The sequence below is a fragment of the Levilactobacillus huananensis genome (assembly GCF_003946145.1).
Taxonomy (GTDB): Bacteria; Bacillota; Bacilli; order Lactobacillales; family Lactobacillaceae; genus Levilactobacillus; species Levilactobacillus huananensis.
In genome coordinates this window covers 1-56,758 of record NZ_RHOC01000011.1, presented here as the reverse complement: position 1 = coordinate 56,758, position 56,758 = coordinate 1, and the positions used below count along the sequence as shown (strand labels likewise).

The window sequence follows — 56,758 nt, the reverse complement described above, 5'->3', positions numbered from 1 at the left end:
TAAGTTTGTTCATAGAATGCTTCCTTTTCATATAGATTATGATTTTTTCTCTCAATTACACTATATCATACTGCCTTTGACGTAAAAAGCAACCAAATTGCTTGCGATCGACCGTGGTTAACCCTTTCTTAACCTTATTCAGCCAACCGAAACATGACGATCCCAGCGGCAATAGCGACGTTCAATGACTCCGCCTGTCCCTTAATCGGAATGTAAAGGTTCTGTGTGGTCATCCGCTGCAGATCAGGTGCCATCCCATTGCCTTCATTTCCCATGACAATGGCCCCCTGGCTCAGACCAGGCACATCACGATAGTCCTTAGCTTGTGGATCCAGATTGGTTCCATAGACGGGCAGGCCTCGGCCCGTAAAGGCTGTGATCCAATCGTGAAGATCACCTTCAACCAGCTGAATGTGAAATTGACTTCCCTGCATGGAACGCAGGACCTTGGGTAGAAAACGACTGACACTTCCACGCCCCAAGACAACGCCAGTCAGACCCGCTGCATCAGCAGTTCGCACCATAGTCCCAATGTTTCCGGGATCCTGAACCTGATCCAAAAATAACCAAATGCCACTCGCTTGCTTCGGATCAACGTGATCGTCGTTAGGCATGGACGCCGTCGCAAAGATTCCCTGAGGCGTACTGGTATCCCCAATTGTTTGGGCAATACTATCCGTCAGCTCATAAATTGGGACCGCTGGGAAAGCCCCCTCATGTGCCGTGAGCTGCTCTTCAGTTCCCATGATGGCTGTGAGCGGCAGACGTGCCTTGATGGCCTCCTGTACCAAATGCCAGCCCTCTAAGAGGTAGGTCTGTGTCACTTTACGTCCTTTTTTCGTGGTTAAAGCCCGCCATTGCTTGACTCTTTTATTTTGACTCGATGTAATCCGTTCTCTCACCGTTGTTTGCTCCCATCCGTTACTTTTCCTAATTTTACCACACCACTAGGCAGGCCTGAGTACTCGCGGTATGATTAACTTAAATCTTTTTTAATAGGAGGTTATGCACCTTGGAAACGCAAAAAATAATGGTTTCCGGCCAAGTTCAGGGGGTCGGCTTTCGCTGGTCTGCTAGCCAATTGGCCCAGCAGATTGGCCTGACCGGCACGGTCCGCAACTGTCGTGATGGTCAGGTAGAACTAATCGTCACCGGATCAGCAGACCAACTCGCCGAGCTCATCGTCCAACTAAAACGAGGGCTTACCCCCTGGATTGTCGTGGATCGACTCAGCGTGACCTTGCTCCCCTTACGTCAGTTTTCCGACTTCCAGATTATTATTTGAAAAACGGCGTCAGATCAAGTAATATGTTGACTGTTAATGACGATTTCGTCGTTTGGGGGCGTACGCGCTCTACATCGTTTACTAAAAGGGGTTCAAATTAAATATGAAGATTTCCAAAAAAGTCTCGGTAACCACCGCATTGGCGGGACTGGCCTTAGTCCTCAGTGGTTGTGTGCAGACTAAGAATGGTAAACCGTACGGCTTTGTCTACGATTACCTCGCCATTCCTGGACAGCACGTCATGGATTGGCTTGCCAACGCCTTTGGTGGTAGCTATGGCTGGGCCATCATCGTCCTGACCTTCCTCGTCCGAATGGTTCTGTTACCTGTCATGGTTCGCCAGATGCGTAGCGCTACCGTTCAACAAGAAAAAGTCTCTATGATTCGACCACAACTGGCCAAGTACCAAGAGATGCAAAAGAACGCCAAGACTCAAGAAGAGAAGGCTGCAGCTGGTCAAGCGATTATGGCCGTCTACAAGAACAATGGGATTAGTATGACCGGTGGTCTCGGTTGTCTGCCACTACTGATTCAAATGCCAATCTTCGCAGCCCTCTACGCAGCTATCCGGTACTCACCTGAACTTTCCAAGGCTGCCTTTTTCGGAATTCCCTTAGGAAAATCAAGTTGGATTCTCGCCATCTTGTCCTTTGCCGCCTACCTGTTGCAGGGTTATCTCTCTACATTGGGTGTGCCAGCTGAACAGAAGAAGCAAATGCAAACGGCTATGCTAATGTCACCCATCATGATCTTATTCTTCACGATGAGTTCACCTGCTGGTCTAGGTCTTTACTTTTTCGTCGGTGGATTATTTGCCTGTGTGCAAACCTTAATCATTAACTTCTACCGGCCTCGTATCCGACGTGAAATCAGCGACCAAATGGCTAAGAATCCGAAGCCAGTGGTTGAAGTTCCTATCGTTAAGCCAACCGAAATTAAAGCTGCTAAGAAGCAAGTTCAGCAGAAAAACCGCCAACGTAACGCTGGTAAGCAACAACATCACAAATAATAGTGTTCCAAAAGGGCCATTACTAGATTGCTAGTAATGGCCCTTTTTGTATCTAACAATATTGGACTTTTATTGGGCTTGACTTGTTACTATCACCCGATGAATTGTTCGCAAGAGCATCCATTCTCGGGGACGCGTTTTTCTGTGTCCATTGCATTTAGTTGCTTATAGCAAAATGCTTATTATCAGCATTTTAATCCAATGCATTCTAACTCATCATAAGATTCTGTTGGACACTGCTTGGCACCTTCTCCTGTTCTACAGCTTCCCATGTCTCTACATTTTGCCCCTTCGTTTCAATCTTCAAATATCGATGTGGTTTGAGTTTCCATTGGACATCAAACGTTAATTTTCGGGACTTCCCTTGTCTGTTATAAGTTTGCAGCACATAAGTGTATTCATCCTCACCACCACCTCCAATGAAGTGTTTGATGGGTTGCGCTGTTGTATTGGCATAAACCGTTTCGGTTTTCACCCATGGATTAACGTTATCAAGTGCCATAGCCATCTCACTCCCGCGATTACGTGTCATGGCTGGGGCAAAGATAGACCCGATTGCTAGCAGGATCAAGAGTGTCCCCGTAACGATTAGTAAAGTTTTTAAAAATTTCATGAATAGTCTCCTCCAAGTTGCTTAGTTACTAGACTAACTAACTAGCTATCTCAGAATACCCATTCTTTTCTAACCTGTCAACCCCATGATCGATTTTTGACGACAAAAAAGTCGCGAATAAAACATTCGCGACTCCTAGAACTGTATTTAACAACCTTTAAGACTTCGGTTCTTCCGAATGGTCTGTTTTGGTGTCATCTTCCAACAAAGCGGACTTAATGCCAGTTGGCATCCCACCATTAGCGATTGCCTGGGCCTGTTCCTTCTTGGCAGTCAAGACCTTGGCCTTAGCATCTGACAAGATAGGTAATGAAATCCGGAACACAGAACCATGACCAACTGCACTCTCGATAGTAATTCGACCATGATAGGCTTCGATCAGTCGCTTGGCAATTGCTAAGCCTAACCCATTGCCCCCTTTGGTTCGGGACCGTGCCTTGTCGACACGATAGAACCGATTGAAGACCCGATCCATGTTCTGTTGCGAAATCCCCTCACCGAAATCTTGAACAGCCACCTCGACATTTCGCATATCGCTCTCGAACGTCAGATGAATTTCCTTGCGTGCTTGGGTATACTTAACCGCATTATCCAGAAGAATAATGAGAATCTGCTCTAAATGATTTCGATAAATTTGCACCTGAACTGGACGATGAACATCATCATCCAGGATAAACGTAAAGTCTGGATGAATCATCTTGAAGTTATCGTAGACCTGCTGGACGACCTCACTAACATTGGTCACCTCATTGGTATAGTTCACTTCAATCTGTTCGGCCCGTTGAAGATCGAGCATCTCTTGAACCAAGCTCTTCATCCGCTTCGTTTCTTGTAAAGAAGCCTTAATTGACTCATCTAAAACCTCTGGGTCGTCTTTACCCCAACGATCCAACATTTCCATGTGGCCTTGAATGATGGCGACTGGCGTCCGTAACTCGTGAGAAACATCTTCAACGAACTGCTGTTGTTGATCCATATATCCCTGGGTCGTGTCTAACATGTCGTTAAACAGGGTTCCTAGGTCACTGAGCTCATCAGTATGCCGAATCTCGGGTACTCGTCGGTCAGTCTGCGGATCTTCTCTAACGGCATGAATGGTCTCTCTGATAGCTTCCACTGGCCGCAGTAGAAACGACGCCAAAATGTAACTCAAGATGGCTGCCGCTAGACCTGCGATAAGACCAAGTACCAAGGCTACCTGGTAGAGTTTCACCTGGGTTGCCCGGTAATCCTTTAGATTATCGGTTACCTGAACGTAACCTAACAAACGATTTCCTTGCTTACTGCGGATGGGCATACGACCAACAAGGTGCTTGACCTTGTTGATCGTCTTGACCCCAATGTGTTGGTGTGAAGAGGCCTTGAAAGGTGCCACCGTCTTGTCAGTGGCATAGAGGACTCGGCCTTGGGTGTCATACACCGTCACCGTCTGACTATCTCGTGACAACGTCGATAAAATGGCGTTGTTGTAGGGCATAGCCCCTTTTCCTTTGCCACTTGGTTCGTCAGCCAAAACCGTCCGTGGCCGTAACACTTCATCAACTTGGCCACTCGACAATGTCTTCTTCTGACTGCTCAAGCGTTCTACGACGACATTCAGTGAATCTGCCACATGGGCCCGTTCCTGCCGCATTAACACCGTCATAAAACTGTTAAAAATAAGAATGATGATAACCGCGAAGATGACGAGCACCCCGAGTGCAGTCGACAGTGTCCATTCCCATTTCAAAGAAAGACGGAAGCCCCGCTTTTTAGGCTGTTCTTCCGTTTCCTTTTCTAATTCAGTTGCTTTCACGACCGCATCACGTACCCTGTCCCACGGACCGTCTGGATATAACTCTTTTGGCCAGGAACATCAATTTTATTTCGTAGGTAACGTACGTAAACGTCGACCACGTTGGTTTCGACTTCGGATTCATAACCCCAAACCTTGGTTAAAAGCACGTCGCGTGCTAACACAACGTTGATGTTTTCCATTAAAGCCAGGAGTAATTCGTATTCTCGTTTCGTGAGGTTAATCACTTCATCACCACGTCGAACAATTCGGTTTTCTTTTTCGATCGTCAAGTCTTTGAACTTAACCGTGGTTTGCTTCGTATTCTTTTGTTCCCCCTCGAGGTGAATTCGCCGTAAGAGTGCCCGTACTCGAGCCAAGAGTTCTTCGATGGCAAAAGGCTTCACGATATAGTCATCAGCCCCATGGTCTAAACCAGAGACACGATCGATGACGGAATCTCTAGCAGTCATCATGATAATGGGCGTGCTCTTCACTTCACGAACTCGGCGAGCCACTTCAATCCCATTTAATTCGGGGAGCATCAGGTCGAGTAGAATCACATCAAAATCCTGTGACAAGGCCGCTTCCAACCCTGTCCGTCCGTTAAACTGCACGTTGGTTTCATAGCCTTCATGCTTTAGTTCTAGCTCAACAAAGCGAGCAAGATTTTTTTCATCTTCAATAATTAAAATTCGACTCATTGCACTTTAACTCCTCTGGTTAGTTAGCTGCGTTCGAGTCGCCGTAAAACCATCAGCGACAAGGACGTCCGATATTCATTTCAACATTTAATTTTATCATAGTTTCTCATAATTGTATGCGAAAACCACCATCCCTTTCATATTTATCTAATTATTAAGACTTCTCATCCTCGCTGAAAAAGTGATTAAGAAAATGCAACCGGTTGTACCCATTTGTTGATGTTGCTTTGGAAAATCCATCTAGCACGTTGCTTCACATTAGGTTATTCAGTGTATAATCTTGCTAATCCGATGACGGTGGGGACTGGTACAGCAGCATTTGAAAATTATTTATTTTTTGTTCATTTTTTCACTTGAAATTGAGAGCGAATTTAGTATACTAGCCTTGTAGACAAAATAAAAAGGAGTCTTAAATTATGAAAGCAGCAGTTATTCGCGATTCAGTTGACGGTTACGTTGATATTAAAGATGTTACCTTGCGTCCTATCACCCACGGTGAAGCCTTAGTTAAGATGGAATATTGTGGTCTTTGCCACACTGACTTACACGTTGCCGCTGGTGACTTCGGTAAGCAACCTGGCCGAATCATTGGTCATGAAGGTGTCGGTCGTGTTATTCAAGTTGCCGATGATGTTGATAACTTAAAGATCGGTGATCGTGTTTCCATCGCTTGGTTCTTTAAGGGCTGTGGTCACTGTGAATACTGCTTGACTGGCCGCGAAACACTTTGCCGTAACGTCAAAAACTCTGGTTTCACTGTTGACGGTGCCATGGCTGAAGAATGTATCGTTGATGCTAACTACGCCGTCAAAGTCCCAGAAGGCTTGGACCCAGTCGAAGCAACTTCCCTTACCTGTGCTGGTGTAACGATGTACAAAGCCCTTAAGGTCGGCGAAACAAAACCCGGTCAATGGGTCGAAGTTGTTGGTGCCGGTGGTTTAGGTAACTTGGCTATTCAATACGCCCACAACGTTTTCGGTGCCCATGTCGTTGCCGTGGACGGTAATCCTGACAAATTAGCTGCTGCTAAAGCCAATGGTGCTGAAGTTCTGATCAACCGTCATGATAACAATGTTGCTGAACAGATCCAAGAAAAGGTCGGTGGTGTGAACAACGCCCAAGTCACTGCTGTTAACAAGGATGCCTTCACGCAATCCGTTAATGCTTTGAAGCCAGATGGTAAGTTGGTTGCCGTTGCCTTGCCACAAGGTGATATGGAATTAAACATCGCCAAGACTGTTTTGGATGGCATCTCCGTACGTGGTTCCCTTGTTGGAACTCGTCAAGACTTAGCCGAAACTTTCCAATTTGGTGCTGAAGGTAAAGTTCACCCAATCGTTCAGACCCGTCGTTTGGATGAAGTTAATGACATCATTGACGAAATGAAAGCCAACAAGATCGTTGGCCGAATGGTCGTCGACTTCACTAAATAATTAAGAATTCAATACTTCCATGAAAAGCCCGCTCTCCGTGACAGAGCGGGCTTTTTGCTGTTCTTTTTAAATATATAACGCATGTAAGGTCTTGAGATCTGCAGCGGAAAGCTTTAAATGTCCCTGATCCATCGGATACATCACCGAACGGCGACTCTCACTGTGGTCGAGACCAATGGCATGCCCAACTTCATGAATAGCGACCGATGTCCGAATCCCCGTCTGGGGGTGGGCCAAGTTCATACCAGCATGGGCCCGATTGATCGTATAGGTTCCTAGGCCGACGTACCGCTCAATCTCAGGCCCCCCTTCACCTAATTCCAAATAATTCGGGCGTTGATCATCAGCTTCTCGATGGTAGGTAAAAAAGGTAATGCCATTCTGTCGTCCTCGTGGTGTCCCCGGAATTAGGTGAACGGCTCCGGTCTGATTGTAGACCATAACGGCCTTCTCAAATGCAGGTCGCACTTCACTAGGAACTTTGGCATCGAAATGATAGTAATAAGTTCGTCGCAGTGGATGTTCCCCCGCAATTTTTTCAATTGGCGTTGGCGCACCATCTTTAGGACGAGGTATTGCCGTCTCTAAGGTCTGAATGGCGTGTTCCGCCTGAATAAATTTTGACTGGAAATTACGTGGGAATTCCCAGATTAAAAAGATGAAGGACACAATAGCTATTATTAACAATCCACAGCGACGTTTAGTCATCAGTAATCTCCCTCACTCGTCCATTTGATTACCACTAGTTTAGCCGCTACGGATGCGCATCCATAGAGATATTCGTCCAATTGCCCAGATCCTATAAATCTAATTTTTATTTCTGGGCAGTAAATAATTAGTCTTATTATATTTTAACGTTTCTTCCGCACAGACAATACAATTGTGTGCAACCTTTCGATCATATGAGAATTTAATAAGAATTGTTAATTACTGGTCGCCTTTAGACCCTACTCGCTGAATTTTAGGTCGTAAAAAAGATCTTATCCCTAACTGGATAAGATCCTACAAGACATGCTTACGGCCTGATATCAACTATCATGCCGGTAGCCACCTAAGAGCAGATTCTAAAATAGTTCAGCACTTGAGGCGAAAGACTGTCTCACGCCACGTTAGCTGACTCTCCTAATATTGTCTCTAGATACTTAGGAGATCCGCTGGTGTTTTCAGTAAAAACGTCGGTTTTTCGTTTTTAACTGACTCGGGATCCGCCGCTCCCCACATAGCTGCCGCAGTGGCCACACCTGCATTGTGGCCCATCTGGATATCATACTTGGCATCACCAATCATGACACTCTCTGCCAAGTCCAGGTCAAAACGGGTCACCAGGTTCCAGATACCATCTGGAGCCGGTTTGTAATGGTCTACCATATCAGACCCACTCACCGCCGCAAACGTCGTGTTTAGACCTACTTGGTCTAGATTACGTTGAAGTGGGACTGAATGCTTGCTGGACACCACATAGAGATTGGCTCCTCGCTGTGCCAATTGCTTCAGGGCCGTGTCCATGCCATCGAACAATGTAATTCCTTCTTGCTCTGTAACATGATACTGCGAACGAAAGACCGTGTAGAGGTCTTCCAGATCTTGGTCACTCAAGTCTTCCTTCGCCATTTTAGCAAAGGAGACTTCAATAGGCACACCCATATAGCTCACAACTGCCTCGCGACTAGGAACGGCCAGGCCTTGGGCCTCATAAGCACGTTGCGTCGACAACACCGCAACATTACGGGTATCCGCCAAAGTACTGTCAAAATCGAAAAAGAAATTCTTCATGTCACTCACCTCGTCAAATCATCTGCTAGCAACACCGCTTGAATCGTTCGCAAGACACCATCATGCTCGTTATCAAGACTGGTGGTCTGAGTCGCTGCTTCCCGAATTCTCGCCGGTGCATTGGCCATAGCCCAGCCTTGACCGGCATAACTGATCAACGGAAGATCGTTATCCCCATCGCCAAAGGCCATGATGTCATCAGCAATCACGTTAAAATGCCGCGCTAACCACTGAACGGCAGGAAGTTTACCAACATTAGCCCCGACCACGTCAACCACGCCATAACCACTGTCATGGGCGCGTAATCGACTATTAAAATGGGTATTGAGGGCCGTCACCAATTCAGCTGCTTGACCCGGTGACGTCGAAACGCTGATCTTCTTGATCCGATCGGTCACGGTAGCGAGGTCATCGACCTGTTGGAGGTTGTCGTAGAACTTAGCCGCAGCATCGAGAAGAACCTGAGGCGCACCTGTTTCGGTATAAGATCCATTCTGCCCCACCAAGATGAGGTAGGCATTCGCCAAGGCGGCCTGCTGGCGGTCAACCGTCACAAACTGGTGAACCTGTTCAGCCGACAGACTGCCATCAAAGACCTGCTTACCCTTGAGATAGATAGACGCTCCGTTTTCCGCAACGATAGTCAGGTTGTCAGCCATAACGTCCTTAAAGAGTTGTTTCAGGTGAGCGAATTGATTGCCAGACGACAATACCAATTGAATTCCCCGTTGGTCAAGAGCCTGTAGTGTTTCTTTAAAAAGGTCCTGATTGAAGCTCTGGTCATTGTGTAGTAGCGTCCCATTTAAGTCGGTCGCGATTAATTTAGTTCCCAAAATTTCACTCCTCGGATAATAGTCAGTGACGTCATTATACCTGTTTTTTAAATGAAATGACAAAAAAACTCCCAGAAGCCGCGGACTTCATGGGAGTTTCCTATTACTAATTCGTTAAAAATTAGTTGTTTGCGTTCTTAACCGCAACGACCTGACGGCCATCGTAGAAACCGCAACTTGGGCAAACCATGTGTGACTTACGTAATTCACCACAGTTTGGGCAAGGAGTCAAACCTGGGGTAGCCAACTTAATGTGACCCCGACGCATACGCTTCTTCGTCTTAGACGTTTTCCGTGCTGGTACAGCCAAAGAAAACACCTCCTTTTAATAAAATTATATCCACTAGTGAAAAAATTTTTAAGGCTTACAAAGGCGATTATTGATCATCCTGATCAGGGAAGAAATCTTTTAACTTTGCAAGACGTGGATCAACAGATTGATTTTCCTTCTCGACCTTAGCAAGATCGGCTTCCGCAACCACTGCCCAATCATCACCGGTTGGCAGTGCGGCACCTTGCTTTTCAGCTTTTGAAAGAATGTGCATCGGAATTTCTAAAATAATGTTATCCCCAATGGCCTTGTCAAAATCGATCAGGTCATCCTTAACCACCATCACTACATCAGTCTTCTCAAACCGTTGCGTGGCTTCAGGGTCGGATACATAAAATTCCGTCATGTTAAAGGCTACTGGTAAGTCCACCGGTGTGAGTGACCGGCTGGATGGGACTGTTAAGTCCGCGGTAACCTGTGCGTCAACGACAACATCGCCACCCGTAATCACGGATACTTGACCCTTGACGTGAACGGGACCGAGGTCTAAGACCTCTTCGCCATATCGTTCCATCAAATCGGCGCGTAAATCTAAAGTCTCATCAAACACCAACGGGTCGTTACGGTGACTTCTTCGTAGCTCGGTCAATGACCATTTCATCGTAATTCCTCCAATGCAACGTGATAAATTATACCTGTCAAAAATAATGATGTCAAGGTAATTTCCTTGATAGTCGATCAGAATCCGCTACTTTTATGGGAATTCGACCATAATCCTGTGGGACATCGGTAATCAGTGTCCGAATCTCACCCATTCGATTATCCAAAGCACCCTTCCCATTTAACCACTCCCGATCAGCTCGGCTAATCAGCGGCAATGAGACTTGCTTCTTAATCTGATGAAGATACGTCTGCCCTCGACCCGAATATCCCAAAACACGTAGATATTGCGGCTTGGCAACCATCTCTGTTGACTTGATCTGACCTAACAGATAGGTTGCCTGACGTTGTAAACGCGTGTAGGTGTAGCGCTTCGTCTTCACAGCCTGCATAAATCCTGCAAAACTTGTACTCTCTAATGCTGCGCGCTGCATGCGATACTCGATACCTTCTGTGACCTGATAGTGTTGTCGTAAATCTGCGACATGACCGCTCACGAGTTGGTACTGTAACGCCGGCCAGAAGTCCTCCCAGTCGGTCAGTTGAACAGCCTGTAGCAACGTTAGCGTGTTTGCAGGAACAACTGGCGTAATGCTTCCCCAGTCGTGTTCAAGGGCCGCAGAACGAATAGCAGTCGCACTAGCAAACGTGCTCGCCGCTGGAATCGTCTTGTCGCCATGCTGACTCTCCTGACGAGATAACGGCACTAGCTGTAAGCGTCTCCCTTGTTGCCGATTGGCCACTGCATAGAAGAAACCCAAGATATCATTGGGATCCTCAAGCGTAATCCCTGTTTGGTCCCTGAGATAACCTTGAAATAATTGGGCATAGGTTTGATCGTAACGCTTAAAGGTTGCCGAATTCGTCGGCATATTTGCCATCAGACGATCGTAGTCCATGTCTGGGTGTTCGGTCCCAAAAGCCAACCAATCACACCCTAAGGCATTCAGAATGGTCACACCTCCGGCCGCAAAGAAATTCGCTGGTTGAATCGCCATCGCACTTGGCAGTTCAACCACCAGATCGACCCCACCAGCCAATGCGGCCTGAGTTCGCTGCCACTTGTCCATAAGTGCCGGCTCACCGCGTTGAACCCAGTTACCACTCATCGCAACCACCACCACATCGGCTCCTGTTGTGCGTTTTGCTCGGCGGATCTGGTCGGCATGACCATTATGAAACGGATTGTACTCTGCGACAATCCCCACTGCGTGTAACGTCATTTTACTATGCCTCCCGGGTAACCTCGAAGAACCAACGGGTCGTATCTGGTGCTACCTCGGCGTTGCCAAAGTTGGCACTCACCCGTTGTACCGTGAGACCGGCCCGAGTCAAGGCTTGGCGATAATCCACGAGATCATAGGTCCGTTCGTGGTGAAGTTCTGTCACTTTACGATAGTCACCAGTTTCTTCATTTTGCGTAAAGAAGGTCAAGTCATGTTCGGCAGCATGGGGTTCATCCTCAATGCCATAGCTGGTCCAAATGAAGGCCCGCTCATCATCCACGTAGTTGTACATGTACCCCGGATAAACGTCATCTGTTTGGTGCGGGGTAATGACGTCAAAGAGGAACTTCCCACCGACTGCAAGGTGTTGTTGCACTTGACGGAAGGCTTGTGTAACCGCATCTAGATCGGGCAAATAACAGAAGGAATCCGCGAAACACGTCACGGTCTGATAGGTGCCAATCATTGACAGATCCAGCATGTCCCCTGCCATCAAGGGCATCGTCACTTCGGCTTCGGCAGCGTGCTTCGCAGCCAATGTCAGCATCTCTTCGGAGAGATCCAACCCACTGACCTGATAGCCCCTTTGTGCTAATAACACACCCAAGCGGCCACTGCCACAGGCGAGATCTAACAGGTCTCCGTCCTTAGGATCGACACGTTGGGCGACAAAATCCAGCCATTGATCGTACATGGCTGGATCAAACAATTCGTCGTAAAGCTCGGCAAAGGTTTGGTAAATCATACCTCAGCCTCTACCCATTGGCTCAAGTCTACTTCAGGTGCATCGGACCAAAGCTTCTCTAGGTTATAATGACCACGTTGTTCCCGTTGGAAGACGTGCACGATAACATCACCCAAATCAATCAAGATCCAACTAGCCTCATTCTTCCCTTCAACGTCCTTAATTGGGACGTTGTTTTCATTCATATGATCCACAATCTCATCGGCAATCGCTTGGACTTGTCGACTTGAGGTTGCTTCCATAATTAAGAAGTAGTCAGCCATCAGGCTAACCTTAGTCATATCTAATGCGGTCATATCCTCCGCACGCTTATTATCCGCAGCCTTAACTGCAATTTTTAGTACTGACTTGCTATCCATGCAAGCACTCCTCTCATAACTTGTTTTCGTTTTGTTTTAATTCTTCTACATACCGGGGAACCCACGCATTATAGGTGTCCAGTGAAGCCGGGTAAACAGCCAAACCATGGGCAACCAAATATTGGAGGGTGTGTTGGGCCTGAAAGGCCACCCCGGCACCTAAATTTTCTGCGGTAATTCTCCGAGCCGCCTTAACGCCCGGAAAATCGCGAGCTGGCTCGATGTAATCAGCCATGTAGACGATCTGTTCCAGAGGGGTCATGTAGACAGCCCCCGTTGTATGGTGACGCACGGCATTCAAAACATCTTCATCATAGATGTGAAGTTCACGCTTGATGAGCTCCGCTCCCACGACACCATGCCAAATGGCATTGCCGTATTGCCGAAGTTCTTCTGGCAAATGATACGTCGTGATCGCCGCCAAAAAGTCCTCATCAGGTCGTTGCTTGGCGTAATCGTGAATCAACCCAGCAATGCTGGCCTTTTCCACATCAACACCGTTGGCTTGGGCCAACGAGATGGCTGTCTGTTCAACGCGCAGAACATGTTGGAAACGTTTAGGCCGCAACGCCTGCTTCAGCTCCGTGACCAGAGCCGTCCGAGTTCCGGGGAAAATATGCTGCTGATAATTTAACTCAGTCACGATATAACAGATGCTCCTTTATATAGAGGTCCACCATCGTTGGCACCAGGTAGCGCACGGATTGTCCCCGCCGAACCTGGTCCCGAACCATAGTCGAACTAATCCCAATCTGGGGCACATCCACCCAAAGCACCGGATACGGTGATTCATGGGTGAATCCTTGCCGACAGACGCCGACAAACTGAACTAACTTTAAAAGATCATCGATCCGATACCACTTTGGGAGGTAGGCAACCATGTCGCCCCCAATAATGAAGTAGTATTGATTCTCCGGGTGAGCCCGGGTTAATTGCAACATCGTGTCATACGAATAGCTCTTGCCGCCCCGCTCAACCTCGGTCAACTCGAGAGCAAACCGCGGGTTATCCTTAATAGCTGCTTTAACCATGGCGACCCGATCGGCCGCTGGAATAGCAATCTTGCGGTCCACGTGAGGCGGTTCGGCATCGGGCATAAACAAAACCTTGTCGAGCCCTAACTGAGTTGCGACCTGATCAGCGATGACGAGGTGCCCCAGATGTGGCGGATTGAAGGTCCCACCAAGAATACCAATCCGGCGCTTCTTTGCGGTCGCTGCCATTTGCGTCGCGACCTGCGTACTCGTTTGCTCTGCAATTTTAACCACGACTGCCAGGCCTCCTACATCTCTTCAACGATTGATGAAATTCTTTGGTTTTCTTCATCCGTTGCTGGCCGGTACAGAACCAGGACGCGACCAATCGTTTGGACAACTTGAATGGATGTGTTGTCTTCGATAAAGGCCTTGGTTTCATCAACCGTAACGTCAGCACTCTGTTGGAGATTAATCTTGATTAATTCTCGGTTTTCTAAGGCTCCGGTTAATTGGTCTAACCAAGCCTCGGTCAGACCGTTCTTCCCAACTGAGAAGAGTGGTCGCATGTTGTGGGCGTGAGCCCGTAAATACCGTTTCTGTTTCCCTCGTAGCAAATTGTCATCCTCCATTTGATTAAATCATTGCGCGACGTACTAAAACGCCGACTCCTGCTGGTGCCCAACCGGTCACATTGACGCCGGCGGGAACGGTAATCCAACCCAGTCCTTCAAAGACCAGATCACTTTTTTCAGTAATTTTAAATTCATGCGCGACCAAGGCTGGGAAGTCATCAACATTTTCCGCATGCGGTGGTGTCAGTAACTGACCCACTTGACGTGCGTAAAAGTCATCCGCATTCTCCAGCTTGGTACGGTGAATGTAGAGATTATTTTCAAAGTAAGCCGTGAAACCAGCTTTTGGTCCTTTGGTGTAATCGAACCGAGCAACCCCACCGAAGAACAGTGTTTGTTGGTCATTCAGTTGATATTCCTTAGGCTTAACCGGCTTCTGTGGCGTCACAATCTTGAGGTCCTTACCATCCAAGAAGTGAGCCATCTGTTGGTTTTGAATGATCCCAGGGGTGTCCACCAAGACGTGGTCATCATCCAATGGAATTTCAATTTTATCCAACGTCGTTCCAGGGAAACGAGACGTCGTGATCAAGTCCTTCACTCCGGTATTTTGCCGAATGATTTGGTTAATCAATGTGGATTTCCCAACGTTGGTTACCCCAACGACGTACACGTCCCGATCGCCACGATACTTGTTGATGAGTTGAAGTAACTCGTCAACGGATTGATTGGTCTTAGCACTCAATAGGGCGACGTCCATTGGCCGAATACCTTGTTCGTTGGCCCGTTGCCGGATCCAGTCCTTCAACTTACTGCGCTTCAATGACCGGGGCATCAAATCTTCCTTGTTCCCAACCAATAAGACGGGGTTGTCCCCGACGAAACGGTGTAGTCCAGGAATCACACTCCCGTTAAAATCAAAGATATCGACGACGTAGACGATCAGCGCGTTGGCATCTTGAATCTGAGTCAGTAATTGTAAGAAGTCGTCGTCCGTCAAACCAACCGGTACGATTTCATTGTAATGACGTAACCGGAAGCATCGTTGACAATAGACCTCTTCTTTTTCAAGTCCCTTATCGAGAGCCGACTGTGGCGTATAGCCAGGGGCCGTCTTGTCCGTTGTCTGAATGATCGCCCCACAGCCAATACAGTGAAGTGGTTCGCCATCAATTAAAACGGGTTCAGTGTGTTTTTCGTTCATCAAGATCCTCCTGCCAGGTTAATTCTGGATAATTGTGGTGTAAACGCCACAAAATAACTTTTTCTAAGAGCCGGTTTCCCTTAGTTACCCAAGCGTCCGACTTCAAAATAGGTTTTACTAAGACACTTCTAACGCCACTGCGATGCGCAGCCCAGACGTCAGTTAAGATTTGGTCCCCAACCATAACCGCTTCATTGCGGTTGAGATGCCAACGGCGTAGGGCCCGTCGAATCCCCCACGTGAGCGGTTTTAAAGCACGATGCACATAGGGTAAATCAAATGGTGCTACTGCTCGGTCAACCCGAGCACGACTGTTGTTTGAGACCACAATCACCTGAATTCCGGCCATCTCAAGCATCGTCAACCAATGACGTAACTCGGGGGTCCCATCGGGATTATTCCAAGCAATGAGCGTATTATCTAGGTCGGTTAACACCGCTTTGACCCCATTAGCCCGTAGTTGAGCCGGTGTCAAATCGTATATGTTCGTAACCATCCACGTTGGCTTGAATCTGGATACCATGCGGGTGACTGCCCCCCTTCGTCCAATTGCCGTTACCGGCTGTCTAGCATTTAATTATACGCAATTCCGGCCTATTTTACCACTCGTAACAGCCGGGATCCACGGCTAATTTCAAGCGTTAGAACGCAGACCGCGTCGCACTGGAATAGAAGGCGCTTTCTGTCCTCAAGCCCAGCTCCGTACTAATAAAAAAGACCCCGCTTAGCAGCGAAGTCTCTTTCCATCGACTGAATTAAGCAGCCAATGCTTCTTTAGCTTGGTCAGCTAAAGCTTTGAATGCAGCCGCATCATTAACGGCTAAATCGGCTAACATCTTACGGTTAACATCAATGTTAGCTAACTTCAAACCATGCATCAACTTGCTGTAGCTCAAACCATTGATCCGAGCAGCTGCGTTGATCCGAGTGATCCAAAGCTTACGGAAGTCACGCTTCGTGGCCTTACGATCACGGTAAGCGTATTGGTAACCTTTCCGAACTTGGTCCTTAGCAACCTTGAATAAACGGTGCTTTGAGCCCCGGTAACCCTTAGCTAACTTTAAAACTTTTCTACGACGTGCGCGTGTAACAGTACCGCCTTTAACTCGTGGCATAATCTTTTCCTCCTAAATCAATTCAAACATTATGTCGACATTTCGTCGACCCGAAAATCTAACGACTAGCTTACTTTTGTAATAATTGGTGGTAAGTCTTTAAAGTCGTTTCATCCATCATCCGGGTTCCACGAAGGTTCCGGCGTTGTTTCTTAGTCTTACCATGGAAACGGTGTTGCGTGTAGGCGTTACCACTCTTAAGGCCGCCATTAGCAGTTACTTTGAACCGCTTTGCTGCAGCACGGTTAGTCTTCATCTTTGGCATAATACGAAATTTCCTCCTTAAATTGGTAGCCGAAGCTACCCCATCAATTCTTACTTTTGTTCAGCGATGGGTGCCAGCATGAGAAACATGCTCCGTCCATCCATCTTCGGTCGTTGTTCAACCGTTGCAACTTCAGAAGTCTCAGCTGCCATACGGTTAAGCACCTGGCGACCAATGTCTTTATGAGTAATTGCCCGACCCTTAAACCGAATTGATACGCGAACCTTTTCACCCTTAGCCAAGAACTTTTTAGCGTTCTTTAACTTGGTGTTGAAGTCGTTGGTATCAATGGTAGGACTCAGACGAACTTCCTTAACACTGACCACTTTTTGCTTCTTACGTGCTTCGCGTTGCTTCTTTTGCAACTCGAACCGATACTTCCCGTAGTCCATAATGCGGGCTACCGGTGGCTTAGCTTTCGGTGCAACCAAAACTACATCGAGGTTCGCTTCTTCAGCGATCTGTAAGGCTTCACTCTTGGTCTTAATGCCCAATTGGTCGCCGTTATCAGCGATCAGCCGTACTTCACGTGCTCGAATCCCCTCGTTGACAATCGTGTCGCTTGCTATGGTAATCCACCTCCAAAATAATCTCGAGAACTTGCAGAAATCAACCCCACAAAAAATGCGGGAACTTTTGATGAAAATCAAACAGCTCCCGCATGAAATTCCATTGTAAAATGGAAATAACGTGCATATCCAGCCCAGTAACTTACGTCGCTAGGCGAGAAGCGGAAGCCTCTGCTTAATTTCTCAACTTAACCATCATACCAGCTAGCCGATTCGATGTCAACGGGTGTTTCGCTAAAGTTCATTGGCATCGGGCTAGGCACAAAACGAGGCCGTCTAGACGACCTCGTTTCTTCTATTCTCTGGTTGTATACCAGAACCGAATTAGTTTTCCTCGCGACTGTATGAAGCGATGTCACTCAGAATTTCCTTAACGAAGGCATCACTGCTCATGGACTCACTGTCGTCTTCCCCGTACTTCCGCACGGAAACAGTCCCATTGGCCATTTCGTCTTCACCGACAACCAACGTGTATGGAATCTTGTGCGTTTGGGCATCTCGAATCAGGTAACCCATCTTTTCACCACGCTTGTCGACGTTGACCCGAACATCAGCAGCTTTTAATTCAGCGGCTAACTTGTCAGCGTAAGCACCATGTTTCTCTTCGGAAACAGGAATGATCGTAACTTGCTTAGGAGCCAACCAAGTTGGAAAGGCACCCTTGTAAATTTCAGTCAGGTAAGCGGTGAATCGTTCCATCGTTGAAACCAGGCCACGGTGAATCATCACTGGGCGATGTTCTTCACCATCAGCACCGACATAGTGTAAGTCGAAGCGTTCTGGCAACATGAAGTCCAATTGGATAGTTGAGAGCGTTTCTTCGTTCCCAAGCGCCGTCTTCGTCTGAACGTCCAACTTAGGACCGTAGAAGGCAGCTTCCCCTTCGGCTTCGACGTAAGGTAAGCCCAAGTCATCCATGGCACCCTTCAACATTTTTTGTGCGTTGTTCCACATTTCGTCGTCATCGAAGTACTTCTCCGTGTTCTTAGGGTCACGGTAGCTCAGACGGAACGTGTAGTCCTTGATGTCGAAGTCTTTGTAAACCTTAACCATCAAGTCCAGAATACTCTTAAATTCATCTTGAATTTGTTCTGGAGCAACGAACGTGTGACCATCGTTCAAGGTCATTTCACGAACACGTTGCAACCCACTCAAGGCACCGGACTTTTCGTAACGGTGCATCATCCCTAATTCAGCAATCCGTAATGGGAGTTCACGATAAGAACGGATGTGGTGGTTGTAAATTTGAATATGGCTAGGGCAGTTCATTGGCCGCAATTCAAGTTGTTCGCCATCACCCATGTCCATCGGCGGGAACATGTCTTCACGGTAGTGAGCCCAGTGACCGGATTGCTTGTACAGATCCAAGTTAGCCAAGACTGGTGTGTACACGTGTTGGTACCCGTTAGCAACTTCCTTGTCGATGATGTAACGTTCGATGGTACGACGAATAGTCGCCCCATTTGGCATCCAGTATGGTAAACCGGCACCAACCTTAGGATCAACGAAGAACAAGTCCAGTTGGTTTCCGATAACACGGTGGTCACGTTCGCGTGCTTCTTGGCGACGAGCTAAGTCGGCATCCAAATCAGCTTGCTTGTAGAAGGCCGTCCCGTAAATCCGTTGGAGCATTGGATTTGAAGACTTGCCTTGCCAGTAAGCACCGGCAACGGAGAGCAACTTGAACTTCTTCACGTCACCCGTGTTGGCTAATTGAGCACCGTCACTTAAGATTTGGTGATCACCAATCTTCAAGAAGTTAACTTGGTCGCCGTCAATGGCGTTGATCAAGTCGGTCGTATAAGGATCCGCCTTGGCTTGAGCCAAAGCATCAGCCTTGCTGAGGACAACACGTTCGATAGCAACCTTGTCGGCGACTAGTTTTTCAACGATAACGGCAATGGCATCCAATTCGTCAACACTGACTTGTTGGTCATCTTTGTCGGTATCCACGAAGAACCCGTCTTCGTCAGCACGAACTTCACCCAAACGAATGGCTGGAAATTCCTTTTTCAAAGCAATTCTGACCAAGGCAGCAGTCGTGTTCCGCAGAACCGTCAAGCCATCTTCGTCACCCTTCGTCACAATTTCGATGCTACCATCGTGTGCAATTGGCGTTAAGTTGTCGATCAATTCGCCGTCTAACTTAGCTGCAACGGCTTTTTTCCCTAAACTAATGGAAATCGACTTTGCAACATCTTCTGGTGTTGTGCCGGCTGGGAATTCTTTAACGTTACCATCTGGAAATTTCAATGAAATATCTGCCATAGTTTACAATCTCCCTTATTGATTTTCGGGCTGAATACGAAAAAATCCCCAGTGCCAAAGAAGGCACTGGGGACGTCATTAACGTGGTTCCACCCGATATTTTTCACGAGACTGATCCCGTGAACTCTAATCGTCGCTAACGGAACGGACCGGTCGAAAATTTCCTCTCGACAGCTAGGAAAGCGGTAATGCTGGTGGGCGCTAAGTCGGCTTCCAATCTAGGCCAGCTCTTCCTGTGAACGACTCCACCACCACCATGTCTTTCGTCATAGCTCTTGTGGTTTCAAAGACTATTAAACACTTGCAGCCAAATATTGTCAAGGGATGGCAATGTAAAAATTCGAATCAATGGTCACCCTGATAACGACCGCCGCCTCTTGCCAATAATTTTTCTGCAATTCCCGTCTCCATAAAATTTTATATTTGCTCGGCGCATTTACTGGGGTCGACGGTTCACCCCAACCATCGTGATCTCACGAGCTAAGAAACGAATCCGTTGCATCAGCCGTTGGGCCTTCAGTGGTTCGTCATCCCCACGCGTTGAGATCCGCAAATGTTCCTTCTCCAATTGTGCCATGGAAAAATTGGAACTGAAGAAAGTTGGCAACTCTTCTTGCATCCGGTATTCCAGAATAACCCCCAGAATATCGTCACGTACCCAAGCTGACATGGCATCGGCCCCGATATCATCAATCATCAGGACGGGTGCCTTCTTTAATGACTCCAATTTGTCGGCCACGCCATTTTGGGCAATGGCATTTTTCATTTCAACGGCAAAGCTTGGGAAGTGGACCAACGTCGTGGCAAAGCCGTCCGTTGCCAATTGATGAGCAACGGCAGCTAGCAGATAAGTCTTCCCGACACCGAAGCTTCCAGCCAGATATAGGGCTTGATGACGACGCTTAGGATTGGCTTCGTATGCATCGATGAAGTCTAACGCTGCCATCAAAGCCTCGGCCCGATCGTCATCCTGGTCAAAATTGGCCAGTGTCGCCTCTCGAATACTCTTAGGCATTGCGATCGACTTCACCCGCTGACGCAGCTGTTGTTGGGCCTGACGTTCCTGGGTCTGTGCCGTTGGCACGTAGGCCACGTCAATCAAATGATTGGAAACAATCAGTCGTGGTTCATAACCTGCGGCAAAGGTCTCACCACCGTTGGCAACCTTCGCACGCTCCGTCACAAATTCGTAGAGCTTGGCTGCCGAACGTGTCAGCACATCCGCCGCCAATTCTCCCTCATGATCTTGTAAGAATTTTTTAACCTCAGGATCGTTGGCTGTTTTCGCCATCAATTGACGGTAATTGTCATTGAGATGACGCTGGTTCATCAACTTTTGCATCGTCTTACTTAGGTCTTCCATGCGTTAGTCCTCCTTCCCCTCTTGGGATCGCCGTTCTAAACGAGCAATTCGTTTTTTTAATTGTTGTTGTTGCTCAGGTGACAATTTAGCCTGACCCGACGTTTGAACCGGTTCATTCGGTTTCTTGGCCCACTCCGGCAAAGTTTCCTTAACCGTTGGCTGTTTCCGCGAACGGTGTGGCTTGGCTGCTGCTGCCTGACGTTCACGAATCTTTTGAATTGCCAGCTGTGGTGTATTGACCTTGGCCTTACTCCAATCATTAGCAATCGTATCCAAGAGATTCTTGTTCAGGGTTGGCCGATCCTCATCCACGAGGACGTGGAAGATCATCAGATTCAACACGGACTCTGGGAACAACTGTCGACTCACAAGGTCACGAACCACACGTTGTTCACCATCCGTGACAAATCCCCCATTCTTCTGTTTGATAGCACGTAAGAAGAGCGCTGGGGCCGTCGTGCTGGCTACCTTGATGAGGGCCGCCTCTTGATTAGAGGTTCCCGCCGACTGACTAGCCGTTGGTGTTGCTGACGGCGTCGCAGTGGAGACCGTTTGCGGTGCTGATTGCCGCCCAAATTGATCGGCAATCAGCCGTTTGAATTGTTGGGGATTAAATTGATTTGAAGCCAGATCAGTTGCCTCACCAATAAACCGTGCAAGAGTCGGTTCATCCAATCCATACATCGTAATCTCGGTAATCAGTAATGACCGATAACGTCCCAAGTTTTGGGTATCGACATACGATCGATTGAGAATCTCTCCCAATAATTTAAAATCAAAATCCACTGGTTCTGCCGCCGTCATGGCGGATTCACTAGCTGGTACTAACGCTTGCCTGGCACTCGACACCGCGTCCGGCACATCCATAATTTTCTGGGCATTCACATGAAAGACATCCAAAAAGTTCTTACTGATGTCTTCCTCATCGGCATCGGATTCGACAGTAACCGTATTAGCTGCCACTAACGACTGATACAACGAATCCCCAAGCATCCCCAATAACTGAACACTTAGAAGATCATCATTAAAGAATGCCGGTGGATTCAGGGGGGCATGTAACTCATAAATAAAGCTTTGGAGTCCCTGTTCCATTTTTACGCGTGTCGTCAACAGTCCCGTGGCCTCTAGCCGCAGTCGCGCGTCGTAAAGGTGTGAGAGATCCATCCCTAGTTCTGCCAATAAAGTGGCATGCCGTTGATAGGTTCCTCGCTTAGGAAGCCAAAAAAGGGCCGAGAAGAGCCCCGTGGCACTCGGTCCGATGATCGGTTGATACAGTTGCGTTAGCGATTGCCAACTTTGATCGGCAACCCGATCGACCACACGGACCAAAAAAGTGGTCTTGGGTTGTAACTGATGCCAAGAGTCTTCCATTCCCAATTTCGCCTCGCTTTATTGCTTCGACCGCTTCCGGGCCTTCTGCTTGTCTTTATCCATCATGTCTTTCAATTCATTGAAGAACACGCCAGTATCCTTAAATTGCCGATAAACACTGGCAAATCGGATGTAGGCAATCTCATCCACGTCAACTAGACGATTCATGACGTATTCCCCAATCAACTGACTGGAGATTTCATTGACGCCTAGTGCACGAATTTTATTTTCGACTTCGTCCACAACCTTGGTCATGACATCCATCCCCACCGGCCGCTTCTCGGCAGACCGGATAATACCTTTTAAAATTTTTTCTCTGTTAAATTCTTCACGGGTTCCGTTTTTCTTGATTACCAAAAGCGGGGTCACTTCAACGCGTTCAAACGTCGTGAAGCGGAAGCCACAGCTCTCACACTCACGACGCCGGCGAATGACGCGGCCGTCGTCGGTTGGCCGACTATCCACGACCCGCGACCCATTATGATGACAGTGCGGACACTGCATACTTGGTCACCTCATTTTATTTGATTACTTCGTCCAATTTTATTCGTGTCAAGCCATTTTACCACTTGTTGCCGCGTTTGAGCAATCGTTCCCCCGTTATCAATAACCACGTCAGCCGCCGCCACCTTGCGGGCAATCGGCCATTGTTGGGCCATCCGGGTCAGCGCCCCTTCAGCCGATAAACCGTCTCGCTTTTGGAGTCGTTGTTGTTGCGTCGTGGTGTCCGTAGCCACGACCAAGACGTAATCGACCAGAGCCATCAGATAACCCACTTCAAAAAATGTCGGGGCATCGATGACCACCACCGGATCATGACGGGCTTTGGCACTCGCCAATTGTCGAATGATCTCTGCTTGAATCAGTGGCTGGGTAATTGCTTCTAATCGACTAAGTTGCATGGTGTCATTAAACACCAGGTTTCCCAACTTTTTCCGGTTCAACGCCCCATCAGACTGTCGATAACCTTCACCAAAAGTGGCAACGATCTGAGCTAATCCTGAGGTGCCAGGTGCAACCACCTGACGGGCAATCAGATCGGCATCGATCACGGTCAGGCCCGCTTGACGTAGCCAGTGACTGACTGTTGACTTACCGGTTGCAATCCCTCCTGTGAGTCCCCAAACCTCAGTCATGATTCAACGCCTCTGGTGCACCAGCTGGCACTGGCTGACAGTGTGGACAATAGTGCGTCCCACGTTGTGCGACCTTGATCTTCACGATCTCAGTGCCACAACGTTCGCAAGGTTCCCCCGCATGACCATAGACGTGTAAGCTATTCTGAAAGTTCCCCGTCTCGCCAAAAGCATTGGAGAACGTATGCACTGTTGTGCCGTGCCCTTGAATGGCCTGAGCAATTTCATCAATGATGCTTCGTCGCAATGTCTTGAGCTGATCAACAGTCAATTCATCCGCCGGTGTTAGCGGGTTAATCTTTGACAGCCAGAGAACCTCATCAACATAGATATTCCCTAGCCCTGCAATGCGGGATTGATCCAACAAAAAGGGCTTAACCACCTTGTGTGACTTACCAAAAGCCGTTTGCATATACGCCAGTGTCAGGCTCTCTTCGGTTGGTTCTGGTCCCAACTTTCCTAGCGACGGCAAGGCTTGGTCTTCCGTCCCGGTTGGCACCAGGCGCATGCGTCCAAACTTTCGCGTATCGTGATACCGTAGCTCACGTTGATCTGTCAGGTGAAAGACCACGTGAGTATGTTTGACTAACGGGCTCCCCTCTGGCTGGACATCGTACTTACCTTCCATCCGCAGATGAGACACCATTGTCAGACCACCGCTAAACCGAAACAACAGGTACTTCCCCCGCCGATCAATCCGCTCAATCTTACGGCCGATCAAGTCTGCCGTAAACTCTTCGGCATCTGGTCGGACCATTTTGGCATAGAATACGTCAACGTGGTCGATAGTGGCACCTTCTACCAAACGGGTCAAGCCCCGTCGAACCGTTTCAACTTCTGGTAATTCAGGCATTGTCTCACTCCTTTACGCTATTTAGCATCGTACCAGGTTGGTCCATAGTGACTCTCAACCTTTAGCGGAATCTCCAGCTTAATGGCCGAATCCATCACACTAGGTACCAGCTTTGACAACGTTTCGATCTCCTCGGCCGGGGCCTCGAAGATCAATTCATCATGAACTTGAAGCAACATTGTCGCTTGAAGATCCTTAATAGCCTCTTCCATCTGGATCATTGCGATCTTAATAATGTCGGCAGCACTCCCTTGGATCGGCGTGTTCATAGCCGTCCGTTCGGCAAATGACCGCTGATTAAAGTTGCGTGAGTTGATGTCTGGCAAGTAACGCCGACGATGAGCAATCGTTTCGACGTACCCCAACTCATGGGCCTGCTGTACCATTCGGTCCATGTAATCTTTAACACCGGGATATTCCTGGAAGTAAGTGTCAATGAAGGCCTTGGCTTGTTTACGGGAAATCCCGATATTTTGCGACAGTCCAAAGTCACTAATACCATAAACAATTCCGAAGTTAACCGCCTTGGCTTGGCGCCGAATGTTTGGCGTGACTTCCTCATCCGGTCCCATCTTAAAGATCCGCCGGGCAGTTGCCGCGTGAATATCCTCGCCCTCTCTGAAGGCTTCTTGCATATTAGCATCGTGACTCATGTGAGCAAGTACCCGCAATTCAATTTGCGAATAGTCAGACGAGAAAATCTGCCAGCCTTCGTGCCGGGGAATGAAAGCCTTACGAATGGCTCGTCCCTCTTCAGTTCTCACCGGAATATTCTGCAAATTGGGATCAACTGAGGACAAGCGCCCCGTCTGCGTCAACGTTTGCAGGTAGCGCGTGTGGACCTTCTGATCCTTCGGGTGGATCACCTTCAAGAGACCTTCAACATAGGTCGACTGAATCTTGGCAATCTTCCGGTAGCGCAAGATATTCTCCGCAATTGGGGCATCTGGTGCTAACTTTTCTAGCACACCCACGGCCGTCGAATAACCCGTCTTGGTCTTCTTGATAACTGGCAGATTCATCTTTTCAAAGAGGATGTGCCCAAGTTGTTTAGGTGACCCGATGTTGAACGTCTCACCGGCTTCGTTATAAATGGTTTGTTCAATTTCAGCCAACTGTTCAGTAAACTTACTGCCCATGGCTTCCAGCTCACTGGCATCCACCGTAATACCGGCAACTTCCATGCGCGCCAATACAAAGCTCATCGGTAATTCGATATCGCGATACAACTGATCTTGATCATTTTCTTTTAATTCGGTTAGTAATTTTGGCCGTAAGTCGGCGATTGCCTGAGCCTTCCGTGCCAAGTGACTGAACAGTACTTGGTCGTCAGTTGGAACAGCCCGTTTGGCACCCTTGCCATAAACATCTTCGTCCAAGGCCACCTGCTCATCGCCATGTTCATGCGCCACTCGGCCCAAATCATTACTGTTGTCGTAAGTATTTAACAAATAAGAACATAACAAGAGGTCACCGTCGACCCCAGCTAAGGTCACGCCTAAGCGATTTAAACCCACGTACGTCCGTTTAGCGTCAAAGACCTGTTTGGCGACGTCAGCGGACTCTAGGAGGCCTTTAAGTGGCTTCTGTGCCAATAGGCTGACATCTCTACTAACCCACCAGTGTTGGTCGGTCCCAATGACGAAGCCCACGAAGTCTGCCAAGTGATAGTTGTCACCAGCCATTTCCAAATAGAAGTCACAACCAGCCGAAAAGTCTGGTAACTGATCACAGTTGTCAGCTGTTAACGTGGAAAAGGTAATGGGCTTGAGTTCAGCTGTATCCGTCAAAGGCTCGCCGCCATCCCCCATCTGCGCCAAGAACTTCTTAAAATTCATACGCCGGTAAAAGTCAACCAGGCCGTCATGGTCGTCGCCCTTATAAACGAGGTCAGTCACCTGTTTGGTGACAGGAGCATCACGTTTAATCGTGGCTAACGTCTTTGATAACAAGGCTTGGTCGTGGTCAGCAATCAAGTGTTCCTTGAGTTTCTTAGCCGTAATCTCGTCGATATGGTCATAGACACCCTCCACACTGCCGTATTTGCTGATCAGATCGACCGCCCGCTTAGGCCCTACGCCGGTGACACCGGGATAATTGTCAGAGTTATCGCCTTGAAGCCCCTTGATATCAATAATCTGGGCTGGGGTAACGCCCATAGTTTCCTGAACATAGGCCGGCGTGTAATGGTCAACATCGCTGACCCCCTTCTTAGAAATAGCCACCGTTGTATGGTCATCGGCAAGTTGTGTCAAATCACGGTCCCCGGTCACAATAGTCGTGGTGAACCCCTGTTCCCCGGCCTGCTTGGCAAGGGTCCCAATAATGTCATCAGCCTCAAAGTTTGGCAGGTCGTAAGTTTGGATTCCCCGATGTTTTAACAGTTCCTTTACATAAGGAAACTGTTCAGAGAGTTCTGGTGCGGTCTTTGGCCGACCACCTTTGTAGTCGCCATACATTTTGGTGCGAAACGTCGTCTTCCCAGCATCAAATGCCACCAGGGCATGCGTAGGCTTCACCGTCTTCAACATGGTCTCTAACATTGTGTTAAAACCGTAGATTGCTGTCGTGTGGAGCCCCTCACTGTTGGTAAATGTGCCTAACGCCGTGTACAACGCGTAAAACGCCTTAAACGCAACGCTGTTACCATCGATTAATAAAAGTCGTTTCTCCACCATAATGCGCTCCTTTCGAGCAACCAGCTTCGGTCGTTCGAGTATTCTGCTTACATTCTACCAAAAAAGGCTGAGAATCCGAAATAATAAAAAACGAAGTCTCAGGAGAATCCTGAAACTTCGTTCGTTGTTGGTTCTGTTTAGTCGCGACTGCCACCAAACATCCCAAAGATTTGTAAGAATTGTAAGAATAAGTTCACAAAGTCGAGGTAGAGTTGCAAGGCACCGTTGACGGCTAACCCATTAACAGAAACCTGATCCCCATACTGCAAGTACATCTTCTTCATTCGTTGTGTATCCCAAGCCGTCAAAGCGGCAAAAATAATCACAGCGACAAACGAGAAGATAAAGGCGATCAGTTGGCTTCTCAAGAACAGGTTTACGACCATTGCTACAATTAACCCAATGAGAGCAGCAGAAGCCTGCGTCCCAATCTTGGTTAAGTCACGCTTGGTCATGGCACCGATAGCAGCCATCGAGAGGAAGACAGCAGCACTGGAAACAAACGCAGCAGCCATCGTTTCACCCGAGTAGATTAGACTATACATCGAGATCACGGCACCAGTCACCACAGCGTAAAGCATAAGCCCTACGAAGGCCACAGTTGGTCGCTTCATCGATTGACCACTAATCACGAATGGCAGGACAATCCAAACGATCAACGGAATAAAGAGGCTCCCGCCACGCATGCTGACAATGGAAACGCTGTACATATTCATAGCAAACGCTGTTGCCGCTGAAACCAGTACGGCGAGACCCATCCAACCGAACATCTTGGTCATAAAACCATTCAGACCGACCTCGGTGTTAATCGTCTGACGGGGCTGCTGTTCATAATTGTTCATTCAAACGCTCCTTCTTTCAAGTCAATTCCCGGCTTAGCTATCACCCTGATAGTTAAGTTCTCCGGTTGATTAAGGACCATTTTATCAAATCTATAATGAATTACAAGTATTCTGTTGCCGAATCAACTTCCTCATTCTGGACCTAAGCCTGACCAGCACCGCCCTCATTATCGGCCTCACCACGAGCCCAGACCCGATTAGCGTAAACTGCATTAAACAGTAAGGCGACCTGTAGGGCCACTTGAGACAGGTTGGCCCCCAAACTTCCAACAGTCGATGCCCCCATCAATAGCTGACCGGTCAAAATACTCCAGTAGATCACATTGGCCACGTTGACCACAATCCATAACGACCAGTTTTCCTTAAATTTCAAAATATAGAGTACCTGAGCTATCAGGCTCACCACAAAGTTAATCGAGTCAAAGTAAGGCAACTGCCCATTTAAGGCGGCCAGAACGACCCAGCCGATGCCCCAGGCCACGAAAGCCCCTAGGAAAACCCATCGGCGGACCTGTGGACTGAACCCCCGTGTGGCCTCATCGTGGCCCCACATAACCCACCCAATGGGTTGCGAAATTACATAAATAATATCCATCGCAAACGACCCATAGGCATGACTGATCCAAGCGACGTAGGTCATCGCTAAACATTGAATCAAACCAAAAATAAATGAAATTTTGCGCCCTTTCATGCCGTAAACTAGGCAAAGCACGCCACCTATCCCAGAAATCATGCCAATAATACTGTCAGGCACGACTAGATAAACGGCCAGTTGGAGTAGTAAAAGAACACTGACATACCCCACTTCAAACTTTTTCCAATTCGTAAAGAGCTGGTCATACCACCAGCTATGTTTCACTGTTGTCATAAGTATTAACCCCTTTATAACGGTGTCCCCGCACCGATTTGTCACTCAGTAATATCATAGCTGACAACCTATTACTATCCACCAGTGTGCCGGTCGCTCACGATCAAAGCGGTCCGACCCGCGGTAGCTCGGGTCACCCACCCCACAAGGAAATTTATAGGAAAATTATCATCAAAGGACGGTTGTGGAAGTTGAGACTAAAATACCCGCCAACCAAAATGGTCAGCGGGTACTCTTGATATAAATTTAGTTGTTCTTCAAAGATAAATGACTTAATAATTCTTCATAAGCACGTTCATACTTCTGAACGTCACCGGCCCCCATGAAGACCACCACGGCGTCGTGGAAATCCAATAATGGGGACATGTTGTCCACCGTCAGAATCTCGCCGCCCTTGGCAATCTTAGCAGCAAGGTCCTTACTGGAGACGGCCCCGTTGCTTTCACGAGCAGAACTGAAGATATTAGTTAAGAAGACCTTGTCGGCTAAGTTGAGGCTCTTAGCAAAGTCATCCATCAACGCAATCACCCGGCTGAAGGTGTGGGGCTGGAAAACCGCGATAATTTGCTTATCGGGATATTTCTGACGAGCCGCATCCAGTGTAGCCTTGATTTCGGAAGGATGGTGCGCATAGTCATCGATGATGGTCATGTCAGCTACCTTACGTTCGGCGAACCGACGCTTGACCCCCTTGAAGTCGGCCAATTCACGTTTGATTTCGGCCATATCAACCTTTTCAAAGTAAGCCACGGCAATAACAGCCAGACTGTTCAACACGTTGTGTTCCCCGTACAGATGAATTTCAAAGTTTCCTAAGTTTTCATCACCGTGAACCACATCAAATGTTGATCCGGTCGTTGAACGCTTGACATTAATGGCTCTGAAATCGTCTCGTTCGCTAGTCCCATAGTAGTAGACAGGCACGTCGGTCTTCAACTTCCGTAGTTCTGGATCATCACCCCAGGCGAAGATCCCTTTCTTAACTTGGTTTGCCCAGGTTTCAAAGGCACTGTAAACATCGTCAATCCCGGTGTAGTAGTCTGGGTGATCGAAATCGATGTTGGTCATGATGGCATAATCTGGCTTGGTTGCCAGGAAGTGACGCCGGTATTCATCGGCTTCGTAAACAAAGAACCGGGCATTTGGCGTTCCCTTCCCGGAACCATCCCCAATGAGGTAAGACGTTGGGGCAATACCGCTCAACACGTGAGACAAGAGTCCCGTCGTACTGGTCTTCCCGTGCGCACCAGCAACCCCAATACTGGTATAGCCCTCAATGAGGTGGCCGAGAAATTCATGGTACCGGTAAACCGGCAGACCCATTTCTCGAGCTTTTTTAATTTCTGGATGATCATCGGTGAACGAATTTCCGGCAATAACCGTCAATCCCTCGTGGATGTTTGCTTCGTCAAATGGCAGAACCTTGATGCCTGCCTTCTCCAAGCCACGCTGTGTAAACGTGTACTGCGTGATATCTGATCCCTGCACGTTAAAACCCTTATCATGTAAAATCAAGGCGAGGGCACTCATCCCTGATCCTTTAATACCTACAAAGTAATACACCGTTGCGTTATCCATTAATGATCCTCTTTTCTACTCTCTGCGGTCGGGCCACCGGACCATTCCCTGCCGTTCGAGTGACTCTAATTTTATTTTAGCATATCCCCCCACCCCATAAAAGAACTGCGCGGTCAATGGTTAGTGAGGAGTATTCACTCTATGATGAAAATGGTGCATTCTGGTCATGGGGTTCCGGTAAGTCTTTCCCAAGATCTTCTGGTTTCAAATAAACTTCACGAGGCTTAGACCCATGCTGAGGCGAGACATAGTGATGTCGTTCCAAATCATCAATCAAGTTAGCTGCACGATTGTACCCGATCGAGAAAACCCGCTGGAGTTTAGACGTGGAAACCGTTTGTTCGGCTGCCACATATTCTAACACCTTTGGTAACAAGTCATCTTGATTTTCCTCGGCAGTTTCCCGCTTCAGAAGACCTTGCGGTTCAAACGCATAGTGTGGTTGGCCCTGAGTTCGAACAAAGTCAGCGACAGCATCCACTTCAGATTCCACGAAAGCCCCCTGTAAACGCATTGGTTGACTGGCCCCGTTACCGAGGTACAGCATATCCCCGCGTCCCAACAAATTCTCGGCTCCGGCAGTATCCAAGATGGTTCGTGAATCAATTTGACTGGACACCATGAAGGCAATCCGCGTAGGAATATTATTCTTGATGGTCCCAGTCACAATGTCAACACTTGGTCGTTGCGTCGCAACTAAGAGGTGAATTCCAGCCGCTCTAGCCTTCTGCGTAATTCGAACAATATAATCTTGAACTTCACTGGCTGCCATCATCATCAGATCGGCTAATTCGTCAATAATAATGACGATGTAAGGCATCTTAAGTCCTGGTTCGTCATTCGCATCAGCCCGATCGTTGAACTGCTCGATATTCCGAACACCAGCAGCCGCCAGCTTCTCGTAACGTTGGTCCATTTCGGTAACCACCCATTTCAGAGCAGCGGCAGCAGCCTTAGGATCAGAGATCACGGGTGCTAGCAGGTGTGGTAACCCATCGTATGGCGCCATTTCAACGGCTTTCGGATCAATCAGTAACAACTTGACCTGCTGTGGATTTGCCTTATACAAAATGGACAACAGTAAGGAATTAATGAAGACACTCTTACCGGACCCTGTGGCCCCGGCAATCAGTCCGTGCGGCATTTTTCGTAAATCAGTGACTTGTGGTTTTCCAAAGAGATCGACCCCGAGCGCTACCGTCAATGGTGATTCACTCTTCTTAAACGCTGGTGAATTCAAAACTTCGGAAAGCATAACTGGCCGCGACTTCAGGTTAGGAATTTCGATACCAACCGTGGTCTTCCCGGGAATTGGCGCTTCAATCCGGATATCTTTAGCGGCTAGTGCAAGCTTCAGGTCATCATTTAAGTTCGTAATCTTATTGACCTTAACGCCTAGTGCTAAACTAATCTGAAACTGCGTCACGGTTGGTCCAACCGTCCAGTCCGTGACGTGCGCATCAACATGAAAAGCGCTCAATGTAGCATCCAAGACCTCTGCCTGATGTTCAATCCATTCATCTAAGGCGGCCTCATCTGGAATCACTGGTTGTGGCAAGAGTGAAATGTCTGGGAAGTGATACCCGCGTTCAGGCGCTTCGGCTTCGGTGGTCACTTCAGGTGTGGTTGGGCGATCAAAGAGAGCCAAGTTGCGTTGATCGTTTCCTTCTTCTTGCATGATATCTCCCAGCGAATGGCCTAACCCACGGGCTGGCTTTGCCTTGGCGGAAGCGATCGTCGCCGTCTTCTCTGTTGGGGCTTGGGCGCGGTCTAAGAGCCGCTTGACTTCAGCCGGCTGCTCGCCTGTTGAAGTGCCCGACGTTTCGGAAATCGACCCTTCGGTCGCCGTTGCCTCAGGTTTCTCGGCAACCACCGGTGCATTATCGTTCGGTGTGCCATCCGGTTTGGTCACCACTGATTTTGTATCAGTTTCTTGAATAATTTCATTATCTTGTTGATCATCCATCTTCGCTGTTGCTGGTTTCTGATCGTTTTCAGTCGTGGTCGATTGGGCATCTTCAGCATGCACATTCTTTGCTGTTGCAGTCGACTTGACCGTTCCAACCGGCAAATATGCCGCATTATTATCTTCGCGTAACTCATCAGATTCAGTCACTGACGTCTTCTGTGACGTTGCCGCCTCGGTTGGATAGAAAACCTCGACTGGCGCCTCGTAGTCACCGTCAGTTGAGGTCGAGCGTGACAGCACGTCACTTGCTGTTTCTGCCGCTACCGGATTCTCTGATTGACTCGGTGTAACCGTAACTGGCGCTTCTGAAGCACTGACCTCTGATTGTGCCGATGCCGAACTAGCCATTAGTGCGCTTTCAATAACCGGTTCTGTACTTGGCAAATCACTCGCCTTACCGAACAGGAAAAAGCTACTGTCATCCTTTTTGAGTCTTGCAACTAATTGCTGATATCGTTGTCGTGAACGCCGTGTGGGTCGTGCCCAATGGAGTTGCTTAGGAACCTGGGTAACCTGAAATGGTCGATAACTCTGATTGGCACTGCCCACGACGGGATCATCCGTCATGGGTGTCGCTTGTCGTTGTGGAGTCACCTTGGGTTTAGGCTTTGACTGCTGTGCAGCCTCACGTTGACTTCTGGCCTCTCGTTGCCGTTGTGCGACGCGTTCTTGTTCTTGCTGTTGTCGAAGCTTCAAACGCTGATTTCGTTCCTGCCGATGCTTCACCAGACGCTGTGCGCGATCGTCAGTGGTATCCTCTAATTCCTCCGCGGAGGGCTTCACCGCAAATTTACGGAAAAACGCTGGTCCATCATAGTGCTCCATGTTTCTTCCTCCTTGACAAGCCTGCCACTTGCCGAATTTCTTTGCCTTGGGAGGAGACGCCGCCTAATCGACGGCTACTGTACTCATTCCCGCTCTAACTTCGATTAATTAAATCGAAGATTCCTAGTCATGACGAATCATGACCTTCGGCCAACAATGGCGCGTAACCATCATTAATCAGACACCCTAAGTTGCAGTATCACTTTGCCTAAAGGTCAATCTCCCCTATTGTACACAAAAAAGCGGGCCGCCGACAAGGGCTGACTCGCTTTCGTAATGTTTCTTAAGCATTAAAGATTGATTGTCCCCGTTCAAAATCAAAGGGGTCACCAACAACATAATCGTCTGGCAAAATCAAAGCACCGGGCCGTTGAGGGGCGTTAGCCAGTTTCAACTCACGTCCGGAACAGATCATGCCATTACTCTCGACACCACGCAAGGCACCGGGCCAAATAATTAGGCCACTCGGCATCATGGCCCCAACTTTGGCCACAACTACCTTGATGTCAGCCTGCATGTTAGGCGAGCCGCTCACGATCTTTAACGTTTGATCGTGGTCTACCACCGTTTCCGTCACTAACAGATGATCAGAATCCGGGTGTGGCGTTGCCGTCTTGACATAGCCAACCACAAACTTAGGATCGGTATCTGCCACCAGCTCGCCGGCAAACCCAGCAGATTCAAGTGCGTCGTTTAACGCAGCTACATCGTCTTTCGTAAGATGAACCTGACCGTTACCGGAAATATCAGGTAAGACCTTAGAAATGGCCAAGAAATTATAGCCCAAAGTTTGTTCAGTTTCTGGATCATAGATTCTGGCAATCCCATCACGTACAGTGTGGGCCTGTTGTGGTGTATCTTGAGCAACAATAACAATTAAAGTGTCCCCTAACTCGTGGGGATTGTAACTAGCAATTAACATGTCGGGATCCTTTCCAACGGTTTAGTCAGCGTTGGTCGCTAACGAATTAATAAAGTTTTCTACTTCAGTTTGGGTCTTCCGATCTTTGTTGACCAAGCGACCAATTTCATCACCATCAGAATAGGCAATGAAGCTCGGAATACCAAAGACATTCAGTTCGGCAGCGAGGTCAATATTTTCATCTCTGTCGACCGCAATAAACTTAAAGTCGGGATATTCAGCTTCAATGGCAGGCATTGCTGGTTTGATGAACGCACAGTCCGGGCACCAAGTAGCGGAGAAGAATAGCATCGTCTTACCGTCTTTAACGACGTCCTTCAGTTCGGCAGCTGACATTTTAGGTAATTGTTCCATGAATAAGCACTCCTTTATTTAAGTTTAAAAATTTTCACAAGCACCATTATAGCACGCCCACAACATTTTTCACTATTTTTGCCTTTTTACGGGAACTTCCCAACGAAGATTGCTATACTAAGGGCAGATAAACAGATGATATTGCTCAGCAATAACTGCTAAGGAGGCGGTAGGATGACTGCTAAAAATGGACAATTGTATCAACTCAGTCTCACCGGAGTCATCGGCGGGTTAATGGGCATCTTCATCACTCGCGTCTTTGGTGGCGGATTCCACTTGAACCCAGATATGATTTTGGAACAGGTCAAAGCCCAGTTCCGCCACGAGTCCCCAATTGAGGGTAGCTGGATTGAAAAACACGCCGTGCCGTTCCAAAAGTTTGCCGTCAAAACTCAAGTTTATTACGGTGGTATTACCCGCTATGAAGATAATCAACTCGTTCAGTATCAGTTCATCGCCGATGCTAAGACGGGAAGCGTCCTCGACATTCATCGCTTATAAGCAAACAGCTTGTAACTAACCCAAAGGAGGCACAGGATCGTAATGATCCTGTGCCTCCTTTTTAATTGACGCTAATGCCTTATCGGTCAGCTCTTTTAATTAACACGTTTTTTAACTCGTGATAACAGCCAAAACGGATTCAAAAAAAGAGAACCCATTCGAAAATGAATGGGTTCTCTAAAATTAACCTTATCGATACCCAATTGACCAGGTATCTGTCTATTTATTTTTGGGGTGGTTCTGCATATCTGTCCGGACAATCAAGACGTCACAGCTGGCATTAGCCACAACGTAACTGGCCGTGGAGCCCATCAACATTCGTTCCACCACATTGGCCCCAGTTGCGCCAAGCATGATCAGATCGGCTTGGTATTCCTGAGGAAGTGTCTTCGCTAAGTCAACCTTGGCGTGACCATAGAAGACCGACGTCACAACCTGCTTTACCCCTGCGTCCTGTGCCTTTTGTCGATACTCATCAACGGTATGTTCCCACTGCTGACGTGCTTCGTCCATGACTTCTTGGTCTACATATCCAAAACCGACTTGCGTATTCTGTCCAATACCGACATAGTCGCCCCCACTCATAATGGTGACGATGATTAATTCGGCATCATTTCGTTCCGCAACGGCAATCGCTTTTTCCACCGTGCGTTTGGATTGACGGGAACCGTCAACCCCCACGAGAATTCGCTCATAACGTTTGGTCATCTGTACCACTCCTTTGTGGGCCGCTGGACTCACTACTTCGTTAATTCATAGATGGCTTGCCCGTAAATGGCCATGGCCTTCAACAAATCAGCTTCTGGTTGAAATTCATCGGCCTGGTGCATTGTGTCTTGCGTGCCGGGGAAGAGAGCCCCAAAGGCGACGCCACGCTTCATCAGCCGACCATAAGTTCCGCCCCCAACGACTTCTGGTTGGGCGTCGTTGTCACCGGTCTGTTCGCGATAAACGTTCATCAAGGTCTTCACAATTGGATCATCTGGGTCCACGTAATGTGGCACCATTTCTTTCCCCTGTTCAACAGAAACATTCATCGTTGCCGTGGCCTGTTGCAAGCCCGCTAAGATCTGAGCAGCGCCGGTTCCGGTTGGGTAACGGAAGTTGGTGTTGATTAGGCCACCCTTGCCGGCAGTGAACTGCATAATCCCCACGTTCATGGTCAGGTCACCCATCACTTTATCCGTGAAGGCAATACCTAACTTGTTAGCGCGTGAATCATCATGAAGTTCGTTAGCCAATAGGCTCAGAAAGTCGGCGGCATCTCCACCAAAGGCGTAGCTGGTTAAGAAGCTAGCCAGGTAAGTTCCGGCATTGATCCCGTTTTTAGGTTCCATCCCATGAGCGGCCTTACCGATCACGTGGAAGTGAATCCCGGAACCGTCAACATTAACATCTCCGGTCACTGGTGCTTCATCGAGGAAGGCCGTGAAGTCCGTTACCAGTTGTTCGTTATCAGCAGTTTCAACAGTTGCTTCGGCATCTCGTGGCACCATGTTTTCTCTAAGACCAGCATCGAATTCGGTCAGAGTGAAGTCACCTGAATTACTGCCTTCAAAGTGATTCTCGAAGGTCACATTCCCTTTTTCACCATTAATTAATGGGAACTCAGCATCAGGTGAGAAACCCATCGTTGGCGCTGGTTCAAGATCGAGGTAATGGTTCATCCCCGTCCAGTCGCTTTCCTCATCGGTTCCGATGATAAAGCGAATCTTGATCTTAGGCATAATGCCCGCGTCCTTTAACATCTTTAGTCCATAATAAGCAGCTAATGAAGGGCCTTTATCATCAGAGGTTCCACGACCATATAAGTTACCATCCTTAGCCGTCAATGTGAAGGGATCGGTATGCCAGCCTTTACCAGCAGGCATTGCATCGGCGTGACCCAAAATAGCCAAGGTGTCATCGCCCTCACCATATTCCACATACCCGACCAGGTTATCGAGGTTCTTAACCTCAAAGCCATCGCGTTGGGCCAAGCCTAAAAAAGCATTTAAAGCCTTAGCTGGGCCGGGGCCTAATGGATAGTCTTCAGTCGCTTTAGAATCATCGCGAGCGCTGTCAATACCGACTAACGTGGTTAAGTCAGCAATGTAGGCGTCACGGTACTTTGCAGATAATTGTTGCCAATCAATTGCCATGATTGGACCTCCCTATAATTTATTCGGACCTCATCGTCCAACTTTACTTACCGTCAATTCTAGCATACCCATCGCCAATTGTAAGCCGTTTTCCCCTAGTAAAATGCTATACTGAAAGCGAGAACATCTGTCAGGAGGCTTTCACATGGAAACGTTATCGCAAAGCATTTTAACCCGCACCATTCGTCAACGACCGGCGGAAAGCCATAAGGGCACCTATGGCCGTGTGACCTTAGTCGGCGGCAATCCCAATTTCGGTGGGGCCATCATCATGGCCAGTGCCGCAGCCGTCTACTCTGGGGCCGGCCTCGTCACTACGGTCACCGATGCCAGTAATCAGTCGAGCCTGCATGCCCGGCTACCCGAGGCCATGTTTGCTGACCTCGGAAATCTCCATCAGCTCAGAGACCTGGTAAGCACCGCCGATGTCGTTGTGGTCGGCCCCGGTCTCGGAACCGATGAGGCTAGCTTAATGGCCTTAAACGCCACTTTTAGTGCCATTCATTCTGAGCAAACAGTAGTGGTCGACGGCTCCGCACTCACCCTGATTGCTAGCCATCACCTTGCCTTACCAGACGCACATCTCGTGATGACACCCCATCAGATGGAATGGCAACGGTTGAGCGGTTTAGCTATCGCCGAGCAAACAGTGATCAATAACCAGGCAGCTGTAGCTGAGCTGAAAGCCACGGTAGTTGTTAAATCCCATCACACTCAAATCTACACGCCTGCTGGCGTTTATGAAAACCCCTTGGGAACACCAGCCCAAGCAACCGGCGGCATGGGAGATACCCTTGCCGGCATGGTCGGCGGATTCCTGGCTCAGTTCAGTAACCCGACCGATGCCGTTCTCGCTGCGGTTTACAGTCATAGTGCAATTGCGGAAGAGCTCGCTACAACGCAGTATGTCGTATTACCCCACCAAATCATTACCGAAATTCCACGATTTATGAAAAGCCATGAGGCAAAATAAAACGAGAATGAAAGAAAAGTAATCGCTATTGGACATTACCTATTGCGGTTAAATGATGTTGTCCGCATTCCACACACTTCGGTAATCTAAGCTTGACGACCAACACGAGGCCAGGACAGTTGTCCTAGCCTCGTGTTTTTTAAGGTCAATTTTAATTTACAAATTTGACAGAGACCATAAGAAAAATAGGCAATCCTGGAATAAGTTCTAAGAATTGCCTATCGTGTTGATCTCTTTATACAATCAAAAACTTAATCATTCTCGCTAACCAATAATCCCATAAGATTATCGACCTCATCGGGATACAAGCCCCGATAGGAAGATACCGAGAGATCAATAGGGAGTCGTAACGGTCCAAACGCCACACGACTGACTGGTCCATCGACGCCATTCAGATTAGCCAATGTTGGCACACCAACCTCTAAATCACGGGTTCGTGCCAGAAGGGTCGTCACCTGATGAATCTTGTCAGGCATCAACGCTACCTCTTCAAATGTCAAATCGTTATCTAACACAGGTAGCTCAGATACGATCCCTGTCAAACGAACACGTAACGTGCTCAACCAGTCTTGGTCGGCCACGTCTTTTAGAAAGTGGTCATCATCACTGACAATCACCAAGCCCGCGGCTTCCTTAGGTAAATCAGGCAAGGCTTTTAAAGCCTGTTCACGATCTAAAGCATTTAAAAGACCGCCTAAACTATGTGGTGCCGTTGTGTCCAGACTCAGTTGGACGCCGACCGGCTTGTTAACCACCAGATAACTCGGTTGTCGGCCCGTAACCGGCCGACCATCCACCCGCACGTCGTCCCGGTCCGTGACCGTCGTCAGTGGCGAATCAATCGCCGCTTGATTAACGGTGACGCGGCCCTGACGTAACAGACGAAAAACCTGACGTCGCGTACCTTGATGAAAATCCGTTAGGTATTGGTCAATCCTCATCGTATTGCCTCCCTAGTGAATGTGTAACCGGCGCCGTAGCCCGGCAACTCGTGATCCTAGGATATCATCTGCTAGACGGCTCTTCAAGACCACATAGACGTAAAAGTAGCCCCCGACCAGTGCAGCTACGATCGTAATTAAGAAATTAACGGTTCGGCTTTCACTACCCATTAAGCCACCAATCAACGTAATCACACGTGCTAAGGCAAAGGTTCCCAAAGCCGCCATCAAGATACCATTAGTTCGTTTGGCAATTTGAGCGTAGTTAATCCCGAATTGCACGTCAAGAGAGTGAATAATCAGGTAGCAGGTGACAAATAATCCAATCCCCGTTGCCACTAGTGGACCAAAGGCTCCCAGGAAGTAAACCAGTGGCCATTGAACAATGAACTTCACGGCCGTTCCCACTGCAAAGTATCGAACCGCACGTTTGTTCTGTGAAATGCCTTGCATTAAGGCTGCCACCACCGTGTACAACCCCAACAAGATCGATAGGTAGGACGAGAAAGCCAAAATGGATGACGCTAATTTTTCTTGTGTTGGCCCATAGAAGATGATATTCAAAGGCCGTGAGACGGCTGCCATCCCCAAAGCACTGGGTAACATGACGAATTCAAACATCAGAAAGGCATTGGTCAATTGACCGGAAATCTCACGTTTATTGCCACGCGTATAGGCTTCCGAGAGTAGCGGCACAACGGTAACAGCCAAGGCCGAAGCCAACGAAATGGTAATCATAATTAGTTTGTTCGCATTAACGCCGAAGAGTGCGAAGAGATCATTCAAGTGTTCTGCCGAATAATTTCCCGCCATGTGCATGATGGGCGCAAAGGTATATTGATCAATCAATTGAAAGATCGTAATCCCGGCTCCCAAAACTACGAATGGTACGGCTTGGGTGATGATCTCACGGTACAATTGAGAAGCTGGGACAACCAACTCATTATTGCTGTTGGCCACCAAGTCCTGAAATTCCCGTCGACGACGCCAGTAGTACACACCTAAGATCAGCAGACCACCTAAGGCCCCAACTGCGGCGGCAAAAGTCGATTGCGACACGGCTGTGACCCAATTTCCCTTCATGACGCGCATGATGACGAAGGCCGTCAATAACATATAAGCAACTCGAATCAGTTGTTCCACAAATTGAGAAATTGCGGATGGTGCCATCTGTTGAAAGCCTTGGAAGTACCCCCGTGTCAGACTCATCGTGGGAATAATCAGAATCGCCCAGGACAAGGAATGCAATACCGGAATCAAATGCTCATCACCACCGGTAAACAATGGTGCGCCAAAATACATCAGCGCGGCAATGCCAAGCCCTGTAGCAATGGCAATCTCAAGTCCTCGTTTGTAGAGTCGTACACTGACCCCATACTCGTTGAGGGCGTTGTAGTGGGCGACCTGTTTCGCAATGGCCGAGGGAACCCCCGCAATCGCCGCAATCAGGAAAAAACTATAAATATTGTATCCCTTACCATATAGTGCGTTACCTTGAAGATAAAAGGCACCGAACCAGATGTTCCACGGAATAATATAGACTGCCCCGAGAATTCTTGAAAAGATGCTTCCCGCAGTCATCCACGCCGATCCCGCAACCATTTGATCTTGCGCGCTAGCGGTTTGACTTTCCGTGTTATCCCTTGCCGACATTTGACACCCTACTTTCAATTTGTAAATTCAACGGTTCCATACTCGACGCTTGTCGAGCTAATCAAACAAACATTATACCATAGCTTTTTCCCCACATTTATCAGGTTTCTTTTAAATTTTTCCTGAAACCGTTTCCTCCACACCGCAGAAGATTTACCGAATATCGTGAACAGTGGTATGCTGAAGGTAGCCAAGAAACAAGATTATTCAAGGAGGAATGGCAATATGACGCAGGCAACAGCTGGTGCAACCGCGACCCCAAAGATGCAGATGTCCCCGGAAAGAGCACGGCAAGTCGTACGGATGACCAAGAGTATTCGAGAACATTTTCCAGAACTGGCAAAGGTTTCCGATGCCCAGTTGATCTATTCTACATGGCGCAGTTTCAAGCGGATTGACCAAACCAATGACAGTGATTATCAAACCATGGCTGATGTTTTCTTCCACGAATTTGACCGCCACTTACTCGATTATCAATTCTCCAAGGCCGGCGAAGACGAACAAGTTCGCCAACGATTCTTCGCAATTTTAACTGAACTCTTACAGTAAGCTTGTCCCCTCACTGCCATTATTGGCCAGTGAGGGGGTTATTTTTTGGAATTAAACGGGCTTGCGGTATACTAAAAGTGGTGGTCAAGTAGCCACCTATGGACCGTTCCACAGGGGATCGAATGGCCCTCACACCTACATATCATTCCATAAATCAGATTGTGTCTTAATCTTTAAGCGAGGCGATATATTTGCACTATTTGGCTTTATTAGGGAGCCATCTCTCAGATGGTATCACCGCCCAATATCTTCACGCGGTGACGTCTGCCCTCCCAAAAACTGCCACAGTCGAAACCGTTTTTCTTCGCGACTATGATATTTATCCGGATACTCAGGAAAAACGTTGTCCGGCCTTGGATGAGATCGAAGCTAAGATGGCCGCCAGTGACTTCTGGATTATCTGTGCCCCTACCTATTGGGGTGGCCTTCCGGGAGTCATGAAGCAGTTCTTTGACTGCATGCGTTTTCGGTTGGTTCGGATGACTTCTGCCGGCGACACTCTGCCCGGAAAATATAAGAACAAGCACTATCTCAGTATGACGACCTGTTTCATTAGCTCGACGGAAAACTTCTTTACCGGTATTACGGATCAGACCTTTGTGACTATTGATCGGGTCATGTCTGGGGCCGGAATCATCAAGGTTGGAGAATTTGTTGGTACTGGAACCTGGGGCACCCACGCCCCGCGGAAAACCAAGCTAGCCGAGTGCCAGCGTTTAGGGACCAAGATTGCCGACCGACCACGAAAGGATGATAATACCTTGAAACGTTATATACAGCTCTTCTTCATGATCGCCTTCATGGCTTTGATCACAATGGGCCTGCAAGCCTGGTGGTTTGGTGTCTTTGCGGCTGGCAAGTTTTGGGTAACCTACGTGACATTCGTTGTGATATTCTACGTATTACTGGCCAGCATCTTGCATTTCTTCACCTTCGTGCGGCATCGGCGTCGGTAATCACCAACCTAACAAATTAATGCTAAGCAAAACATTTGAACTTTTTGAGATACCCTATAAGGGCTAGACAGACAGGTCTAACCCTTATAGGGCTTTTGTTTAATATGCCAAATTAAAAAGGCTTGGTCGCTATAGGTTACCGGAATCAAGCCTCAGTTGACTAAATTAATTAGATGTTCATTTATCTAACTTTTAGACGTCATTTCATCGCCACCTCTTCTTAACTAATCCGTGATTGCGTGATACGCGGCAAATGTCGGCTAACGAACACACTCACCATCAAATACCCCAACGCGACAATTCCCAATAAGAGTCCATTAAGTGAGCTACGCTGATCACCAATGTTTAACCAAGATAGATAGAACCGAACGACATAGGCACAGGGATCGAGAATCGTCATGACGATCGTGGCTAAAACAGACTGACCGAATAACTGGGCGTTGACGCCCAACAGACCGCCCCCAATATAAGCTATCGCAATTAGACTGGTCACAGCCCCTCTCACCGGTAATAACAGGAAAATCGTCGTAAAACTGGCGACAATTGGAACCAAGAGGAAGTTCAGAATCCACGCCACTGCCATCATATGTTGAAGGCTGGTAGATATCGGCATTAGCAAGTCCAAGACGCCATCAAAGATCAGAATCTCGAGTTGAATGACAAACGTTTGTAAAACCAGGTTGCTCAAAAGCACACGATAGGTCTCATTCATCGTCAATGCCTCAGCATTCACGGCACCCGACGCCCAGATTCCCATCAGACTAAACTGAAAACCACTCATAACGCCGACTAGAATCATATAGGACCAGTAACCAAAGAGTTGGTTCGTGAGACTGTAGTTCCCTAGGGGATGACCGTAATGGCTAAAGGTGCCTATCAACAAAAAGATCACTGGGATTCCCAGTGTGTACACAAAAATCATTTTCTTTGCCCACGTCACTTGCCATTCCAGTATAATCAGTGCCCACAGCCTTCTCAACATGGTTCTCCCCCCATTTTTTGCCGAGTATACCATATCTAATCGGCACCTGAACCAGTAAATGATTGGTTGATAAGTCGCACATCATTCCACAAAAAAATCCCTCGAAAGTTTAACCTCGAGGGATCTATCTGAATCATATTCAAAAATTAGTTGGCAACAATGTTAATCAGCTTGCCAGGAATGACAATCACCTTTCGGATCGTCTTGCCATCCGTGTGAAGTTTGACCGTCTCGTCGGCCAATGCCGCATCTTCGATGCTTTGTTTGTCGGCGTCCTTAGCCACTTTCAAGTGTGCTCGAACTTTCCCGTTAACCTGAACAACCATTTCAACCACGTCTTCAACCAATTGCTTGGCATCATACATTGGCCACTTGGTGTAGGAAATGGTGTCGTCATGACCCATGAGGGACCATAGTTCTTCGGCAATATGTGGCACGATCGGTGAAATCATCTTAACGAAGCCTTCCATATAGATCAGAGGAAGACTATCGGCCTTGTAGGCCTCATTAACGAATACCATCAATTGTGAAATAGCCACGTTAAACCGTAACCCTTCGAGATCTTCAGTCACCGTCTTAACGGTCTGGTTGTAAATTTTGTCCAACGATCCATCGTTAATCATTGTGACACGATCACGCAGATGGTTGTTATCGTCGATCAACAAGCGCCAAACGCGATCGAGCCAGCGACGGGAGCCATTGATTCCTTCGGTACTCCAAGGCTTAGCTGCTTCCAATGGCCCCATGAACATTTCGTAAAGCCGCAGGGTATCTGCCCCATGTTCCTCGACAATTTCATCGGGATTGATGACATTCCCCTTAGACTTAGACATCTTTTCGTGGTTGGTTCCCAAGATCATCCCTTGGTTAACTAACTTCTGGAAAGGTTCCTTGGTTGGAACAACGCCTAAATCGTACAGGAACTTGTGCCAGAATCGAGCATAAAGCAAATGCAAGACGGCATGTTCGGAACCCCCAATATAGAGGTCAACTGGCATCCAGTATTTCAGCTTCTCGGGATCGGCAATCATCTGGTCATTGTGTGGATCGACGTAACGTAGGAAATACCAAGAACTCCCCGCCCATTGTGGCATAGTATTCGTTTCGCGTTTTCCCTTGCGACCGTTCTTATCTACGACATTAACCCAATCATCCAAGTTAGCCAGTGGGCTTTCCCCAGTACCGGATGGTTCGAGTTGCTTAGCAGCTGGCAACTTCAATGGTAACTCATCTTCCGGAACCAGTGTCGTTTCGCCATCTTCCCAATGAATAACGGGAATTGGTTCACCCCAGTAGCGTTGACGGGAGAAGATCCAGTCACGTAAGCGGAAGTTAACTTGCTTGTGACCGGCATCGTGTTCTTCAAGCCAATCAATGGCTGCCTTGATCGCAGTCGCCTTATCCATCCCATTCATGAAACCGGAATTGATGTGTTCCCCATCCCCGGTATAAGCGGCTTCTTGGACATCAGTATCGTCGTCACCAGTGATGACCTGCACGATTGGCAACTTAAACTTCTTGGCGAAGTCGTTGTCCCGTTCATCATGAGCTGGCACAGCCATGATGGCTCCAGTCCCATAAGATGCCAACACATAGTCCCCGATCCAGATCGGTAACTTCTTGCCGCTCAGGGGGTTAATCCCATAGGCACCGGTGAAGACTCCGGTCTTGTCCTTGTTCAAGTCCGTCCGTTCGAGGTCAGACTTGCTTTCGATAGCTGCCTTGTAGGCCTTCACAGCGTCGGCTTGTTCCGGTGTCGTAATCTGGTCAACCAAGGCATGTTCTGGGGCTAAGACCATGTAGGTCGCGCCAAACAACGTGTCAGGGCGAGTGGTGTAGACCTCAACCTTAGTATCTTCTTGTCCATCAACTGGGAAAAAGACGCTGGCCCCCTCAGAGCGGCCGATCCAGTTACGTTGCATTTCCTTAATACTGTCAGGCCAGTCCAGATCATCCAGATCATCGATCAGACGGTCGGCATAAGCCGTAATCCGCAGAACCCATTGACGCATTGGGACGCGGTAGACAGGATAACCGCCTCGTTCCGTCTTGCCATCAACGACTTCTTCATTGGCCACGACAGTCCCCCCCATGAAGTCGGGAGCCCAGTTAACCATGATCTTATCTTCGTAGGCTAAGCCCTTCTTGTAGAGCTGTTCGAAGATCCATTGCGTCCACTTGTAGTAAGATTCATCAGTCGTATTAATCTCACGACTCCAGTCGTAAGAGAAGCCCAGTGAGCGAATCTGACGTTTAAAGTTCTTGATGTTGTGTGCAGTGAAGTCTTTAGGATTGTGTCCCGTCTTCAGAGCATACTGTTCAGCTGGTAAACCGAAAGCGTCCCAGCCCATTGGATGAAGGACATTGAACCCTTGCATCCGCTTCAAACGTGCCATGATGTCGGTTGCGGTGTATCCTTCGGGATGCCCCACGTGAAGTCCTTGTCCTGAAGGATATGGAAACATGTCCATCACGTAGTACTTCGGTTTGTTCTGATTATCTGACGTCTTAAAAGTTTCATTGACCCGCCAGAAATGTTGCCACTTACGTTCAATAATTTGGTGTTTGTAAGCCAAAATTGTCGCTCCCTTTCTCTAAATCGTCGTTCTCCCACAAAAAAAGCCCCCAGAAGCCCAAAATGGGCTCCTGCAGGGCGTTTTAGCGCGGTACCACCTACATTTCCTCGAAACTGTTTCGAGGCTCATTCCGGCTGATAACGTCGCCAAACGCCCACCTTGCGGCAGAAAGGACTCGGAGATAAGTTCGGTTGCTCGAGTAACGGATTTTCAGCGACCATCCGCTTTCTACATACCCAGACCACCTACTACTTCTCGTCACAGTCTTAGATTAATCAAATTGGTTTAATCTTAGCAAACCACCTCCGGAAAAGCAACCCCAATACTCCTGGAAACGACCGACCGTTAGAACAGCTGTGCTATACTGAAATTTATAAAGAAACCTTGAGGAGGCGTCGTTATGGCACCAATATCTAAGACCCGTTGGTGGATCACTTTAGGAGCCGCTATTATATTTTTCACCCTATTATTGGGGGTAAGTCTTCAACAAGCTTGGGTGACTGGCTTCGATCGCCTCATCATTGGCTGGATCCGTCATCCCTTGCCGACAACGCTGACCCAGGCCATTGTGACCATCACCCACTCTGGTGACCCCCAACCCGTAACCGCCATCACACTAATTCTGGTGTTAGTGCTCGTCATTACCCGACACACCAAGGGAGCACTCTTCTTGGGCTGGAACGTCCTGGTCTGGGCAGGAATCGGGAACAGCTTCATTAAACACCTCGTCCGGCGGCCGCGACCAACCATCGATCGTCTGGTTTCAGCCGGCTCTTATAGCTTTCCTAGTGGTCACGCCATTACGGCCATGCTTCTCTGGGGATCGTTAATCGCCATGATCGCCTGGCAATCCCACGAGAACCGCCGCTGGGCGTTGGGACTGACCCTTGCCTTTAGCTGTTGGATTGTCATTATTGGCCTGTCGCGCATTTACGTTGGCGTGCACTATCCCAGTGACGTGGCGGCTGGTTGGTCACTTGGTTTCGTACTCCTGACCGTGACACAGTGGTTGCTCTTTAGAAAGGAAGTTCCTTCATCATGAACCTGCCAAATGCTTTAGCCTATAGCCATACTCTACTGAGTGAGTGTGTTGGTCCCGGAGATACGGTGGTTGATGCCACCGTTGGTAATGGACACGATACCTTGTTTTTGGCCAACCAAGTCGGTCCTGCTGGCCATGTCATTGGCTTCGACGTCCAGGCTGCTGCGCTAGCCGCTACCCAAGAGCAACTCACCCTAACCGGTCTCGGCGCACGGGTTGACCTGCACGCGATCGGTCACGAACATGTGGGCGACTATCTTGACGCCACCACTCAGATTGCTGGCGCTGTCTTCAATCTCGGCTATCTACCTGGTGGTGACAAATCCGTCGTGACACAGGCAATAACAACCTTAACAGCGGTTAAAACGCTGTTACAACACCTTCGTCGCGGGGGACGGATTATCCTCGTCGTTTACTCCGGACATCCAGGCGGTATGGACGAACGCAATGCCGTGGTTGACTTTTGTCAGGCGCTCCCACAGAAGACTTACCAGGTCCTCCAATATGGCTTTATCAATCAGATTCACCATCCCCCATTTTTATTGGCCATCGAGCATCGCTAAAAAAAACACGTTAACTAATTTTGAGATATTTGTGTCTCTAAACTTATTCAATAAAAACGTGCGACCACCGGCAGTTAGTGACTATTAACTGCCGGTGATCACACGTTTTTTATTTTTTCATTGATTGACGCTTAGGACTGACCCAGGTGCCAGATCCAAAGCCAAGGATTGTCTTGAGGGCAGGAATGAAGGTCATGACCACCGTGATAGGATTAACCATCCAGTAAAACAACATATATAGTGGCGCGAAGAACAGATATTTCATCTTCGCTCCATGATGGTCCAGCAGCAATGCCGCCAAGAGTTGCATAAAACCGGCAAACATTTCAAAAGTCACGAAGATAAATGAAATCAGAATGCCATGCATCACCCGTTCGAAATCCCCCGTAAAGAGGAAATACAACATCAACCCGATGAAGAGAAACGAAGTAATCGTAAAGAAGAAAGACCAGATTATCGACAACGTTGAATCCAGGAACATCGACCACTGATAACGGTGTTCGACGGGATGGCGCAAGAATTTCCAGATATTAGTCAGCCAAACCTCCGTCCCTCCTTGAGCCCACCGCTTTCGTTGATGGTAAAGGTCTTTGATAGTTTCCGGCACATTCATGTGGAAGATGATATTCGGGGCAAATCGCGGCACGGCCCCAATCATCTGGTGATCCCAGGCAATACTGATATCTTCCGTCGCCCGGTTCTGACGGAAGCCACCGACGTCGATCAAAAAGTCTTTCTTGTACATGGTGTTCGCACCACTGTAGGCATACATCGAGTCGTTAACGGCCGTTTGACTCCGCTTAATCACGCCGACAATACTGGTAAACTCCACCGTTTGCGACTTCCCCAACAGTGTTGTTCGATTTTGAACATCCATGTTGGCGGTGACGGCCGATGTGTTCATATCGCGTTCCCGTCGAAAGAAGTTCATGTATTTCATCAGGGCATCTGGTTCGGGGATGGTATCCGCATCGTTACTGAGAATGTATTCTCCCTTAGCAAAATACATGCCGATGTTAAAGGCGTGGGCCTTCCCTTTGTTTTTCAAAATTTCTACCGTCCGCAACCGCGGATAAGTCTTTTGAAGGCGATGAATAATTGCCGCTGTCTTATCTGTCGACCCGTCGTTCATCACCAATACTTCAAAATTCTCGTAATTTAATTGATCAAACAGGTAGGTAATGGTTTCCTCAATCATAACCTCTTCATTATGAGCTGGTATCATGATAGTAATCATTGGTTGCTGGTCGACTGGGATGGCTTCCCAATCATCATCGCGTTTGTTGGTCTTCAGGAAGCGATAGGATAGCGCTCCTGCAAACCAAAAGAACGACCCAACCACCGGATACAGGCAAAGAATCAACAAAAGGACGTTGAGGATGGTCTTCCCCAGCGTGGCCTTTAAAATACTGTCAATAAAGAAATCAAACATGCCCGTCGCTCCTATTTATCCAAATCGTTGAGATCGCGTTGTTGATATAACTGGTGAATCTGATCGGTGTCCAAGTTTTGCTCCGGTTCAACTTGATAATCCCGCACATTTTCCCGGAACTCCTGATCACCAAAGCGTTGGGTCATAAATTCTCCCAGTGTGTCCTCCCGCTTACGCTGGTCGATGGGATTAAAGGTGGGCCATTGCTCGACAACTCGGTCGCGCTTTCTATTCTGAATAATGGTCATCCCCACCGCAAACAGCGAAACCGTCACGAAAGCAAACAGTAATAAAATCCCAATAAACTTAATTTCAAAGATCCCCTCATTGTACGACCACAAGTGAATCACACGGGGATCGTAGGAGGCCCAAAAGGACAGTATTGTCAACGTGATGGGCACCGCTACACAGATCCATCCGAAAAGGCCGACCACCGTCTGCCAAATCTTTAGACCCCAGTGACCCTTCTCAAAGTAATCATCTGTGTAAAGCTGCTGTCGAGTTGCTGATTTGTCTTTCATTTTGTCTCCGTTCCTTCCTGCGGATTACTCGGTCGACCAAAGAGATAACCTTGTCGCGTCCGAATCTGTAATTGTTCGGCCAACTGTTGATCCTGTTCATTCTCAATACCCATCAGGATCAGCTCGATATGATTACGCTGGTCCAGTCGGTTCCAGAACTGAAGATTGAGATCTAACCACTCGTTGGGATCTTCCTTGCGAAAACTGCGCATCGAACACTTCAGTGAATCCACCTCTGGTAAAATCCACTCAATACTCTTCAGATTGCTCAGTGAAGACCCCACATTATCGATCCCAAAGGTCATCCCATACCGCCGTGCTTCGCGAATCCGACGACGAAAAAGCCGACGATTCAGACGATGTTTGTGTCGATCTGGTGTGTATTCTACAGACAATTTCATTGGGGTAATCTTGGAGATAGCCCAGCGAACAAAGTAGTGGAAGTCGGGACTCGTAATTTGATCGTACTCTAAATTAATCGACAGCGTGATGGGATCCTCCGGTAGCGCCTTGAAGGTATCCTCTAGAAGAAAGACCACCCGCTGTAAGGGCAATGAATCCAGTTGTTTGGGCAACGTCCAGGAACCATCTGCATTGTGTTGCCGTAACAGACACTCATATCCGGTAACTTTTCCTTGATAGTCCACCTGCTTTTGAATGAAATAGCGCAACTCAAATTCATCATTCTCCAGATAATTGTTGCTGTTCTTACGGGAGTACCAGTAATAAATAGCGATGGTTAAAACGACAGCCCCTGCCATCACTGCTGTTAGGGCAAGCAATACCCCTTCTAATTGTTGTAAGGTCATTTTTATCCTTTCAAATCAACACACACAGGCCAAGACCATGCACAGCCTTAACCATAAAAAAAGGGCGCCACGGTCGTGAAACCACCGGCGTCCTTGATGTCCTCTTTCATTCGACTAATCACTCAAAAAATGGTACCGGGTTAGCTCTAGTGCCGAATGTTCCATAATTAACTGGCCATGCTCAGCCAGAACATCCGGTGCAACCTTAGTGCTATCACCGTATTCGTAGGCAACAGCCAATTCATCCTTGATTGATTCGCGTGAAGATTCATTAACAAAGAAAATTAATTCCAAGTAATAAGCGTTCTTATAACGATAGAGATTGGACGCTGCGTTCTCCAAATGAAGAACCCGTGCCAAGCTAATCATATCCTCAAATGTTGGTAGCCGGACGACGCGAGTCGTGGTCGGTTGACCATCATCATCTAAATAATCTTCAATATCATTGGTGTTACCGGTCGCAGATTTAAAGTTGGAGAAGAAATCTTTCTGTCCATCCTTTTCAAGGAGGTGAGCTTTCAACTGATCTGACACCTGATCGGGGTGTTGCCCGTCAACACTCGCATCTGTCACGGTTGTGTCAGTCGCACTGTCGTCATCGACATTCTTACTGATAAAGAGTTCGAGACCATTCCGGTTGGGTAAAACTTGGAAGGTCACGGCATCGTTATCTTGGAATTGATGGTCGACGTCGACCTCTTCCAAGATACTGTAGAAGAAGCCTTCGATCTGCTTATGGTTACCCAGAAGATCCAAGACGGTAATGCCGCGTTCGCTGAGATCATCGTTACCAATGACGACGCGGATCGTGTTTTCGTTAATACGTTCCATTTCCATTGAATAACACCCCTTTCTCGTGGGTTTGGGGATCGTCCTTGATACTCATTCTAGCCATTTTATTTTACTTGTAAAGTAATCACAACAAAAAAACCAGACTGCAAGACTTATTTTCTCACAAATCTGGTTAGATGCAACTAATTAACCTTATTCGTTTCGTTTACCAGTCGTTGGGCCCGTTGAAGTTCTAATTCCCGAACCTGTCGGGGTAAAAACCGGCGAATCTCTTCCTCGTTATACCCAACTTGAAGGCGTTTATCATCAATCATGATCGGCCGCCGCAAAATTCCTGGGTTTTGACAGATCAGATCGTAGAGCTCACGCAGCGGCAGATCATCTAGATCGATATTCAACTCTTGATAGACCCGTGATCGTTTGGAAACGATCTCCTCGGTCCCATCCTCTGTCAATCGCAAAATATTTTTTACATCTGCAACCGTCAAAGGTTCAGCAAAAATATTCTGTTCCCGATACGCAATCCCATGATCCTCGAACCACAGACGTGCCTTACGGCAGGACGTGCAACTTGGTGTTGTATAAAGCGTGACTGTCATGATCGTTTCCCCCTCACGTGGTATGAATGATTTTATAAATACATTATACCGGTTTTTGTAAAAATTGAAAGAGAATCCAAGTAAATAATAAATAAACAGTATCTATCGGATTGTTTATTTATTGCCACGATGATGACCAATATAAATCGATTAGTCAGTAATTGTCGATTAAGCAATTTACATTCAACGAATACTTACAATTAGATTTCGTATGTTTTTCCAACCACGACCGTCGCCACCGGTAAGTCTTGTCCCGCGGCCTGTTGTGCTTCGGCCGTTAGTTGTGACCAATCGCCGACCTGTGGCAGGTGAGTGAGTAATAACTGCTTCACTTGAGCCGCCTGGGCCAAGTGACCGGACTGCGTCGAAGTGAGATGCCAGGCCGTCCCCTGGTGATCAGCATAGAAGTTAGTATCCGCTAGCAAGACATCTGCATCCTTAGCCCAGTCGATTAACTCATCAAAATAGGCCGTGTCCGCCGTAAAGGCCAGCGTTTGGCCAGTCGCCCGTTCGGTAATCCGTGGCGCATATGCTGGCACTGGATGATGCGTCGGTAGAAAATCAATGTCGAGTGGTCCAAGTTTCAATGTTTGGCTTGGATCATAGGCTCGCCCCTCAGTAGCTTGAGGCCAGGTCAGACTCCCAAAATTCAATGGATCGGCAGTATGCCCATAAATTGGTAGAATTGACTCCGCCTTAGGCTCAGTGCCCAATTGCCATTCATATTGAAGAACCCCGACATCAGCCGTGTGGTCATGATGGTAGTGCGTCAGAAGTACCGCATTGAGCTGTAAAGGACTCAATACTTTCTGTAAGGCCAACAAAGCACCACTCCCACAATCCAGTAATAGGTGATACTTTCCACTTGTGATGAGGTAGCTACTGGTACCCACCCCATTGTATGGGTATCCACCGTAACACCCTAAAACCGTTAACTTCATCCAATCATCCTCTCATCTTGTCACTTAAGTTCAGTTTAGCGCGTGACCTGTTAAGTGTAAATATTTTGCTTTGCTCTTGGATCACCTATAATGGGGTAAAGGTTCCTAAGGAGGCTAGAAATATGTTAACCCAACTTGCTGTCACTTTCGGCAGTCGTTATCTACTTGAACAACTCATTTCTAAGCATCCGGATCGGTCATTCGTTTTACTGGCGGATACCACCGATCCGGCGGGTCTGCAATTGGTCGATGTCTCCGATCACCCAACCATCTTTTCTAGCCGTCTCAGCTACCGGGTCTTGTTCAGTCATGGTGAGACTGACTGGCAAGGTTTTTATCATTTTCTTTACTTCACCTTCGACCCCGATGACGCCAAAATTTTCGAGGATCATCTCGACCGATTGGTCCGTGAGACGTTACCTGTAAGTATGCAAGCTATTTTGGTCTTGCAAAAAGACCGAATTGCTGGTGAATATGTCGTACTGACCATCTGGGACGACAGCCTAGGCTATGCGCTTTGGCGGCATTCCTATCGATTCCATGCCATTTCAAAGTTCACCCAACGGGCAGTAAGTTCTCATGCAGCCACCTATCGGATCGCCCCTCCTGAGGAGGACGATGACGACACTGATGAACAGCCGCCAGTCACGCCCTGAGATCCACTGATGGGTCTTTTCTTTTACCAGAAATTCGCGTTACAATGGGCCTATATCTTTTTATAGAAAGCTGGCCACATCTTTTGAATCAAGTAACCTCTAATGCCGCAGTAACCAAGATCGCCCCCACCGTTCCCTTAACCACGGAACAGGCTGGGCTGGTCCAACAAATTCTAGACTTTACTGGCGCTCATCTAAACGATCCAAGACCGGCTGTCTTTACCATTTTTGGTGACGCTGGAACCGGAAAAAGCGTCGTCCTGTCACACCTGTTCGATCGCTTACAGACGGCTTCACGGACAGCGTCAGAAAGTGTCTTTGCCCATACAGAGAACTACTTTCTCGTCAATCATCCAGAAATATTGAAGGTTTACCGCCAAATTGCTGGCAACCGGTCGCACCTCTTTAAGAAAGACTTTCAACGGCCTACCTCGCTCATTAATCAGGCTGAAGCAGGTAAGATCCATCCGGACATTCTCATCGTTGACGAAGCTCACCTGCTATTGTCGCAGGCCGACCATTATAATAATTTTTATGGTCAAAACCATTTAAAATCACTGCTGGCCCATGCCAAGGTCATCATCTTAGTTTTCGACGAGACCCAGGTTTTACGATTTAAGAGTTATTGGACAGAGGCCCGCTTGCAGCATCTACTGTCTCCCTTTACCCATAAGAGCTATCGACTGACCCATCAATTCCGAATGCAGGCCAGTGACGAGCTGGTCCAATGGATCAACGACTTTACTCACGCCCGGATTCGCCGCCTGCCAAAATCAGCCGGTGACCACTATGACCTACGCGTGTTTGACGATGCCGAGGACATGCGACAAACCATTGTTCAAAAGAACCAGTCGGTTGGCCTCTCACGTGTCGTCGCCACGTCGGGTTACCCTTCTACATTAGATGGTGGAAAACACTACATCACAGAAGGTCGCTTCCACCTGCCTTGGGACCAGTACAATTACACCAGTACCCCATGGGCAGAACTACCTGAGACTATTGATGAAGTCGGATCTATCTATACCTGTCAGGGGTTTGATTTGAATTACGTGGGCGTCATCATTGGTCCCACGCTCAGCCTAGATGCCGACAACCATCTGGTGGTCAATCTGGATCGCAATACCGACGTGGAAACTTTTAAACATCGGGATGATCTGAATGACCCCCAGGAAGTTCTGGCAGCCAAGAAGCAACTCCTCTTAAATACGGTTAACGTCCTCATGAAACGTGGCGTTAAAGGCCTGTATCTCTTTGCCCACGATCAACGGTTACGTTCATTTTTAAATCAAAGTCTCAACAACTAGGAAGGAGGCATTAGCCCATGACCGGTAAAGTAATTGTCATCAGTGGCGTAATGGCCGGGGGAAAAACCACCTTAATTAAAGCCCTGAGTCGGGTTCTTCCAGATAACCGTGTTGTTTCATTCGATGACTATAGCATTGATGCTTTATCTTCTGCACCATCGTTACAAGTACCGATAGAGCGTGCGGTTAATCAATATGACATTAGTGCGCTACTTGCCGACTTGAAGCCTCTATTACACCGGTACGCCTACATTCTTGTTGATTTTCCATTTGGGAGACGTCACAATGACTTAACTCCCTATATCGACTGGTCTTTTTATCTGAAAACTCCCTTGGATATTGCCTTTGCCCGCCAACTGGTACGTGATTATTCAAATCAACCGACAAGTGCCATCATTGATTGGGCCAAAACTTATCTGACCAATGCCCGTCCTATCTTCACCCATTTTGATCACTATATCTCTGCAAGTGCCGATCTGATCATTGATGGTCAACGACCACTTCCAGAAAAAGTCGCTGTTGTCTTAAAAGCCCTCAAAATTAACCAATAAAAGGTACCGTCATTGCCATGTGGCTGTTCTAGACATGGCGTAACGACGGTACCTTTTATAATTTTCTACAAGAATCAAAAAAGCCTTCCCTAAGGAAGACTTACTCTGACGGTCCGTACGAGACTCGAACTCGTGATCTCCTCCGTGACAGGGAGGCGTCCTAACCAACTAGACCAACGAACCAATGATTGCGGGAGCAGGGTTTGAACCTGCGACCTTCGGGTTATGAGCCCGACGAGCTACCAGACTGCTCCATCCCGCGATAATATTAAGTTGTAACAATGACCCGTACGGGATTCGAACCCATGTTACTGCCGTGAAAGGGCAGTGTCTTAAACCACTTGACCAACGGGTCATAACTAAACGGAGAAGGAGAGATTCGAACTCTCGCGCCGCTTCCGCGACCTATACCCTTAGCAGGGGCACCTCTTCAGCCACTTGAGTACTTCTCCATAATGGGCCTAAATGGACTCGAACCATCGACCTCACGCTTATCAGGCGTGCGCTCTAAACCAGCTGAGCTATAGGCCCATATAAAGCGGGTGACGAGAATCGAACTCGCGACAACAGCTTGGAAGGCTGTGGTTTTACCACTAAACTACACCCGCATATATTGAGCTTTACCTTAATGGCGCGGGACGGAATCGAACCGCCGACACATGGAGCTTCAATCCATTGCTCTACCGACTGAGCTACCGAGCCATTTGCCATTTAGCATTACGGTTGTTACGCTCTGCTGACGAGCATAACAACGGTCCGTACGAGACTCGAACTCGTGATCTCCTCCGTGACAGGGAGGCGTCCTAACCAACTAGACCAACGAACCAAAAATTGCGGGAGCAGGGTTTGAACCTGCGACCTTCGGGTTATGAGCCCGACGAGCTACCAGACTGCTCCATCCCGCGATAATAAGAAAGGAGGATGAGAGATTCGAACTCTCGCGTGGTTTGACCCACCTGACGGTTTTCAAGACCGTTCCCTTCAGCCAGACTTGGGTAATCCTCCATAAAAACCTGTACAATGATCCAACTGGTGATGGACCTTGTAGGACTCGAACCTACGACCGAACGGTTATGAGCCGTTTGCTCTAACCAACTGAGCTAAAGGTCCAGTCCAAGTCCAAATCGCGGCGGGGGGGATCGAACCCTCGACCTCTCGGGTATGAACCGAACGCTCTAGCCAGCTGAGCTACACCGCGAAATGTTAAATAAAATATTCTTATTTAATCGGGAAGACAGGATTCGAACCTGCGACCCCCTGGTCCCAAACCAGGTGCTCTACCAAGCTGAGCTACTTCCCGTTAAAATGCACCCAGTAGGAGTCGAACCTACAACCTTCTGATTCGTAGTCAGACACTCTATCCAATTGCGCTATGGGTGCAAAAAGCATAATTTAATGATGCTTAATACCTTTCGGTACTAAGCGGAAGACGGGATTCGAACCCGCGACCCCCACCATGGCAAGGTGATGTTCTACCACTGAACTACTTCCGCAAAAATCAATGCCGACTAGAAGATTCGAACTTCCGACCCCCTGTTTACAAGACAGGTGCTCTACCAACTGAGCTAAGTCGGCATAGTCAGTATCGTGAATATAGATTTTCTCATCGTCCGAAGACGAATGAGCCGTGACAGGCTCGAACTGTCGACCCTCTGATTAAAAGTCAGATGCTCTACCAACTGAGCTAACGGCTCAAATGGAGGATACAGGGCTCGAACCTGTGACCCTCTGCTTGTAAGGCAGACGCTCTCCCAACTGAGCTAATCCTCCAAAGATCGCGTAGCGACGTCCTATCCTCGCAGGGGGCGATCCCCCAACTACTATCAGCGTGCTGAAGCTTAACTTCCGTGTTCGGCATGGGA

58 protein-coding genes, 18 tRNA genes, 1 rRNA gene and 1 other annotated feature (1 of these 78 cut by a window edge) are annotated in these 56,758 nt (G+C 48.0%); of the genes, 12 read left to right on the top strand and 65 right to left on the bottom strand.

Annotated elements, in window-relative coordinates; all coding sequences use genetic code 11:
• Positions 1-13, bottom strand: partial view of an HD domain-containing protein gene (locus EKM71_RS08990; RefSeq protein ID WP_057877956.1) — the beginning only. Its footprint begins 485 nt before the window's first position; the window shows 13 of its 498 coding nt (coding positions 1-13); it begins with the start codon at positions 11-13; the stop codon falls past the left edge of the window.
• 121 nt (positions 14-134) lie between these two features.
• The gene (locus EKM71_RS08985) at positions 135-902 is read right to left on the bottom strand and encodes a TrmH family RNA methyltransferase (RefSeq protein ID WP_125574265.1); all 768 of its coding nucleotides are present in this window, start codon (positions 900-902) and stop codon (positions 135-137) included.
• A 110-nt stretch (positions 903-1,012) separates the two neighbouring features.
• Here EKM71_RS08985 and EKM71_RS08980 point away from each other — a divergent pair, with 110 nt between their 5' ends.
• A complete protein-coding gene (locus EKM71_RS08980; protein ID WP_125574263.1) occupies positions 1,013-1,285 on the top strand; it encodes an acylphosphatase in 273 nt (90 codons plus the stop codon).
• A 103-nt stretch (positions 1,286-1,388) separates the two neighbouring features.
• On the top strand, positions 1,389-2,294 hold the full coding sequence (gene yidC / locus EKM71_RS08975; protein ID WP_125574261.1) for a membrane protein insertase YidC: 906 nt from the start codon (positions 1,389-1,391) through the stop codon (positions 2,292-2,294).
• A 208-nt stretch (positions 2,295-2,502) separates the two neighbouring features.
• Here yidC and EKM71_RS08970 read toward each other — a convergent pair whose 3' ends face one another.
• The 3 genes from EKM71_RS08970 to EKM71_RS08960 all read right to left on the bottom strand — a co-directional run bounded on the left by EKM71_RS08970 (position 2,503) and on the right by EKM71_RS08960 (position 5,385).
• Positions 2,503-2,907: a YxeA family protein gene (locus tag EKM71_RS08970; protein WP_125574260.1), complete on the bottom strand. Its 405-nt coding sequence runs from the start codon at positions 2,905-2,907 to the stop codon at positions 2,503-2,505.
• A gap of 157 nt (positions 2,908-3,064) precedes the next feature.
• Entirely contained in the window at positions 3,065-4,702 is a 1,638-nt protein-coding gene (locus EKM71_RS08965; protein ID WP_125574258.1) for a HAMP domain-containing sensor histidine kinase, read from the bottom strand.
• Entirely contained in the window at positions 4,699-5,385 is a 687-nt protein-coding gene (locus tag EKM71_RS08960; RefSeq protein ID WP_057877962.1) for a response regulator transcription factor, read from the bottom strand. The genes EKM71_RS08965 and EKM71_RS08960 overlap by 4 nt, the downstream gene beginning before the upstream one ends.
• Positions 5,386-5,801: 416 nt before the next feature.
• Here EKM71_RS08960 and adhP point away from each other — a divergent pair, with 416 nt between their 5' ends.
• A complete protein-coding gene (adhP, locus tag EKM71_RS08955; protein ID WP_125574257.1) occupies positions 5,802-6,818 on the top strand; it encodes an alcohol dehydrogenase AdhP in 1,017 nt (338 codons plus the stop codon).
• A 66-nt stretch (positions 6,819-6,884) separates the two neighbouring features.
• Here the strand turns inward: adhP and EKM71_RS08950 are convergent, their stop codons facing one another.
• The 29 genes from EKM71_RS08950 to EKM71_RS08810 form a co-directional block, all read right to left on the bottom strand.
• Positions 6,885-7,526: a matrixin family metalloprotease gene (locus EKM71_RS08950; protein WP_125574255.1), complete on the bottom strand. Its 642-nt coding sequence runs from the start codon at positions 7,524-7,526 to the stop codon at positions 6,885-6,887.
• Positions 7,527-7,952: 426 nt separating this feature from the next.
• A complete protein-coding gene (locus EKM71_RS08945; protein ID WP_125574254.1) occupies positions 7,953-8,591 on the bottom strand; it encodes an HAD family hydrolase in 639 nt (212 codons plus the stop codon).
• 5 nt (positions 8,592-8,596) lie between these two features.
• The gene (locus EKM71_RS08940) at positions 8,597-9,424 is read right to left on the bottom strand and encodes a Cof-type HAD-IIB family hydrolase (RefSeq protein WP_125574253.1); all 828 of its coding nucleotides are present in this window, start codon (positions 9,422-9,424) and stop codon (positions 8,597-8,599) included.
• 121 nt (positions 9,425-9,545) lie between these two features.
• The gene (gene rpmF / locus EKM71_RS08935) at positions 9,546-9,734 is read right to left on the bottom strand and encodes a 50S ribosomal protein L32 (RefSeq protein WP_057877966.1); all 189 of its coding nucleotides are present in this window, start codon (positions 9,732-9,734) and stop codon (positions 9,546-9,548) included.
• Positions 9,735-9,801: 67 nt separating this feature from the next.
• A complete protein-coding gene (locus EKM71_RS08930; RefSeq protein WP_125574251.1) occupies positions 9,802-10,356 on the bottom strand; it encodes a YceD family protein in 555 nt (184 codons plus the stop codon).
• Positions 10,357-10,408: 52 nt separating this feature from the next.
• A complete protein-coding gene (locus EKM71_RS08925) occupies positions 10,409-11,578 on the bottom strand; it encodes a nucleotidyltransferase (RefSeq protein ID WP_125574249.1) in 1,170 nt (389 codons plus the stop codon).
• 4 nt (positions 11,579-11,582) lie between these two features.
• A complete protein-coding gene (locus EKM71_RS08920) occupies positions 11,583-12,326 on the bottom strand; it encodes a class I SAM-dependent DNA methyltransferase (protein ID WP_125574248.1) in 744 nt (247 codons plus the stop codon).
• Entirely contained in the window at positions 12,323-12,685 is a 363-nt protein-coding gene (rsfS, locus tag EKM71_RS08915) for a ribosome silencing factor (RefSeq protein WP_125574246.1), read from the bottom strand. The genes EKM71_RS08920 and rsfS overlap by 4 nt, the downstream gene beginning before the upstream one ends.
• Positions 12,686-12,698: 13 nt before the next feature.
• Positions 12,699-13,328 carry a bis(5'-nucleosyl)-tetraphosphatase (symmetrical) YqeK gene (yqeK, locus tag EKM71_RS08910; RefSeq protein ID WP_125574245.1) on the bottom strand — a complete coding sequence of 210 codons (630 nt, stop codon included), beginning with the start codon at positions 13,326-13,328 and terminating at the stop codon, positions 12,699-12,701.
• Positions 13,321-13,953, bottom strand: a complete 633-nt coding sequence (locus tag EKM71_RS08905) for a nicotinate-nucleotide adenylyltransferase (protein ID WP_125574244.1) — start codon at positions 13,951-13,953, stop codon at positions 13,321-13,323. Before EKM71_RS08905 ends, yqeK begins: the two co-directional genes overlap by 8 nt.
• Positions 13,954-13,967: 14 nt before the next feature.
• Positions 13,968-14,291: a ribosome assembly RNA-binding protein YhbY gene (gene yhbY, locus EKM71_RS08900; protein WP_125574243.1), complete on the bottom strand. Its 324-nt coding sequence runs from the start codon at positions 14,289-14,291 to the stop codon at positions 13,968-13,970.
• A gap of 4 nt (positions 14,292-14,295) precedes the next feature.
• On the bottom strand, positions 14,296-15,438 hold the full coding sequence (gene yqeH, locus EKM71_RS08895) for a ribosome biogenesis GTPase YqeH (protein WP_125574242.1): 1,143 nt from the start codon (positions 15,436-15,438) through the stop codon (positions 14,296-14,298).
• Positions 15,419-15,961, bottom strand: coding sequence for a YqeG family HAD IIIA-type phosphatase (locus EKM71_RS08890; RefSeq protein ID WP_125574241.1), 543 nt, complete (start codon positions 15,959-15,961; stop codon positions 15,419-15,421). The genes yqeH and EKM71_RS08890 overlap by 20 nt, the downstream gene beginning before the upstream one ends.
• Before the next feature lie 232 nt (positions 15,962-16,193).
• Positions 16,194-16,553 carry a 50S ribosomal protein L20 gene (gene rplT, locus EKM71_RS08885; RefSeq protein ID WP_057877976.1) on the bottom strand — a complete coding sequence of 120 codons (360 nt, stop codon included), beginning with the start codon at positions 16,551-16,553 and terminating at the stop codon, positions 16,194-16,196.
• 70 nt (positions 16,554-16,623) lie between these two features.
• Positions 16,624-16,818, bottom strand: a complete 195-nt coding sequence (rpmI, locus tag EKM71_RS08880; RefSeq protein WP_057877977.1) for a 50S ribosomal protein L35 — start codon at positions 16,816-16,818, stop codon at positions 16,624-16,626.
• 50 nt (positions 16,819-16,868) lie between these two features.
• A complete protein-coding gene (gene infC / locus EKM71_RS08875; RefSeq protein WP_125574279.1) occupies positions 16,869-17,372 on the bottom strand; it encodes a translation initiation factor IF-3 in 504 nt (167 codons plus the stop codon).
• Positions 17,373-17,711: 339 nt separating this feature from the next.
• On the bottom strand, positions 17,712-19,655 hold the full coding sequence (gene thrS / locus EKM71_RS08870; protein ID WP_125574239.1) for a threonine--tRNA ligase: 1,944 nt from the start codon (positions 19,653-19,655) through the stop codon (positions 17,712-17,714).
• Between the two features lie 436 nt (positions 19,656-20,091).
• A complete protein-coding gene (dnaI, locus tag EKM71_RS08865; RefSeq protein ID WP_125574238.1) occupies positions 20,092-21,018 on the bottom strand; it encodes a primosomal protein DnaI in 927 nt (308 codons plus the stop codon).
• A gap of 3 nt (positions 21,019-21,021) precedes the next feature.
• Positions 21,022-22,389 (bottom strand): replication initiation and membrane attachment family protein, encoded by a 1,368-nt coding sequence (locus EKM71_RS08860; RefSeq protein ID WP_125574236.1) that lies wholly within the window; start codon positions 22,387-22,389, stop codon positions 21,022-21,024.
• A gap of 18 nt (positions 22,390-22,407) precedes the next feature.
• A complete protein-coding gene (gene nrdR, locus EKM71_RS08855; protein ID WP_125574235.1) occupies positions 22,408-22,893 on the bottom strand; it encodes a transcriptional regulator NrdR in 486 nt (161 codons plus the stop codon).
• A gap of 11 nt (positions 22,894-22,904) precedes the next feature.
• Positions 22,905-23,525 (bottom strand): dephospho-CoA kinase, encoded by a 621-nt coding sequence (coaE, locus tag EKM71_RS08850; RefSeq protein ID WP_125574234.1) that lies wholly within the window; start codon positions 23,523-23,525, stop codon positions 22,905-22,907.
• Positions 23,518-24,378 carry a bifunctional DNA-formamidopyrimidine glycosylase/DNA-(apurinic or apyrimidinic site) lyase gene (gene mutM / locus EKM71_RS08845; RefSeq protein WP_125574232.1) on the bottom strand — a complete coding sequence of 287 codons (861 nt, stop codon included), beginning with the start codon at positions 24,376-24,378 and terminating at the stop codon, positions 23,518-23,520. Before mutM ends, coaE begins: the two co-directional genes overlap by 8 nt.
• Before the next feature lie 17 nt (positions 24,379-24,395).
• The gene (polA, locus tag EKM71_RS08840; protein WP_164504768.1) at positions 24,396-27,053 is read right to left on the bottom strand and encodes a DNA polymerase I; all 2,658 of its coding nucleotides are present in this window, start codon (positions 27,051-27,053) and stop codon (positions 24,396-24,398) included.
• Between the two features lie 140 nt (positions 27,054-27,193).
• A complete protein-coding gene (locus tag EKM71_RS08835) occupies positions 27,194-27,898 on the bottom strand; it encodes a Bax inhibitor-1/YccA family protein (protein ID WP_125574229.1) in 705 nt (234 codons plus the stop codon).
• 142 nt (positions 27,899-28,040) lie between these two features.
• On the bottom strand, positions 28,041-28,766 hold the full coding sequence (gene pnuC, locus EKM71_RS08830; protein WP_125574227.1) for a nicotinamide riboside transporter PnuC: 726 nt from the start codon (positions 28,764-28,766) through the stop codon (positions 28,041-28,043).
• A 246-nt stretch (positions 28,767-29,012) separates the two neighbouring features.
• Positions 29,013-30,344: a UDP-N-acetylmuramate--L-alanine ligase gene (murC, locus tag EKM71_RS08825; RefSeq protein ID WP_125574226.1), complete on the bottom strand. Its 1,332-nt coding sequence runs from the start codon at positions 30,342-30,344 to the stop codon at positions 29,013-29,015.
• A gap of 139 nt (positions 30,345-30,483) precedes the next feature.
• The gene (locus tag EKM71_RS08820; protein WP_125574224.1) at positions 30,484-33,138 is read right to left on the bottom strand and encodes a DNA translocase FtsK; all 2,655 of its coding nucleotides are present in this window, start codon (positions 33,136-33,138) and stop codon (positions 30,484-30,486) included.
• A gap of 283 nt (positions 33,139-33,421) precedes the next feature.
• Positions 33,422-34,060, bottom strand: coding sequence for a YtpR family tRNA-binding protein (gene ytpR, locus EKM71_RS08815; protein ID WP_125574223.1), 639 nt, complete (start codon positions 34,058-34,060; stop codon positions 33,422-33,424).
• A gap of 21 nt (positions 34,061-34,081) precedes the next feature.
• Positions 34,082-34,414 carry a thioredoxin family protein gene (locus EKM71_RS08810; RefSeq protein ID WP_125574222.1) on the bottom strand — a complete coding sequence of 111 codons (333 nt, stop codon included), beginning with the start codon at positions 34,412-34,414 and terminating at the stop codon, positions 34,082-34,084.
• Between the two features lie 234 nt (positions 34,415-34,648).
• Between EKM71_RS08810 and EKM71_RS08805 the strand changes: the two genes are divergently transcribed.
• Positions 34,649-34,915, top strand: coding sequence for a PepSY domain-containing protein (locus EKM71_RS08805; RefSeq protein ID WP_225418025.1), 267 nt, complete (start codon positions 34,649-34,651; stop codon positions 34,913-34,915).
• 219 nt (positions 34,916-35,134) lie between these two features.
• Here the strand turns inward: EKM71_RS08805 and EKM71_RS08800 are convergent, their stop codons facing one another.
• Positions 35,135-35,623, bottom strand: coding sequence for a universal stress protein (locus EKM71_RS08800; protein ID WP_125574219.1), 489 nt, complete (start codon positions 35,621-35,623; stop codon positions 35,135-35,137).
• A gap of 32 nt (positions 35,624-35,655) precedes the next feature.
• Positions 35,656-37,056, bottom strand: a complete 1,401-nt coding sequence (gene pepV, locus EKM71_RS08795) for a dipeptidase PepV (RefSeq protein WP_125574218.1) — start codon at positions 37,054-37,056, stop codon at positions 35,656-35,658.
• 145 nt (positions 37,057-37,201) lie between these two features.
• Between pepV and EKM71_RS08790 the strand changes: the two genes are divergently transcribed.
• Positions 37,202-38,029, top strand: coding sequence for an NAD(P)H-hydrate dehydratase (locus EKM71_RS08790; RefSeq protein ID WP_125574216.1), 828 nt, complete (start codon positions 37,202-37,204; stop codon positions 38,027-38,029).
• A 251-nt stretch (positions 38,030-38,280) separates the two neighbouring features.
• Here EKM71_RS08790 and EKM71_RS08785 read toward each other — a convergent pair whose 3' ends face one another.
• A complete protein-coding gene (locus EKM71_RS08785) occupies positions 38,281-38,970 on the bottom strand; it encodes a S4 domain-containing protein (RefSeq protein ID WP_125574215.1) in 690 nt (229 codons plus the stop codon).
• Between the two features lie 12 nt (positions 38,971-38,982).
• Positions 38,983-40,623, bottom strand: a complete 1,641-nt coding sequence (locus tag EKM71_RS08780) for a putative polysaccharide biosynthesis protein (RefSeq protein ID WP_125574214.1) — start codon at positions 40,621-40,623, stop codon at positions 38,983-38,985.
• A gap of 225 nt (positions 40,624-40,848) precedes the next feature.
• Here EKM71_RS08780 and EKM71_RS08775 point away from each other — a divergent pair, with 225 nt between their 5' ends.
• Positions 40,849-41,172, top strand: coding sequence for a hypothetical protein (locus tag EKM71_RS08775; RefSeq protein ID WP_125574213.1), 324 nt, complete (start codon positions 40,849-40,851; stop codon positions 41,170-41,172).
• A 191-nt stretch (positions 41,173-41,363) separates the two neighbouring features.
• Complete coding sequence (locus EKM71_RS08770) at positions 41,364-42,128, top strand: flavodoxin family protein (protein WP_125574212.1); 765 nt, start codon at positions 41,364-41,366, stop codon at positions 42,126-42,128.
• 220 nt (positions 42,129-42,348) lie between these two features.
• Here EKM71_RS08770 and EKM71_RS08765 read toward each other — a convergent pair whose 3' ends face one another.
• Positions 42,349-43,110: a hypothetical protein gene (locus EKM71_RS08765; RefSeq protein ID WP_125574210.1), complete on the bottom strand. Its 762-nt coding sequence runs from the start codon at positions 43,108-43,110 to the stop codon at positions 42,349-42,351.
• A 146-nt stretch (positions 43,111-43,256) separates the two neighbouring features.
• The gene (leuS, locus tag EKM71_RS08760) at positions 43,257-45,686 is read right to left on the bottom strand and encodes a leucine--tRNA ligase (protein WP_125574209.1); all 2,430 of its coding nucleotides are present in this window, start codon (positions 45,684-45,686) and stop codon (positions 43,257-43,259) included.
• Between the two features lie 70 nt (positions 45,687-45,756).
• Positions 45,757-45,957, bottom strand: a binding site (T-box leader).
• Between the two features lie 129 nt (positions 45,958-46,086).
• On the opposite strand from leuS, the gene EKM71_RS08755 reads away from it, so the two are divergent.
• The gene (locus tag EKM71_RS08755) at positions 46,087-46,728 is read left to right on the top strand and encodes a phosphatase PAP2 family protein (protein ID WP_125574208.1); all 642 of its coding nucleotides are present in this window, start codon (positions 46,087-46,089) and stop codon (positions 46,726-46,728) included.
• Positions 46,725-47,291: a tRNA (mnm(5)s(2)U34)-methyltransferase gene (locus EKM71_RS08750; RefSeq protein WP_125574207.1), complete on the top strand. Its 567-nt coding sequence runs from the start codon at positions 46,725-46,727 to the stop codon at positions 47,289-47,291. Before EKM71_RS08755 ends, EKM71_RS08750 begins: the two co-directional genes overlap by 4 nt.
• Before the next feature lie 109 nt (positions 47,292-47,400).
• On the opposite strand, the gene EKM71_RS08745 is transcribed toward EKM71_RS08750, so the two are convergent.
• The 6 genes from EKM71_RS08745 to EKM71_RS08720 all read right to left on the bottom strand — a co-directional run bounded on the left by EKM71_RS08745 (position 47,401) and on the right by EKM71_RS08720 (position 52,385).
• Positions 47,401-48,723, bottom strand: coding sequence for a glycosyltransferase family 2 protein (locus EKM71_RS08745; RefSeq protein ID WP_125574206.1), 1,323 nt, complete (start codon positions 48,721-48,723; stop codon positions 47,401-47,403).
• An 11-nt stretch (positions 48,724-48,734) separates the two neighbouring features.
• A complete protein-coding gene (locus tag EKM71_RS08740; RefSeq protein WP_125574205.1) occupies positions 48,735-49,244 on the bottom strand; it encodes a hypothetical protein in 510 nt (169 codons plus the stop codon).
• Positions 49,241-50,053 (bottom strand): EAL domain-containing protein, encoded by an 813-nt coding sequence (locus EKM71_RS08735; protein WP_125574203.1) that lies wholly within the window; start codon positions 50,051-50,053, stop codon positions 49,241-49,243. Before EKM71_RS08735 ends, EKM71_RS08740 begins: the two co-directional genes overlap by 4 nt.
• Positions 50,054-50,167: 114 nt before the next feature.
• Positions 50,168-50,890, bottom strand: coding sequence for an adaptor protein MecA (locus tag EKM71_RS08730; RefSeq protein ID WP_125574201.1), 723 nt, complete (start codon positions 50,888-50,890; stop codon positions 50,168-50,170).
• Positions 50,891-51,027: 137 nt separating this feature from the next.
• Entirely contained in the window at positions 51,028-51,444 is a 417-nt protein-coding gene (gene spxA / locus EKM71_RS08725) for a transcriptional regulator SpxA (protein ID WP_125574200.1), read from the bottom strand.
• A gap of 200 nt (positions 51,445-51,644) precedes the next feature.
• Positions 51,645-52,385 carry an MBL fold metallo-hydrolase gene (locus tag EKM71_RS08720; protein WP_125574199.1) on the bottom strand — a complete coding sequence of 247 codons (741 nt, stop codon included), beginning with the start codon at positions 52,383-52,385 and terminating at the stop codon, positions 51,645-51,647.
• A gap of 122 nt (positions 52,386-52,507) precedes the next feature.
• On the opposite strand from EKM71_RS08720, the gene EKM71_RS08715 reads away from it, so the two are divergent.
• From EKM71_RS08715 to EKM71_RS08705, 3 genes are read left to right on the top strand one after another with little or no spacing between them, the layout of a single operon-like run.
• Entirely contained in the window at positions 52,508-53,041 is a 534-nt protein-coding gene (locus EKM71_RS08715; protein ID WP_125574198.1) for an antibiotic biosynthesis monooxygenase family protein, read from the top strand.
• Between the two features lie 44 nt (positions 53,042-53,085).
• The gene (locus tag EKM71_RS08710; RefSeq protein ID WP_125574196.1) at positions 53,086-54,345 is read left to right on the top strand and encodes a DUF2075 domain-containing protein; all 1,260 of its coding nucleotides are present in this window, start codon (positions 53,086-53,088) and stop codon (positions 54,343-54,345) included.
• A 17-nt stretch (positions 54,346-54,362) separates the two neighbouring features.
• Positions 54,363-54,896, top strand: coding sequence for a nucleoside/nucleotide kinase family protein (locus EKM71_RS08705; RefSeq protein ID WP_125574195.1), 534 nt, complete (start codon positions 54,363-54,365; stop codon positions 54,894-54,896).
• Positions 54,897-55,005: 109 nt separating this feature from the next.
• Here the strand turns inward: EKM71_RS08705 and EKM71_RS08700 are convergent.
• The 19 genes from EKM71_RS08700 to rrf all read right to left on the bottom strand — a co-directional run.
• A tRNA-Asp gene (locus EKM71_RS08700) sits at positions 55,006-55,079 on the bottom strand.
• 5 nt (positions 55,080-55,084) lie between these two features.
• Positions 55,085-55,158 (bottom strand) — tRNA-Met (locus EKM71_RS08695).
• Positions 55,159-55,178: 20 nt separating this feature from the next.
• Positions 55,179-55,251 (bottom strand) — tRNA-Glu (locus EKM71_RS08690).
• Positions 55,252-55,260: 9 nt separating this feature from the next.
• A tRNA-Ser gene (locus EKM71_RS08685) sits at positions 55,261-55,348 on the bottom strand.
• A 4-nt stretch (positions 55,349-55,352) separates the two neighbouring features.
• Positions 55,353-55,427: transfer RNA gene (locus EKM71_RS08680), tRNA-Ile, on the bottom strand.
• A 6-nt stretch (positions 55,428-55,433) separates the two neighbouring features.
• A tRNA-Gly gene (locus EKM71_RS08675) sits at positions 55,434-55,504 on the bottom strand.
• Between the two features lie 21 nt (positions 55,505-55,525).
• Positions 55,526-55,598, bottom strand: a tRNA-Phe gene (locus EKM71_RS08670).
• Positions 55,599-55,648: 50 nt separating this feature from the next.
• Positions 55,649-55,722 (bottom strand) — tRNA-Asp (locus EKM71_RS08665).
• Between the two features lie 5 nt (positions 55,723-55,727).
• Positions 55,728-55,801: transfer RNA gene (locus EKM71_RS08660), tRNA-Met, on the bottom strand.
• A gap of 10 nt (positions 55,802-55,811) precedes the next feature.
• Positions 55,812-55,901: transfer RNA gene (locus tag EKM71_RS08655), tRNA-Ser, on the bottom strand.
• A 31-nt stretch (positions 55,902-55,932) separates the two neighbouring features.
• Positions 55,933-56,006: transfer RNA gene (locus EKM71_RS08650), tRNA-Ile, on the bottom strand.
• A 14-nt stretch (positions 56,007-56,020) separates the two neighbouring features.
• A tRNA-Met gene (locus EKM71_RS08645) sits at positions 56,021-56,094 on the bottom strand.
• Positions 56,095-56,122: 28 nt separating this feature from the next.
• Positions 56,123-56,196, bottom strand: a tRNA-Pro gene (locus EKM71_RS08640).
• Positions 56,197-56,202: 6 nt separating this feature from the next.
• A tRNA-Arg gene (locus tag EKM71_RS08635) sits at positions 56,203-56,276 on the bottom strand.
• Positions 56,277-56,317: 41 nt separating this feature from the next.
• Positions 56,318-56,389 (bottom strand) — tRNA-Gly (locus EKM71_RS08630).
• A 9-nt stretch (positions 56,390-56,398) separates the two neighbouring features.
• Positions 56,399-56,471, bottom strand: a tRNA-Thr gene (locus tag EKM71_RS08625).
• A 46-nt stretch (positions 56,472-56,517) separates the two neighbouring features.
• Positions 56,518-56,590: transfer RNA gene (locus tag EKM71_RS08620), tRNA-Lys, on the bottom strand.
• A gap of 3 nt (positions 56,591-56,593) precedes the next feature.
• Positions 56,594-56,666 (bottom strand) — tRNA-Val (locus EKM71_RS08615).
• A 7-nt stretch (positions 56,667-56,673) separates the two neighbouring features.
• Positions 56,674-56,758: ribosomal RNA gene (gene rrf / locus EKM71_RS11350) — 5S ribosomal RNA — on the bottom strand; the annotation flags it as partial.

Bases quoted from the DNA above. Each gene is read 5' to 3' on its own strand.
- EKM71_RS08970 (WP_125574260.1), bottom strand. From the start codon at position 2,907: ATGAAATTTTTAAAAACTTTACTAATCGTTACGGGGACACTCTTGATC.
- EKM71_RS08820 (WP_125574224.1), bottom strand. From the start codon at position 33,138: ATGGAGCACTATGATGGACCAGCGTTTTTCCGTAAATTTGCGGTGAAG.
- nrdR (WP_125574235.1), bottom strand. From the start codon at position 22,893: ATGCAGTGTCCGCACTGTCATCATAATGGGTCGCGGGTCGTGGATAGT.
- thrS (WP_125574239.1), bottom strand. From the start codon at position 19,655: ATGGCAGATATTTCATTGAAATTTCCAGATGGTAACGTTAAAGAATTC.
- EKM71_RS08775 (WP_125574213.1), top strand. From the start codon at position 40,849: ATGACGCAGGCAACAGCTGGTGCAACCGCGACCCCAAAGATGCAGATG.
- EKM71_RS08710 (WP_125574196.1), top strand. From the start codon at position 53,086: ATGGGCCTATATCTTTTTATAGAAAGCTGGCCACATCTTTTGAATCAA.
- EKM71_RS08720 (WP_125574199.1), bottom strand. From the start codon at position 52,385: ATGAAGTTAACGGTTTTAGGGTGTTACGGTGGATACCCATACAATGGG.
- yidC (WP_125574261.1), top strand. From the start codon at position 1,389: ATGAAGATTTCCAAAAAAGTCTCGGTAACCACCGCATTGGCGGGACTG.
- EKM71_RS08730 (WP_125574201.1), bottom strand. From the start codon at position 50,890: ATGGAAATGGAACGTATTAACGAAAACACGATCCGCGTCGTCATTGGT.
- yqeH (WP_125574242.1), bottom strand. From the start codon at position 15,438: ATGAACGAAAAACACACTGAACCCGTTTTAATTGATGGCGAACCACTT.
- murC (WP_125574226.1), bottom strand. From the start codon at position 30,344: ATGGATAACGCAACGGTGTATTACTTTGTAGGTATTAAAGGATCAGGG.
- EKM71_RS08925 (WP_125574249.1), bottom strand. From the start codon at position 11,578: ATGACGTTACACGCAGTGGGGATTGTCGCAGAGTACAATCCGTTTCAT.
- EKM71_RS08765 (WP_125574210.1), bottom strand. From the start codon at position 43,110: ATGTTGAGAAGGCTGTGGGCACTGATTATACTGGAATGGCAAGTGACG.
- adhP (WP_125574257.1), top strand. From the start codon at position 5,802: ATGAAAGCAGCAGTTATTCGCGATTCAGTTGACGGTTACGTTGATATT.
- pepV (WP_125574218.1), bottom strand. From the start codon at position 37,056: ATGGCAATTGATTGGCAACAATTATCTGCAAAGTACCGTGACGCCTAC.
- EKM71_RS08715 (WP_125574198.1), top strand. From the start codon at position 52,508: ATGTTAACCCAACTTGCTGTCACTTTCGGCAGTCGTTATCTACTTGAA.
- EKM71_RS08810 (WP_125574222.1), bottom strand. From the start codon at position 34,414: ATGGAACAATTACCTAAAATGTCAGCTGCCGAACTGAAGGACGTCGTT.
- mutM (WP_125574232.1), bottom strand. From the start codon at position 24,378: ATGCCTGAATTACCAGAAGTTGAAACGGTTCGACGGGGCTTGACCCGT.
- EKM71_RS08960 (WP_057877962.1), bottom strand. From the start codon at position 5,385: ATGAGTCGAATTTTAATTATTGAAGATGAAAAAAATCTTGCTCGCTTT.
- EKM71_RS08745 (WP_125574206.1), bottom strand. From the start codon at position 48,723: ATGTTTGATTTCTTTATTGACAGTATTTTAAAGGCCACGCTGGGGAAG.
- yhbY (WP_125574243.1), bottom strand. From the start codon at position 14,291: ATGGAGGATGACAATTTGCTACGAGGGAAACAGAAACGGTATTTACGG.
- EKM71_RS08950 (WP_125574255.1), bottom strand. From the start codon at position 7,526: ATGACTAAACGTCGCTGTGGATTGTTAATAATAGCTATTGTGTCCTTC.
- EKM71_RS08785 (WP_125574215.1), bottom strand. From the start codon at position 38,970: ATGAGGATTGACCAATACCTAACGGATTTTCATCAAGGTACGCGACGT.
- EKM71_RS08835 (WP_125574229.1), bottom strand. From the start codon at position 27,898: ATGAACAATTATGAACAGCAGCCCCGTCAGACGATTAACACCGAGGTC.
- EKM71_RS08750 (WP_125574207.1), top strand. From the start codon at position 46,725: ATGAACCTGCCAAATGCTTTAGCCTATAGCCATACTCTACTGAGTGAG.
- pnuC (WP_125574227.1), bottom strand. From the start codon at position 28,766: ATGACAACAGTGAAACATAGCTGGTGGTATGACCAGCTCTTTACGAAT.
- EKM71_RS08805 (WP_225418025.1), top strand. From the start codon at position 34,649: ATGGGCATCTTCATCACTCGCGTCTTTGGTGGCGGATTCCACTTGAAC.
- EKM71_RS08790 (WP_125574216.1), top strand. From the start codon at position 37,202: ATGGAAACGTTATCGCAAAGCATTTTAACCCGCACCATTCGTCAACGA.
- EKM71_RS08890 (WP_125574241.1), bottom strand. From the start codon at position 15,961: ATGGTATCCAGATTCAAGCCAACGTGGATGGTTACGAACATATACGAT.
- EKM71_RS08735 (WP_125574203.1), bottom strand. From the start codon at position 50,053: ATGACCTTACAACAATTAGAAGGGGTATTGCTTGCCCTAACAGCAGTG.
- EKM71_RS08740 (WP_125574205.1), bottom strand. From the start codon at position 49,244: ATGAAAGACAAATCAGCAACTCGACAGCAGCTTTACACAGATGATTAC.
- spxA (WP_125574200.1), bottom strand. From the start codon at position 51,444: ATGACAGTCACGCTTTATACAACACCAAGTTGCACGTCCTGCCGTAAG.
- rpmI (WP_057877977.1), bottom strand. From the start codon at position 16,818: ATGCCAAAGATGAAGACTAACCGTGCTGCAGCAAAGCGGTTCAAAGTA.
- dnaI (WP_125574238.1), bottom strand. From the start codon at position 21,018: ATGGAAGACCTAAGTAAGACGATGCAAAAGTTGATGAACCAGCGTCAT.
- rsfS (WP_125574246.1), bottom strand. From the start codon at position 12,685: ATGGATAGCAAGTCAGTACTAAAAATTGCAGTTAAGGCTGCGGATAAT.
- EKM71_RS08755 (WP_125574208.1), top strand. From the start codon at position 46,087: ATGGCACCAATATCTAAGACCCGTTGGTGGATCACTTTAGGAGCCGCT.
- EKM71_RS08920 (WP_125574248.1), bottom strand. From the start codon at position 12,326: ATGATTTACCAAACCTTTGCCGAGCTTTACGACGAATTGTTTGATCCA.
- EKM71_RS08860 (WP_125574236.1), bottom strand. From the start codon at position 22,389: ATGGAAGACTCTTGGCATCAGTTACAACCCAAGACCACTTTTTTGGTC.
- EKM71_RS08945 (WP_125574254.1), bottom strand. From the start codon at position 8,591: ATGAAGAATTTCTTTTTCGATTTTGACAGTACTTTGGCGGATACCCGT.
- EKM71_RS08705 (WP_125574195.1), top strand. From the start codon at position 54,363: ATGACCGGTAAAGTAATTGTCATCAGTGGCGTAATGGCCGGGGGAAAA.
- EKM71_RS08780 (WP_125574214.1), bottom strand. From the start codon at position 40,623: ATGTCGGCAAGGGATAACACGGAAAGTCAAACCGCTAGCGCGCAAGAT.
- ytpR (WP_125574223.1), bottom strand. From the start codon at position 34,060: ATGTTAATTGCTAGTTACAATCCCCACGAGTTAGGGGACACTTTAATT.
- coaE (WP_125574234.1), bottom strand. From the start codon at position 23,525: ATGACTGAGGTTTGGGGACTCACAGGAGGGATTGCAACCGGTAAGTCA.
- rplT (WP_057877976.1), bottom strand. From the start codon at position 16,553: ATGCCACGAGTTAAAGGCGGTACTGTTACACGCGCACGTCGTAGAAAA.
- EKM71_RS08930 (WP_125574251.1), bottom strand. From the start codon at position 10,356: ATGAAATGGTCATTGACCGAGCTACGAAGAAGTCACCGTAACGACCCG.
- EKM71_RS08800 (WP_125574219.1), bottom strand. From the start codon at position 35,623: ATGACCAAACGTTATGAGCGAATTCTCGTGGGGGTTGACGGTTCCCGT.